The sequence below is a fragment of the Butyrivibrio sp. NC3005 genome (assembly GCF_000424545.1).
GTDB lineage: Bacteria > Bacillota > Clostridia > Lachnospirales > Lachnospiraceae > Butyrivibrio.
Genome location: NZ_AUKC01000007.1, coordinates 1 through 57,671 on the forward strand (window position 1 = coordinate 1; position 57,671 = coordinate 57,671).

The 57,671-nt window shown below is 35.7% G+C and carries 40 protein-coding genes, 1 pseudogene and 1 riboswitch (1 of these 42 running past the window's edge); of the genes and pseudogenes, 36 read left to right on the forward strand and 5 right to left on the reverse strand.

Going from position 1 to position 57,671, the window contains the following annotated elements; genetic code table 11:
• The 4 genes and pseudogenes from G634_RS21455 to G634_RS20105 all read left to right on the forward strand — a co-directional run.
• Positions 1-311, forward strand: a pseudogene (locus G634_RS21455) (IS200/IS605 family accessory protein TnpB-related protein); the annotation flags it as partial.
• Complete coding sequence (locus tag G634_RS0103110; RefSeq protein WP_026504063.1) at positions 295-1,953, forward strand: AAA family ATPase; 1,659 nt, start codon at positions 295-297, stop codon at positions 1,951-1,953. The pseudogene G634_RS21455 and the gene G634_RS0103110, both read left to right, overlap by 17 nt.
• Positions 1,954-2,120: 167 nt before the next feature.
• Positions 2,121-3,878, forward strand: coding sequence for an ABC transporter ATP-binding protein (locus G634_RS0103115; protein WP_026504064.1), 1,758 nt, complete (start codon positions 2,121-2,123; stop codon positions 3,876-3,878).
• Entirely contained in the window at positions 3,838-5,619 is a 1,782-nt protein-coding gene (locus G634_RS20105; RefSeq protein WP_051233646.1) for an ATP-binding cassette domain-containing protein, read from the forward strand. The genes G634_RS0103115 and G634_RS20105 overlap by 41 nt, the downstream gene beginning before the upstream one ends.
• Here G634_RS20105 and G634_RS0103125 read toward each other — a convergent pair.
• On the reverse strand, positions 5,588-6,166 hold the full coding sequence (locus G634_RS0103125; RefSeq protein ID WP_026504065.1) for a TetR/AcrR family transcriptional regulator: 579 nt from the start codon (positions 6,164-6,166) through the stop codon (positions 5,588-5,590). The genes G634_RS20105 and G634_RS0103125 overlap by 32 nt on opposite strands.
• Before the next feature lie 102 nt (positions 6,167-6,268).
• Complete coding sequence (locus G634_RS0103130; protein ID WP_026504066.1) at positions 6,269-7,657, reverse strand: condensation domain-containing protein; 1,389 nt, start codon at positions 7,655-7,657, stop codon at positions 6,269-6,271.
• A gap of 291 nt (positions 7,658-7,948) precedes the next feature.
• Between G634_RS0103130 and G634_RS0103135 the strand changes: the two genes are divergently transcribed.
• The 11 genes from G634_RS0103135 to G634_RS0103185 all read left to right on the forward strand — a co-directional run bounded on the left by G634_RS0103135 (position 7,949) and on the right by G634_RS0103185 (position 21,178).
• Entirely contained in the window at positions 7,949-8,722 is a 774-nt protein-coding gene (locus G634_RS0103135) for a DUF6033 family protein (protein WP_051233647.1), read from the forward strand.
• Positions 8,723-8,975: 253 nt separating this feature from the next.
• The gene (locus G634_RS0103140) at positions 8,976-10,556 is read left to right on the forward strand and encodes a glucose-6-phosphate isomerase (protein WP_026504068.1); all 1,581 of its coding nucleotides are present in this window, start codon (positions 8,976-8,978) and stop codon (positions 10,554-10,556) included.
• A gap of 262 nt (positions 10,557-10,818) precedes the next feature.
• A complete protein-coding gene (locus G634_RS0103145; RefSeq protein ID WP_026504069.1) occupies positions 10,819-12,192 on the forward strand; it encodes an alanine/glycine:cation symporter family protein in 1,374 nt (457 codons plus the stop codon).
• Between the two features lie 330 nt (positions 12,193-12,522).
• Positions 12,523-12,621, forward strand: a riboswitch (THF riboswitch).
• A gap of 63 nt (positions 12,622-12,684) precedes the next feature.
• Positions 12,685-13,209, forward strand: coding sequence for a folate family ECF transporter S component (locus G634_RS0103150; protein WP_026504070.1), 525 nt, complete (start codon positions 12,685-12,687; stop codon positions 13,207-13,209).
• Position 13,210: 1 nt separating this feature from the next.
• A complete protein-coding gene (locus tag G634_RS17790; protein ID WP_051233648.1) occupies positions 13,211-14,650 on the forward strand; it encodes a bifunctional folylpolyglutamate synthase/dihydrofolate synthase in 1,440 nt (479 codons plus the stop codon).
• A gap of 10 nt (positions 14,651-14,660) precedes the next feature.
• Positions 14,661-14,882, forward strand: coding sequence for an SEL1-like repeat protein (locus G634_RS0103160; RefSeq protein ID WP_026504071.1), 222 nt, complete (start codon positions 14,661-14,663; stop codon positions 14,880-14,882).
• A 551-nt stretch (positions 14,883-15,433) separates the two neighbouring features.
• Positions 15,434-16,477, forward strand: coding sequence for an ABC transporter ATP-binding protein (locus tag G634_RS0103165; protein ID WP_026504072.1), 1,044 nt, complete (start codon positions 15,434-15,436; stop codon positions 16,475-16,477).
• 27 nt (positions 16,478-16,504) lie between these two features.
• Complete coding sequence (locus G634_RS0103170; protein ID WP_026504073.1) at positions 16,505-17,380, forward strand: carbohydrate ABC transporter permease; 876 nt, start codon at positions 16,505-16,507, stop codon at positions 17,378-17,380.
• A gap of 15 nt (positions 17,381-17,395) precedes the next feature.
• Positions 17,396-18,235 carry a carbohydrate ABC transporter permease gene (locus G634_RS0103175; protein ID WP_051233649.1) on the forward strand — a complete coding sequence of 280 codons (840 nt, stop codon included), beginning with the start codon at positions 17,396-17,398 and terminating at the stop codon, positions 18,233-18,235.
• Between the two features lie 227 nt (positions 18,236-18,462).
• The gene (locus G634_RS17795) at positions 18,463-19,749 is read left to right on the forward strand and encodes an ABC transporter substrate-binding protein (RefSeq protein WP_051233650.1); all 1,287 of its coding nucleotides are present in this window, start codon (positions 18,463-18,465) and stop codon (positions 19,747-19,749) included.
• Between the two features lie 94 nt (positions 19,750-19,843).
• Positions 19,844-21,178 carry an MBL fold metallo-hydrolase gene (locus G634_RS0103185; RefSeq protein WP_026504075.1) on the forward strand — a complete coding sequence of 445 codons (1,335 nt, stop codon included), beginning with the start codon at positions 19,844-19,846 and terminating at the stop codon, positions 21,176-21,178.
• Between the two features lie 97 nt (positions 21,179-21,275).
• Here the strand turns inward: G634_RS0103185 and G634_RS0103190 are convergent, their stop codons facing one another.
• Entirely contained in the window at positions 21,276-22,313 is a 1,038-nt protein-coding gene (locus G634_RS0103190) for an SPFH domain-containing protein (protein ID WP_026504076.1), read from the reverse strand.
• A gap of 361 nt (positions 22,314-22,674) precedes the next feature.
• Between G634_RS0103190 and G634_RS0103195 the strand changes: the two genes are divergently transcribed.
• The 5 genes from G634_RS0103195 (at position 22,675) to G634_RS0103215 (ending at position 28,812) form a co-directional block, all read left to right on the forward strand.
• Positions 22,675-24,699 (forward strand): methyl-accepting chemotaxis protein, encoded by a 2,025-nt coding sequence (locus tag G634_RS0103195; protein WP_242826755.1) that lies wholly within the window; start codon positions 22,675-22,677, stop codon positions 24,697-24,699.
• A gap of 373 nt (positions 24,700-25,072) precedes the next feature.
• Positions 25,073-25,906, forward strand: a complete 834-nt coding sequence (locus tag G634_RS0103200) for a transporter substrate-binding domain-containing protein (RefSeq protein WP_026504078.1) — start codon at positions 25,073-25,075, stop codon at positions 25,904-25,906.
• 16 nt (positions 25,907-25,922) lie between these two features.
• Positions 25,923-26,576 carry an amino acid ABC transporter permease gene (locus tag G634_RS0103205; protein WP_026504079.1) on the forward strand — a complete coding sequence of 218 codons (654 nt, stop codon included), beginning with the start codon at positions 25,923-25,925 and terminating at the stop codon, positions 26,574-26,576.
• Positions 26,577-26,594: 18 nt separating this feature from the next.
• A complete protein-coding gene (locus G634_RS0103210; RefSeq protein ID WP_026504080.1) occupies positions 26,595-27,359 on the forward strand; it encodes an amino acid ABC transporter ATP-binding protein in 765 nt (254 codons plus the stop codon).
• A gap of 127 nt (positions 27,360-27,486) precedes the next feature.
• Entirely contained in the window at positions 27,487-28,812 is a 1,326-nt protein-coding gene (locus tag G634_RS0103215; protein WP_026504081.1) for an endo-1,4-beta-xylanase, read from the forward strand.
• Between the two features lie 117 nt (positions 28,813-28,929).
• Here the strand turns inward: G634_RS0103215 and G634_RS0103220 are convergent, their stop codons facing one another.
• Positions 28,930-29,388 carry an RpiB/LacA/LacB family sugar-phosphate isomerase gene (locus G634_RS0103220; protein ID WP_026504082.1) on the reverse strand — a complete coding sequence of 153 codons (459 nt, stop codon included), beginning with the start codon at positions 29,386-29,388 and terminating at the stop codon, positions 28,930-28,932.
• Between the two features lie 257 nt (positions 29,389-29,645).
• On the opposite strand from G634_RS0103220, the gene G634_RS0103225 reads away from it, so the two are divergent.
• Together G634_RS0103225 and G634_RS17800 are read left to right on the forward strand one after the other, a co-directional pair.
• On the forward strand, positions 29,646-34,907 hold the full coding sequence (locus tag G634_RS0103225) for a pectinesterase family protein (protein ID WP_026504083.1): 5,262 nt from the start codon (positions 29,646-29,648) through the stop codon (positions 34,905-34,907).
• 231 nt (positions 34,908-35,138) lie between these two features.
• Complete coding sequence (locus tag G634_RS17800; protein WP_035798718.1) at positions 35,139-35,744, forward strand: hypothetical protein; 606 nt, start codon at positions 35,139-35,141, stop codon at positions 35,742-35,744.
• A 139-nt stretch (positions 35,745-35,883) separates the two neighbouring features.
• Here G634_RS17800 and G634_RS0103240 read toward each other — a convergent pair whose 3' ends face one another.
• Positions 35,884-36,282 (reverse strand): RrF2 family transcriptional regulator, encoded by a 399-nt coding sequence (locus tag G634_RS0103240; protein WP_026504084.1) that lies wholly within the window; start codon positions 36,280-36,282, stop codon positions 35,884-35,886.
• A 226-nt stretch (positions 36,283-36,508) separates the two neighbouring features.
• On the opposite strand from G634_RS0103240, the gene G634_RS0103245 reads away from it, so the two are divergent.
• The 14 genes from G634_RS0103245 to G634_RS0103315 all read left to right on the forward strand — a co-directional run.
• A complete protein-coding gene (locus G634_RS0103245; RefSeq protein WP_026504085.1) occupies positions 36,509-37,135 on the forward strand; it encodes a metal-dependent hydrolase in 627 nt (208 codons plus the stop codon).
• An 18-nt stretch (positions 37,136-37,153) separates the two neighbouring features.
• Positions 37,154-39,100 (forward strand): N-6 DNA methylase, encoded by a 1,947-nt coding sequence (locus G634_RS0103250; RefSeq protein WP_026504086.1) that lies wholly within the window; start codon positions 37,154-37,156, stop codon positions 39,098-39,100.
• Positions 39,101-39,125: 25 nt separating this feature from the next.
• Positions 39,126-40,277 (forward strand): exonuclease SbcCD subunit D, encoded by a 1,152-nt coding sequence (locus tag G634_RS0103255; RefSeq protein ID WP_026504087.1) that lies wholly within the window; start codon positions 39,126-39,128, stop codon positions 40,275-40,277.
• Between the two features lie 2 nt (positions 40,278-40,279).
• The gene (locus tag G634_RS0103260) at positions 40,280-43,486 is read left to right on the forward strand and encodes an AAA family ATPase (protein ID WP_026504088.1); all 3,207 of its coding nucleotides are present in this window, start codon (positions 40,280-40,282) and stop codon (positions 43,484-43,486) included.
• Between the two features lie 216 nt (positions 43,487-43,702).
• Positions 43,703-44,335 (forward strand): ABC transporter ATP-binding protein, encoded by a 633-nt coding sequence (locus G634_RS0103265; RefSeq protein ID WP_026504089.1) that lies wholly within the window; start codon positions 43,703-43,705, stop codon positions 44,333-44,335.
• Positions 44,328-45,623 carry an ABC transporter permease gene (locus G634_RS0103270; RefSeq protein WP_026504090.1) on the forward strand — a complete coding sequence of 432 codons (1,296 nt, stop codon included), beginning with the start codon at positions 44,328-44,330 and terminating at the stop codon, positions 45,621-45,623. The genes G634_RS0103265 and G634_RS0103270 overlap by 8 nt, the downstream gene beginning before the upstream one ends.
• A gap of 6 nt (positions 45,624-45,629) precedes the next feature.
• A complete protein-coding gene (locus tag G634_RS0103275; RefSeq protein ID WP_026504091.1) occupies positions 45,630-46,643 on the forward strand; it encodes a hypothetical protein in 1,014 nt (337 codons plus the stop codon).
• A 208-nt stretch (positions 46,644-46,851) separates the two neighbouring features.
• Entirely contained in the window at positions 46,852-48,489 is a 1,638-nt protein-coding gene (locus G634_RS0103280) for a hypothetical protein (protein WP_026504092.1), read from the forward strand.
• A gap of 224 nt (positions 48,490-48,713) precedes the next feature.
• On the forward strand, positions 48,714-50,219 hold the full coding sequence (locus G634_RS0103285; RefSeq protein ID WP_026504093.1) for a phosphoglucomutase: 1,506 nt from the start codon (positions 48,714-48,716) through the stop codon (positions 50,217-50,219).
• Between the two features lie 115 nt (positions 50,220-50,334).
• Positions 50,335-52,053 (forward strand): methyl-accepting chemotaxis protein, encoded by a 1,719-nt coding sequence (locus G634_RS20110; protein WP_051233651.1) that lies wholly within the window; start codon positions 50,335-50,337, stop codon positions 52,051-52,053.
• 44 nt (positions 52,054-52,097) lie between these two features.
• The gene (locus G634_RS17810) at positions 52,098-52,766 is read left to right on the forward strand and encodes a Crp/Fnr family transcriptional regulator (RefSeq protein WP_051233652.1); all 669 of its coding nucleotides are present in this window, start codon (positions 52,098-52,100) and stop codon (positions 52,764-52,766) included.
• Between the two features lie 275 nt (positions 52,767-53,041).
• Entirely contained in the window at positions 53,042-55,306 is a 2,265-nt protein-coding gene (pflB, locus tag G634_RS0103300) for a formate C-acetyltransferase (protein WP_026504094.1), read from the forward strand.
• 172 nt (positions 55,307-55,478) lie between these two features.
• Positions 55,479-56,213, forward strand: coding sequence for a pyruvate formate-lyase-activating protein (gene pflA, locus G634_RS0103305; RefSeq protein WP_035798723.1), 735 nt, complete (start codon positions 55,479-55,481; stop codon positions 56,211-56,213).
• 289 nt (positions 56,214-56,502) lie between these two features.
• On the forward strand, positions 56,503-57,671 hold the 5' portion of the coding sequence (locus tag G634_RS0103315) for a uracil-xanthine permease family protein (protein ID WP_026504096.1). 238 nt of this gene lie beyond the right edge of the window; 1,169 of the gene's 1,407 nt are visible here — the first part of the coding sequence; its start codon is at positions 56,503-56,505; its stop codon lies beyond the right edge, outside the window.

The window sequence follows — 57,671 nt, forward strand, 5'->3', positions numbered from 1 at the left end:
TATCTGAAGCTATAGGCAAAGTATCATCTTATAAGTCTAACCTTGCTAACTGGAAGTTAAATCCTACTGGTAAGAAACCCACTCTTAATAACTGTGGGTACGTGTATCCATCCTTATATCGCATAGGAATGTATAATCTCACAGACGATTATTCTGCACAGATTAAGATATACCATAACAACACATGGAATTGGCTATCCATTAGTCTTCGCAAATCAGACATGGATTATATCTATCATAGGTGTAATGATCGTAAGATGTGCGCTCCTACGCTTCAGAAACGAGGTAACAATAATGGGAACTTATCTTAACTCTGGAAACGCGCGCTTTAAACAAGCGATAGAATCTGAGATATACAGAGATAAAACAGATTTGATAATGTATATTAATTCACTTGTTCTTACTGAGCAAAAATATATGTGTGTATCAAGACCTAGAAGATTTGGCAAAACAATTACGGCTAACATGCTTGCAGCATATTATGATAGGTATGCTGACAGTAGGGAGCTGTTTGAAAACAAGAAAATTGCAACAGATGGAAAAGGAATAGATCAATGGGATAAATATCTTGGAAAATTTGATGTTATCAAAATAATAATGACTGATTTTGTAAAAAAAGATAAATCTGCTGAAGAAATGTTAAAAAAACTCCAGCTGCTTGTGATGAGAGATGTTCTTAATCAATATTCTGAGGTGGATTTTTTTGATAGAGAAGACCTTATTCAGTCGATGTCTGATGTTTATGTGCAGACAGGACATCAATTTGTAATCATCATTGATGAGTGGGATGCAATCTTTAGAGAGAATAAATCGGATGCTGAAGGTCAACGAGTGTATTTGGATTTTTTGCGTGATTGGCTTAAAGACAAAGACTATGTTGCGCTTGCTTATATGACAGGGATTCTTCCAATCAAAAAATATGGTAAGCATTCAGCGCTGAATATGTTTGATGAGTATTCCATGATTTTTCCTATGCAGATGGCGAAGTATACTGGATTCACAGATGATGAGGTAGAAGATTTGTGTAATCAGTATGGAAGAAATCATGAGGAGATAAAAAACTGGTATGACGGATACGAAATGTATGGAATAATTCCGCCTAAATCAATGGGAGAGCAAAGTAGTAGCATCTCAGAAGAACCTGGTCAAGAAAAATGGTCGATATATAGTCCTTTATCAGTTGTGAAGGCAATTCAAACTGGTAGAATACAGAATTACTGGAATCAGACAGAAACATATCAAGCGCTGTCTGAGTATATTTGTAGGAATTACGATGGTTTAAAGGAAGATGTTGCTGTATTAATGACAGGCAATCGAATTTCGGTATCTATTGATAATTATCAAAATGATATGACCACTTTTCATAGTAAAGATGATATTTTTACATTATTGATTCACTTGGGATATCTTGCATACGACATTGATAAAAAAGAGGTCTATATCCCAAACAACGAGATACTAGCTGAATTTGAGGCTTCTACAAAGCAGGATGATTGGAGCGTTGTTTTCAAAGCTCTCGAAAATTCACAAAAACTACTTGAAGCAACCTGGAATAAAGATGCAGCTAAGGTATCTGAATTGGTTGAAAAAGCGCATGACAAAGCAAACAATAAAACCTATAACAGTGAAGCTGCCTTGAGTTATGCAATACAATTAGCATATTATAACGCACAGAATTATTACACTTTAATCCAGGAAATGGATACTGGTAAGGGATATGCTGATCTTGTATATATACCGTCTCCTAAATATCCAGACAAGCCAGTGCTTTTAATAGAGCTAAAATACGATAAAGATGCTGCAACAGCAATAGACCAGATTCGAAAACGTAATTATCCGGATGATCTTGAGAAGTATAAAGGGAATATTATTATCGTTGGTATAAACTATGAATGTGATGCAGGTAATAGGCAAGGTTATAAGCACCACGATTGTATAATTGAAGAAGCATAAAAATGAATGATAATAGTAGATTTAGGATGTGCATCTGGATTATGGTTGGAACTATTAGACAAATATATACCAGACAATTGTACTTCAAGAACAGTTTTTGTGAGGTTCCGTAATCATAGGTGTATTCCTAATGATTACGGAATCTTGCTATTTAAAGGAATGATATTATGACTAAAAAGAGAATAAATCCACTTTATAGGTGCATGGAATATTTAATTCCACTCACGATGTTAAAAATTATTATAGGAGCTCTTCCTGGAGCACAGATTTTAGTTCAAGCAAGGCTTATAGATAGAATAGATAGTAGATATATAGATATTACTAGTATAATTGTGGTAGCAACGGTATATATTGTTGTTTGTTTTGGTTCATGGACAATAGATAAGCTTATAGGACTTTTAAAAAAGCTTTTAAAATCTAAATTGCATTTTTTATGTAAAACACAGTTACTAGATTTATCAATGAATGTAAATTATTCTGAGCTTGAGAATTCAGAAAACTATTATCATATAAAACGCATAATGAGTGATGCAGATACAAAGTGGTGTGATGTATATGATTCAGTTTCAAATGTATTATCTTTATTTATCAAGGTAATAAATATATTAATTATCATTGGTCAAAAAGCCTTTATATCAGCATTTATATTGGCAGCGGCTATCATTCCAGTTGTTGGTATTACATTTTTTAATGGGAAAAGAACATATTTACTGGGAATAAAAGCAGCAAAGTCAAAAACTAAAGCTGATTACTATTACGAATTATTGGCTGGAAGAAACAGTTCTGCAGAAAGAGGGATATTCGGATATTATCCTTTTGTGAAGAAAAGTTGGAAAAGTGAATATTATAAGTTTATTCACAATAAAGAGAAAGCTGATAAATACTTTTATTTCTATGCTTTTTTAACGACAATATGGATTAATGCAGCTACATTATTAAGTCTTATCAGTTTGGGATTATTAGGCGCAAATGGAAAGATAACAATAGGCTTTTTTATATCAGCTGTTGGAACTATAGTGATTTTTATAAGGTCTGTCAGTAGCTCGATAAATTTTTGCAGTAGATCAGTTAGAAAATCATTGTCTTTTTGCAAAGACTACTTCGAATTGTTTGATTTAGTACACAAGAGTAATTCTTCTTATAAAGTATCTGAGAAAATAAATTCTATCGAACTAAAGAATCTTTCATTTAGTTATCCTAATACGAATGAGAAGATAATAGATAATATATCTGTAAAGTTAAAAGGTGGAAAAAAGTATGCTCTTGTAGGAAAAAATGGTTCTGGAAAATCTACTTTAGTGAAAATTTTGTGTGGACTATACTCTGATTACCAAGGAAAAATACTAATTAATGGCGATGTAGAATTAAGAGATTATTTAAGTAGAATAGGTGTTGTTTTTCAAGATTTTGGAATGTACAAGTTTTCTATTGCAGATAATATATGCATGGGCAGTAAAAGAAAAGAAGACAAAATAAATGAAGTACTTAAGCTTGTTGGACTTAAAGATTTCGTGGATAATCTACCAGACGGACTTGATACAGAACTAGGGAAGATATATATAAATGGAATTGAATTATCTACAGGACAGTGGCAAAGACTTGCTCTTGCAAGGTTGTTATATAGTTCAAAAGATTTATGCATCTTGGATGAACCTACAGCTTCATTAGACCCAGAAGGTGAAAATTTTCTATTTAGTCAATTTAAAAAAATTTGTGGAAATAGAACAGTATTATTTATTAGTCATAGACTTGGAATGACAAAACTGGCAGATACAATTTTGGTATTAAATAATCACAAATTGGAGCAGATAGGGACTTTTTCTGAACTCATTCAAGATGAAAATGGTCTGTTCTATAAAATGTACAAAATGCAGGAATGGTGGTATGACAAGAATGTTGAACAAAATACGGTTTATTCTCAGTAAATTAAAAAAGTGTAGTACAAAATCTATTTTACTATGCTGCCTTGGAGCATTTCTGGAATGTGTTTTCTCAATTCTTATAATAGTAAAATCGCAGAAAGTATTTGATGAATTTGGAAGGAGTAATGATTATAAGAAAATAATAATTGGTGTGACAGTCCTTTCTTTATATTACATTGCGTCAAACTCATTTATGATAATAAATAATTATTATTATGGGAAAGTCGAAAATGAATTAAGACAGATATTTCTTGCAGCTTTAGCAGATAAAATAAATACGATTCATGTAGGATGTTTTGAAAAAATCTCATTCAATAATGAGGTGTCTAAAGCAAAAGATGGTATAGATGGAATGCTAAAAATAGTAATTAGTATGATAATGCTTCCCTTTTTTTACATACCTTATTTTACTTTCTTGACACTATACTTTTTGAATATTTATTCATCCCTTGCTATAGTGATGGTTTTAATATTTGTTCCTACTGCGATTGGTCAATATCTAAAGTATTCAAGTCAAAAAAAATTTGTGGATAGTACAGTACTTTTACATAGGCAAACTGAAGAATTTGAAAATTGTATTTTGGGACTTGCCACTAATAAAGATATTAGAGCTAATAACTGGAAGAGTTTTTTATTAAATAAAAGCTATGAGTCTTTTACAAAGTATTCAAAAAAATATAGTAGAAAAGAATTAAGAATTTCTTTGGTAGATATAGCCTTTAGAGTTATTACTTTTGGCGGATATGCTGCAATTATTGTTTTAGTAGTATTTTTCAAAATCGAAGGGAAGATTTCAATAGGTGTATGTGCGGCTGTTTTTCAATCGCTTGTATATATTTTCAATATTTTTGATGAATTCTTTGGTTATCAGTTAGGAGAAATAAGCGAGGGAATGGCAGGATTTTCGCTTTATTGGAATTTTATAACTAAAAATTTTTCTTTTAATGAAACTAAAAAAATAGATGATCATGTACAAAAACATGGTAAATGCAGTTTTTTGCCAGAAATTGATAAACTATTATTCAAGCTTGAAAACGTTAGTTTTAGCTATGATGACTCAGATGCAAAAGTATTGAATAATATAAATTTAGAGATGAACAAGAATGAAGTGTTGGCAATTGTAGGTGATAATGGAGCTGGCAAAACAACACTTTCTAAGATTTTATTAGGAATATTAAGACCATCTTCTGGAAATATATATTTCAATGAGGATGGACATAAATCAGCTATCTTGCAGAATTTTCAAAAGTATAAAATGACATTAAAGGACAATATTTTACTAAGTGATTTTAAAAATGAGGATAATGACAGGATTATACAGTTGAAAGAAGATTTTGGAATTAACAGCAATTTAGACGATTTGCTTTCTGCGGAATTCGGTGGAAAAGACATTTCTGGTGGACAGTGGCAAAGACTTGCGCTGGCAAGAGGTTTTTATTCAGAATCTAATTTGCTGGTTCTAGATGAACCCACTTCTGCAATTGATCCTATTGAAGAAAATAGATTTATAAGTCAGTTAAAGAGGTTGTTCAAGGATAAATCAATTGTATTTATTACTCATAAAGTTGCTTCAGCGCAAATTGCAGATAGAGTAATTGTCATGAGAAAGGGAAGAATCGTAGAGGAGGGTACGTTCGCGCAGCTAATCAAGCAAAAAGGAATACTATTCTCTATGATGGATGTGCAGGCAAGACAATTAAGCCTGGCAAACGTTACTCTGGAAAGAGAGGGCGGTACCCATTAAGGAAGATGTATGACAAATATTGTGCGACATTTTTTTCATCAGCTACAAAATCATCCATTGACCACTTATGCAATATACCAACAACTCCTCCTATGGAATAGGCTATTGCGTAGGAGGTTAGTTCTTTATCCTGATGCATGTCTTTTGACGTAGGAGAGACTTCCCTAGCATATTTATGAAACATGGTCAGAGATTTTTCTAGAAAATCCGATGCTTCAGGTCTTTTGAAGATATCAGCAAGAAATTTATTATTTTTTGTATAATTGCATAATGACAGAAAAAAAGAATAGCAGATTTGAGAGCTTCCCTCTGGGTGGAAGCTCTTCATTATGCGAAAAATTTCATCTATCGTTTTATCTTCCATTGCATTGATGAAAGATGGCATGTCTTCATAGTGATTGTAAAAAGTACTTCGAACGATTCCAGCGCGTCTGGTAATGTCAGCAACTGTAATATGCCATGCATCTTTTTCGTAGGATAACTGAAAGAAAGCCTGTGTTATAGCTTCTTCTACAACCTGGTATCGTTCATCTGTAACTGTCTGCATAGTGTATCTCCATAGATTAAGTAAAGGCGAAAAGGTGTCAAAAATATGTGAAGTTAGTGAAAACATCTTTGGTTTAGGTTAAAAGAATTAACATAATTTAATTTAAACTTCTGAAATGATTTCGTCAACTTCTTTTTCTGGAGAACTGATTCCTGCAAAAAGTATTCGCATTAAATAGTAGTAGACAAGCTCCATATCATGGTCATTTAAATGAGCTACCTGATAATGGAAAGAAAACTGCATTTCGCCGCTTCCTGTATGAGAAACAGTCAGATACAGTTTCTTGGTGGCGGCGCCGTTTGCAAACCAAATGCTGTGCTGCGGAATAGATGCAATAATAGGGTTCATAGCTTTGGATGGAAGTGGCTGGTATGTCAGATATACACTTTCATATGTTGTGTTATCTGGAGTGTGATAGCGTTTTTGAATTTCTTCTTGAATAAGTGCAGGGTCATAATTGCAGTGCATGTAGACATGGTTTTGCATATCCTGAACGATATTGGCAGCATTAATAAACGAAGTAGAGGAAGGAATAACTGTTCTGCATGGAAACATCATGGTGCGGCTGCTTCCTGAAGTCCACTGCTTTGGAGTAACTCTTCGTGAAACAAAGTTTTCAATTGTAATATCTTCCTGTCTATCATTAACTTTTGAAAGGTATGTCCTAAGCCCTAGGAGAAGCAGGTTTGTCATGGAGATTTTGTTGTTTTTGCAAAAATCTATAAGACGATTACTGCTGTCTGTTTCTAGATAAAAATCTTTTACTGCAACTTTCAGGTTGTCCATCTCTATATCAGCAGAACGTAGAGTATCATTGTGGTGTTTTTTTCTGGAATTTTCCAGAACTTCTTTTCCCTGAATATCGCTATAAAGAGGCTCGCCATATTTATCTAAAAGGTTATCCCAGAAATTTTTGTCATCATTAAATCTATGAGGTGTTGTGGCTCTTCTAATATCCTGCTCAAGAGTTTCTGTATAAGATGCAGGTGCATCTGGGAATGGAGTATTGAAACTGTAATGGCAATACAATTCCATAAGGTCATTCATCATGATGATAATTCCGGCAGAGTCAAGTAGTCTATGATCAACATGCAGGAAAAAGCCATAGTAGTTATCAGGAAGTTTGAGCATGGTAACTGTGAACATAGGAGAGTCTGTCAGGTCAAGTGTTTCGTAAGCCCATTTTTGCATGATTTCATCAGCTTTGTTCATGGACATATTCGATAAATCGACAAATGGAATATCACGGTCATCGCTATTAACAATATATTGTGAAATACTGCCTTTGGAATCAGGTTTTGTGAAGCGAACTCTGAGGCACTCACAGCGTTCTATTTCCATACGGATACACTTTTGTAATAATTCGAAATCAAGCTGAATCTGCAGGGAAGCGACTACGCTTATACCTGCGACTTGCTGGGTATGATATTGCTTAATCCAGCGATAATGGATAAGTTGAGAAGCTGTTAGTGGGTACAATTTCTTTTTCATATCTTCCTCCTGGCATTGCAAAATTACGATTATTCAACTGTTTGAAGTTTAACAGCGTTTGGATTGGAACGCAATATGGATAAAGAGTAATCGAACACATGAATATAAAGTGTAGTCTATCGTGTGACAGTACAAGACTGGAATTTGTCATCAGAACAATTTTGTCATAATAAAATATCAATATTATTCCGATATATAAGTACAAAGGTAAAATAAAAAAATACCTGCAATTGTGCTGGGATTGCAGGATGAAAAATTAATTAAGCATTATTGCTTGGAAAAGAGGTGTATATGGGTATTGAGAATACATCTGCTATTCAAGAAACTTTTCAGGCATATAAAGATACGCCGGTTGCAAAGACAGATAATAAGAATAATAAAGTTACATCGAAGTATGGCAAAAGCATTGGCGATGTAAAATTATCTGAGCAGGGCGAAAAGTACTATGAACAGCTGAAAAAGAAGTTTTCGAACATGGAGTTTATCCTTGTAAGTAAGGATAAGAAAGCAGAAGTTGAAGCAAATGCAGCAAGATATGCAAGACCTGACAAAACTGTCGTTTTGATAGATGATGAAAAAATAGAGCAGATGGCAGCAGATCCTCAGTATGCAAAGAAGATTGAAGGCGTCATCTCAAATGCAGCTAGTAGCTTGGAACAGATGCAGAAAAAGATGGGAAATGACCCTAATGTTAAGGGCTATGGAATGCAGATAAATGATGATGGAACAGCTTCTTATTTTGCAGTATTAAAAAAGTCATCGGCTGCTCAGAAACAGCGTATAGAGAAGCAGGCTCAAAAGAAAGCCGAGCAGAAAAAGGCAGATAAAAAAGAAGCAGCTAAAAAGGCTGAAGAAAAGCGGATTGAGGATAGAAAACAAGAGAAATCAGAAAAAGTAAAAGATGATGAAAAAGAGTGGAAATCTGAGAATACGGTTAAAATAACTGCCAACTCTGTTGACGAGCTCATGCAGAAAATAACAGATTTTTATCAGCAGGAAAGAACTAATCAGGTAATGACAGATGACGAAAAGAAGGTTGGACAAAACTTTGATTTGTCATTATAGTTGTTTCTGTCTATATTAAAACAATATATTCGGGATGATTTTGGAATAACACATTCTAAAATCATCCCGACTTTTCTTTTGACTTAGCTGGGGAGCTTGTTAAAAATCTATATTTTTGGTTGTTGCGAAAACGTTTTCAAAAGGTCATAATAGTAATTGTGGAAAAAAGTGTTTTTTGCAAAAATGATTGAATAAGATGTATAGACAGGATCATTTCGCAAGATACCTGAAAAAAACAGGAGGCAATTATTAAATGATTAATTGGAACAATCTAGACACTCTTAAATCTTTTGATGAACTTAAGAAAGTTAATCGTGTTGAGCTTACTAAGGTAATGGCACTTGAGAATGGTGCAGAGCGTGTACAAAAGTATTCAGTACCAATGGCAGAAGGTCTTACCTATAACTATGCGGCTAAGGAAGTAGACGATGACGTTCTTGCAGCACTTGACAATCTTGCAAAGGAAGCTCAGCTTGCTGAAAAATTTGAAGAATTATACAATGGCGCTGTTATTAATACAGGCGAGAAACGTATGGTACTTCACCATCTGACAAGAGGTCAGCTTGGAAATAAAGTTGAGGCAGATGGCGTTGACAAACGTGAGTTTTATGAGAAAGAGCAGAAGAGAATTGCTGATTTTGCTAACAAAGTTCACTCAGGCAGTATTGCTAATGCAAAAGGTGAGAAGTTCACAACTGTAGTACAGATTGGTATTGGCGGAAGTGATCTTGGCCCTCGTGCAATGTATCTTGCTCTCGAAAACTGGGCAAAGAAGAACAATACTTTCAAAATGGAAGCAAAGTTCATCAGTAATGTTGATCCAGATGATGCATCAGCTATTCTTAATTCAATTGATGTTGCACATTCTCTTTTCATTTTGGTTTCTAAGTCAGGCACAACACTTGAAACACTTACAAATCAGTCTTTTGTAATGGATGCGTTAAAGAAGGCTGGTCTTGATCCAGCAAAGCACATGATTGCAGTTACTTCAGAGACTTCTCCTCTTGCAAAGAGCGATGATTTTATTGAAGCTTTTTATATGGATGACTACATTGGTGGTCGTTATTCTTCAACATCAGGTGTTGGTGGAGCAGTTCTTTCACTTGCATTTGGACCTGATGTATTTGCACAGTTCCTCGAAGGTGCAGCAGCAGAAGATAAGCTTGCAGCTTCTAAGGATATGATGAAGAACCCTGCTATGCTCGATGCTATGATTGGTTTCTATGAGCGTAACGTTTTAGGTTATGAGAGTACAGCAATTCTTCCTTATTCACAGGCACTTAGCCGTTTCCCTGCACACTTGCAGCAGCTTGATATGGAGTCAAACGGTAAGTCTGTTAACAGATTTGGCGAAGCTATTGACTATGTAACAGGACCTGTAATCTTCGGTGAGCCGGGTACAAATGGACAGCATTCTTTCTATCAGCTTCTTCATCAGGGAACTAACATCGTTCCTCTTCAGTTCATTGGATTCAAGAAGAGCCAGATTGGAAATGATGTAGATATTCAGGGAAGCACCAGCCAGCAGAAGCTTTGCGCTAACGTTGTAGCACAGATTGTAGCATTTGCTCTTGGTAAAGCTGATGAGAACAAGAATAAGAACTTTGAAGGTGGACGTCCATCAAGCATTATTATCGGTGATGAGCTTAATCCTAAGTCTCTTGGTGCACTTCTTGCTCATTTTGAGAATAAAGTTATGTTCCAGGGATTTGTATGGAATATCAACAGCTTTGATCAGGAAGGTGTTCAGCTTGGTAAGACACTTGCAAAGCGTGTTCTAGCACATGAGACAGAAGGTGCACTTGCAGCATACAGCAAGCTGTTCAATATTTAATTGTATGACTTCTTGCAAAGTATCTTTCTAAGTAATATCTGCCCTCTTTACTATGATGAATGATGAATCATGGTAAGGAGGGTATTTTTATGCGAAATAGGTGGATGCGCCTGTAATAACAGTATTAATTTACTACTGTTTGCTTATCGTCTGTTTGATTGATATAAAGCTTTACACTTTTAAAGCGATAGTGTAAAATGGACTTTACGTGTCTTTTGGACATGGGATAAAAAAGAAAACATTAGGGATGGTTATTATTTTTATGAAGGTTATTTCTGGGATTTACAAATTGTTGTGGGGCGATATAGTGAGCTTTAATATCGGAGGTTCTACTATTGGATTATCGCTCCTTGTTCTTATTCTTATTCCAGCAGGAATATATTTTACGATTATCACTAGGTTCTTACCTATTCGTCTTTTTCCTGAAATGTGCAAAGTAGCTGCCAAAAAGAGTGTAGATATGGAGAAAAAGAGCAATGTATCAGGTCTAGAAGCTCTTATTGTATCAACAGCGACAAGGGTTGGTATGGGCAATCTTGTCGGAGTAGTGGCAGCAGTATCGGCAGGCGGCGCAGGTGCAGTATTCTGGATGTGGGTTACAGCTATAATAGGTGCAAGTACTGCATTTATTGAAGCAACACTTTCTCAGCTTTATAAAGAAAAAGATCCATTGTATGGCGGATATAGAGGAGGCCCTGCATATTATTTACATTCTTTTTTTAGAGGAAAAAAAAGTAAAAGCATCCTTGCGATTTTATTCGCACTTTCAGGACTTTTGTGTTGGTGTGGGATTAGCCAGGTTATTGGAAATTCAGTATCAGAGGCATTTGATAACGCATTTAACGTTCCAAAGATTGTCACAGCAGTTGTTTTGTGTCTTGCTGGCGCTTTTGTAGTAATGAAAAAAGATATCTCTGTAAAAGTGTTAGATGTGATTGTGCCTATAATGGCGGCTTTCTATATCCTTTTAACTATATTTGTAATAATCAACAATATTAATTTGCTTCCAAGTGTTTTTGAAAGAATTTTTAAAGAAGCATTTGGCCTCAGGCAGGTTGTATCTGGAGGATTTGGTACAGTTCTAATGAATGGTGTGAAAAGGGGACTGTTCTCAAATGAAGCAGGCTCTGGTTCTGCGCCATGTGCGGCAGCAGTTGCAGATGTTGACCATCCTGTAGTATCTGGACTTTTACAGGCTTTGGGAGTGTTTATTGACACTATTGTCATTTGCAGCTGTACAGCTTTTGTTATGCTTCTTGCTCCGGAGAGTGTCACAGTAAATAAATCAGGAATGGGACTTTTACAGGCAGCTATGGTTCATTATTTTGGAAATGCCGGTTCTGTCTTTATTGCACTTACTTTGTGGTTTTTCTGCTTCTCGACATTTATCGGAATCTTGTTTTATGCTCGTTCCAATGTTGCGTATGTGTTTGGAGATAACTGGGCATCACAGAAAATCTATAAAGTGATAGCTTTAATAAATCTTTTTGTAGGATGCATTGCGGCATATGGAATTGTATGGGATCTTGGCGATATAGGAATTGGACTTATGACAATCTTCAATATGATTGCACTTATTCCGATGTCCAAGAAGGCGGTAGATTCTTTGAAAGAGTATGAACAGCGAATAAAATAATTATCTGGTGTTAGTTTTTGTTTTAGAGATAAAACTATAGGTTTTTGTTTTCATCAGGAAAATCAAAAACCGTACCAGACCAAAATTTGTCGTTAAGACAAATTTTGTCCTGCAAAGCAGGATTCTTGCTGATGATTATCATAAATCTCAGCAAGAAGTCATAGAAATTAAACCAGAGAAATAGGATTAAAGAAATAATACTAAATAAGGCTAAAAAAGAGATTGGAGTAGAATCCAACCTTTATAAACAATTTGAATATATGTTCAAAAAACTATTTACAACGAGATAAAAATGTTGTATCTTTTTCTAGAAAACAATAACAAGTTTAATGCAGAGTAGATGTCGAAGCGTTAAGTGCCCGGTGAACAGGGAGTTGTCACAGGGACGAAGAGCTTATGCTTGCGGTTTCGGTGTCGCATCCCGCTGCTACATAAGAGAAATGGCATGCCCTCCTGTGTAGTAAAGGAAAAACTGCAAAGGAGGATTTTTTTATGAAGAAATTATCTAATGTTAAGGTACTTACTGTTTGTGCTATGACTCTTGCCATGGCTGTAATTCTGGGATTTCTCAAAATTCCTGTTACACCTCTAATCGAGATTAGATTCGGATCTATTCCGCTTGCAATTTCAGCATCTTTGTTTGGACCGGCAATAGGAGCAGTACTCGGCGCAGCAAGTGACATTCTTGGATTTATTGCAAAGCCAACAGGAACATTTTTTCCGGGATTTACTATCTCTGCTGCATGTTCGGGATTATTGTTCGGACTTATTCTGTATTCCCCAAAAGTTAAGGTAACACCTGTAAGAATCATCATCGCAGAAATCGTTCACACGGTAGTTATTGGAATCTTTTTCAATAGCTTTAACTTATCTCTTCTTATGCACAAGGGATTTGGAGTGGTAGTAGCACAAAGACTTGTGAAAGAAATTGTTATGTGCCCTATCAACTGTATAATTATGATTGCAATTCTTATTCCGGTTCATCAGTTTGCTACCAAGATGTTAAAAGAGGCTTGAAATGCAGGAAGAAAGAAACACGGAGAATAAATTTGACAGCTGTATAAGATTTCTAAAAAGCCTTCAGAAATTCAATCCAAAAGACGTGGTAAAAGGGACATATGTTATGAATTTAGATAGCATAAAAGCCTTGCTTAATCTTTTGGACAATCCGCAGGATAAACTTTCTTTTGTACACGTAGCAGGAACAAATGGAAAAGGCTCGACCTGTATGTTCATAGCTTCAATTTTGAAAGAAAGCGGATATACAACAGGACTTTTCACATCTCCTTATCTTACTCATTTGAATGAACAAATATGCATTGACGGTGTTGAAATTTCAGACAAAGATGCGGGAGAATATTTGTCTATAGTAATAGAGAAGGTGGAGATTCTCAGGAAAGAACAAAGCATTTTTCCGTCTGAATTTGAAATAATTGTTAGTGCTGCATTTTTGTACTTTGTATCTAAAAAGTGCGATATTGTCGTGCTTGAAGTTGGACTTGGCGGGGATATGGATGCTACAAATGTAATATCAAAATCTGCTTTATCAGTGATAACTCCTATTTCTTTCGATCATACAGACATCCTGGGGGATAGTTATAAGTCTATAGCAAGTCATAAGGCTGGAATTATCAAGAAAGATGGCTGCGTGCTCATAGCACCTCAAAATTCGGAAGCGCAAACTGTTATAAAACAAAAGTGCAAAGATATGAATGCAGAATTAATCACGGCTAATATGGAGCATGAAGTTATATGTCAGAATATGTACGGGCAGGAGTTTGTACATCCAGTTTTTGGGACTATAAAGATAAAAATGGCTGGGGATTATCAGATAGAAAATGCTATTGTAGCAGCAAGCGCAGCAGCTATTCTTGGTAAAAAAGGTTTTAACAAAATTTCAGGAAAATCAATTGCATTAGGTCTCGAAAGGGCCTTATGGCCATGTAGGCTCGAAATATTAGGAACAAATCCTGTGACGATTTATGATGGAAGTCATAACATTCAGGGAATTGATATGCTGTGCCGTAATCTAAGGAGGCTTTTTCCAGGAAAGAAGATTCGTTTTGTAGTAGGATTTTTGCAGGACAAAAACTACGAAAAAATGGCGCTTAAACTTGGAGAAATAGCAGAAAAGTTCTACACTGTTGAACCCGTTTCTGTCAGGGCACTGTCAGCAAAAAAACTTGCTGATTTTCTGATACAAAGTGGTTATGAGGCGCAGGCATTTGCGCCTTCAAATGACAGTCTATCTTCAATAGAAATTCTTTCAGGCAAGAATGTATTTGAAAAAAATATGCCTAAGAAACTTGTACAATATGAAAAAGACGGACAAGTAGAGGGCGACCCAAAATACGCAATGAAAAAAGCTTTGCAAAAAGCAGTGTCAGAAAGCCAAAAAAATGATATCATATGTGTCTGTGGTTCTTTTTATTTTGTAGGAATTCTGAAATCAATGTGAGGAAATAAATATGTCAGAGAAATCAGAGAACAAATTGATACATTTAATCGATATGGCGGCAAGAGGTAATATCTTTGCAGCAACTCAGCTTGGCGAAGGTTATTTTAAGGGTACTTTTGGCAAGGTGAATTATGAAAAGGCTCTTAAATGGTGCCAGTATGCAGCTAAAAAAGGCGATGACAGGGCAGCAGAGCTTATTGCAGAAATAGAAAAGAAAATTAAAGAAAACTGACAACTATTGTTATCAAAATCGGAGTGAAAGTATATCACTCCGATTTTTTGTGAAAAATGTTATATAACAAGCATCTTTTTGCGGAAATTTGTGATTTTTACACAATAATTGAAAAAATGATGATTTTTGTTTTAAAAAACGAATGCAAAAATGAATTAACGAACAATTCTTAACTAAACAGCGGTTTTTTGTATAATTTTATTTGGAAAAATAAATAAAATTTTTTAAAAATACAGAGGAACTTTTTTGCATTAGCATGGTAAAGAGTAGTTTAGAAAGCCTTGATAGAACAGACGTTCAAATTTAAAATCTAAAGTTAGTTTCCATTTTTAAAAAATTTAAGCAAAAATGTTGTAAATTTTTGATGTTTTTTTGACAATTAGTGTATGTACAAGAATGGCTAATACACGTTATAATAAAGGGCTTCGTAGTTATAAATTACAAAGACATCTACGAAGCTTTGTTTGTGTGTATAGACCTAGGCTTTTCAAATCTATTTTGACATAAACAAGCATTTATTAAAGATTCTAGAATCATACAGGTAGGTAAAGATGGATATCAGAATTGAAAACTTGACGAAGACGTACAATGACTGTCACGCGGTAGACCATATGAGTCTAACTATTAATGATGGTGAACTGGTAGGACTTTTAGGACCGTCCGGCTGCGGTAAGTCTACCACATTATTCATGCTGGCTGGCTTAACAGAGCCAACAGAGGGAAAAATTTTCTTTGGCGACAGAGATGTTACCAAAATTCCTCCAGAGGATCGTGAAATCGGTCTTGTATTTCAGAACTATGCGCTCTATCCTCATATGACTGTTGAGGATAACATTACTTTTCCGCTTATTAACCGTGGAATGAAGAAGGCTTTAGCAAGAGAGAAAGCTCTTGAAATGGCAAAACTTGTTAAAATTGATCAGCTTATGAAGCGTCGTCCGGGTGAGCTTTCAGGTGGTCAGCAGCAAAGAGTAGCTATTGCTCGTGCACTTGTAAAAAAGCCACAGGTTCTTTTACTTGATGAGCCACTTTCCAACCTCGATGCAAAGCTTCGTGTTGAGACAAGAGAAGAGATTCGTCGTATTCAGCAGGAAGTTAAGATTACAACTATTTTCGTTACACATGACCAGGAAGAAGCTATGAGTATTTCTGACAAAATTGCTGTTATGAAGAAAGGGGTACTTCAGCAGTATGAGATTCCTCAGAGCATGTATTTAAATCCTGCAAATGAATTTGTAGCTGGATTCCTTGGTATGCCAGAGATTAACATGATGGAGGTAGATGTTAAAGCTGGTGTTATTTCTACAAGTGGTATCACACTTAGAGAAGGCGTTAAAATCCCTGATGGTCATTATCATGCAGGTATTCGTCCGGAATCATTCCGTGTTGCGGAAGATGGAATCAGCATGAATGCAGAAAGAGTCCGCATGACTGGTCGTGATCTTTTATTATTCACTAAACTTGGTAATACTCCTGTTCGTGTCCTTGTTCATTCAGATTTGCAGCTTGCGGCTTCTGACAGTTTCAAGGCTTCTGTTAGAGAAGGACATATTTTGGTATTCGATAAAGAAGAAAATCTTATGGGAAGATATTAATCCCGAAGGAAATGGAGTATATTTGCTATGGAGAAAAAGAGCTTTAAAGGCTATCTGTATTTGCTACCATCACTTATTATCATGGTAGTATTTACTTTATATCCTCTTATAAAAGCTGTTGTAATGAGTTTCCTCGGAGATTACAGCATCATTGATGGAAGCTATAAGTCTATTGGCTTTGAGAATTATCAGGCACTTTTTGCTGATAAAAATTTTATTAAAGCATTGTGTAATACAGGAATTTACGTAGTATTCGTTGTTCCTTGTTCAATTATTATTTCACTGTTTATTGCTGTCCTTATCAATAGCAAGATAAAGGGAAAAGCGTTTTTCCAGACAGTATATTTTCTTCCTTACGTTACAAGCGTTATAGCTATTGGTATTGTATGGAGTTGGATGTTTAACAGTGAATATGGTCTTATAAACTATATTTTGGGATTTTTTGGAATTGAACCGATTCAGTGGTTGAATCAGCCGCAATATGCACTTCCTGCGCTTATTATTTTCGCAATATGGAAGAGTATGGCATTTAATATTTTGATTTTCCTTGCCGGTCTTCAGACTATTTCCGAGGATTTGTACAAGGCAGCGCGAATTGATGCAACTCCAAGATTTAGAGTATTTACACGAATCACAGTTCCTGGAATCATGCCTATGATAGTATATGCGAGCATTATGGGAATGATTAGTGCCTTCAAGGTTTATAATGAGGTATTTGCTCTCTTTAAAGGAAAAGCCGGTCCTGCCAATAGCGCTATTACTGTTGTATATTACATCTATGATAAGTTCTACAATAGTAACAAATATGGTATTGCAGCAGCAGGTTCAATCGTTTTGTTCCTGATAATTCTGGCTTTGACACAGGTTCAGCTGCGCGTTACAGGCAAGCGTAAAAAGAAATAAAAAGAGGAAGAAATAATGCCTAGTAAAAGAAAAGTTATTGCTTTAATTCTGAATATTTTAAAATATGCATTCCTTATAGCAGGAGCAATTTTTACAGTTTTGCCGTTTGTATGGATGATAGCTTCATCACTTAAAACTCCGGCAGAAATTGTACAGGTTCCACCGGCTATTTTTCCAAAAGCTGCTCAGTGGAGTAACTACAAGGTAGCATGGAATGCAGCACCTTTTGCAAAATACCTGCTTAATACTGTAATTGTGACAGTATGTACTACAATTGGTGTTCTTATCACAACTGTTTTATCTGCATTTGCATTTTCGAGACTTGAGTTCCCGGGAAAGAAACTTATTTTTTCACTTTTCCTCGCAACTTTGATGATTCCTGGTGAGATGCTTATTATCACCAATTACATCACTATTATGAAGCTGCAGTGGATTGATACCTATCAGGCTATGATAGTACCGTGGATTTCCAGTGTTTTCTACATTTATCTTCTGACTCAGTTTTTCATGCAGGTTCCAAATGAACTGTATTTAGCTGCGAAGGTTGATAAGTGCTCTGATCTTAAGTTTATGCTAAGAATAATGGTTCCTATGAACAAGCAGGCAATTATCACTATTGCGATTCTTAATATCATCAGTTCATGGAACGCATTTTTGTGGCCACTTCTTGTTACCAACTCAGATGGAATGAGAGTTTTGTCACATGGGCTTATTCGTTTCCAGACAGAGGCAGGAGCTTCTTATGAGCTTATAATGGCTGCTTCATGTATTTTGGTTATGCCTATTATTATCGTGTACCTGTTCCTTCGCAAATATATCATCGAAGGTGTTACAAGGTCCGGTCTTAAGGGATAAGAGTTTTTTATTGATATGACCCGGAGCGCGCGCCGGATTGTATAACTTCTTGCTGAGATTTATGATAATCATCAGCAAGAATCCTGCTTTGCAGGACAAAATTTGTCTTAACGACAAATTTTGGTCTGGTACGGTTTTTGATTTTCCTGATGAAAACAAAAACCTATAAAAAATTATCTATTTTCACTGGCTGATAATAGCCGCAACGAGAGAGGAGATTTTTGAGTATGAAGTTCAAGAAAATTGGTGCAAGTATTATGACTGCAGCTTTAGCAGTATCCATGCTTGCAGGATGTAGTGGATCAAACAATTCTAATGGTGGAAAGACAACAGATGGCTCAGCTAACACAGCTGCAAGCGCTGATGGAAACATTGAGTCATGCGAAGTTACATTTTGGCATGCAATGGCTGGAGAGCAGGAGAAGACTCTTCAGGAAATCACAGATGATTTCAATAGCTCCAATAAGTACGGAATTAAAGTTACTCTTGTAAATCAGGGTAAGTACAACGATCTGCAGACAAAGCTTACAGCAAGCGCTGCATCCAATACTCTTCCTGATATGGCTCAGGCTTACAACAACTGGCTTACACCTTATAAGAATAAGCTTGTTAAGCTTGATGATCTTGTTAAGAATGACTTCGACAACTGGGATGATGTTATCGAAAGTTATAGAAATGAGTGTAGCGAGTTTGGCTTTGTTCACGCACTCCCTTTCAATAAGAGTACATATGTTTTGTTCTATAACAAGACAATGTTCGATGAACTGAAGTTAACAGCTCCTACAACATGGGATGAAGTTAAGGCTGATGCAAAGATTGTAAAAGAGAAAAAGAACATCGAATTCATCGGTTTTGATGATATGGCAGGTGCTGTAGAAGCAACACTTAAGCAGAATGGTGTTGACTATATCGATGATAAGGGTGCTTTATTTGATACAGATAAGGGTCTTGAAACATTCACATTCCTTTCTGACCTTTACAATAACGGTTATGCTCGTCTTGTTGGTGAAGATTCATTCTTCTCTAACGTACTCAGCAATGGCAAAATTGCAGCTTATGTTGGTTCCAGCACAGGTGTATCTTACATCGATACAAGCAAAGGTTGGGAACTTGGAGTAGCTCCTCTTCCAGGAAATGTTGCTAAGGCAGCTAACACAGCTGGTACTAATCTTGTAATGTTCTCTTCAGATGCTAACAAGCAGAAGGCAACATGGGAATATATGAAATTCCTTACATCTACAGAGAATACAACAAAGTGGGCAATTAAGACAGGATACCTTCCTGTAAGAACATCTGCATATAAGTCAGATGAATATCAGAAGTTCATGGCAGATGATGCAACTGCTACAGCTTCTTATGCACAGGCAGATTCTTTCTTCGTATCTCCTACATATGACGCTTCTACAGATATCCGTTCTGCAGTAGCTGCTAAGTACGAAGAACTCGTTCTTAACAAGTCTGATGCAAATACATGGAAAAAAGAACTTGTTGATACAATCAACTCTCAGTATTGATAACTATTTTTTGAACAAAAAATAATTTAACTCGGAGCTCTCTGCATCTATCAAGATGTAGGGAGCTTTGATTTTCTTAAGTTGGTGATAGATTATGACAAAAATAAAATTTTATAGTGGTCTTAGGGAGATTGGGGGCACTGTCGTAGCAGTTGAAACAGATAAGGCAGTGTGTATTTTTGATTTTGGGTATGCTTTTGTTGGAAGACTTGATGAAAGTGTTTGTACTAGAAAAGGGCATGAAGCGCAGGATTTTATGAGACTTGGGATACTTAACAGAATCGATGGAATATATGAATCTCATGCTGCTGGCGAGTTGAATCTCAAAGCCTATGGTGAAACAGATAAGAAGTATTTTGCAATCATTTCTCATATGCATATCGATCACATGGGAGGTTTGGGATGCCTTGATCCAAAAATGCCTGTGTATATGAGCAATGATTCGGCAAAGCTGTATAAAAGAATGGGTGTTATGGGAGAGCTTGAGTACAGAGAGCATGAGAATATTCAGCCAATGGAGTATGACAGCACCATCACGGTTGAAGATATAAAAGTTACCTGTATTCAGGTAGATCATGATGTAATAGGAGCGTGCGGTTTCCTTATAGAAACAGAAGATGGCAGTATCTGTTATACAGGTGATTTCAGATTTCATGGCTTCCATCCTGATGTAAGCAGTGCTTTTGGTAATAAGTGCAAGGGTGCAGATGTTATGATAACTGAAGGAGTTACCATAAGCTTTGCAGATGTAGACATGCTTTCACTTGAGGGTCCGGAACGTACCACAAGTGAATACACACTTCTAGAAGATATGAAAGAGCGATGCAGACAGGAAGATGGCCTTATTGTAATTAACAATTACAATAGAAATGTAGAGCGAATTCATCAAATGATTCATGCACTTGCCAAAGAAAAACGTCAGATGGCGCTTGATAGTATTCAGGCGGATTATGTCAATGCATTTTATCCATGGGACGATTTTGTAGTATATATTCCAGAGGGCGGAAGTACTAACAATCCATCTCTTAGGGAAAAGAAAGTTATAGACAGAAATGAATTATTAACAAATCCATCTAAGTATGTTTTGCAGCAAAATTACAAGAATATTTATGAACTCTTTGACTTGAAAGATGTTGTGTCAGTATATTTGCATATGGATGGTGCTCCTCTTGGAGATTATGATCCGTCCTTTGCAAAGTTCCAAAGTTTTCTTGAAGTGCAGGGAATAAAAAATGAACATGTAGGTCTTGGCGGACATGCAGAGCCATATTACCTTAGAAAAATGGCGGATATCATTGCACCAACAACGCTTGTACCACTTCATAGTTTTAGACCTGAGCAGTTCAATACTGAATATGCAAAAGAAATAGTTCTTCCTGAATGCGGACAAAGTTTCTATCTCGAGAATGGAAAGCTGGTAAAAGAATAAAATTTTAGTAAAAAAGCTTCTTGCTGAGTTTTTATAATCATCAGCAAGAAGCTTTTACAATTAATCTTACATTTCTAAAAATAATTGAATTTAGTAATTAATCATGTATTTCTACAGATTCGTTAATTGCTCTAGAAGTTTCAGAAGCCTCGCGGCCGCCCTGGCTTGTTTCAACATTTATACAAGGATCCTTTACAGGAGCCTTTTTTGGTTTCTCTGACATGTCAATACTTGTAGAGTTACCAATTCCAAGAGCTTCACCGGCTACTCCAAGTGTAGAGATTACGTTTGATAAGTCAGTTGGCATGAAAATCTTTGTTGCACGTCCGTCAGCGACAGTCTTAAGTGCATCTATGCCTTTAAGTTTCAGTACATTTTCGGAAGGATTTGCCTCAGATAACATACGAAGACCATCAGCTTCAGCCTTGTAAACCATCTCAATTGACTTTGCGCGGCCTTCAGCAAGTGCAATTTGAGAATCACGTTCAGCTTCAGCAGCAAGAATCTTTGCTTTTTTATCACCTTCTGCACGGCTGACAACAGCTTCCTGATGAGCCTGAGCTTCGAGAACTGTCTGACGTCTTTCGCGTTCTGCTCTCATCTGCTTGGACATGATAGCCTGAAGTTCAGGGTCAATGCCGATAGTCTTAAGCTCAACACGGCTTACCTTGATACCCCATTTATCACTGGCGTCATCAATTACTTTTGTAAGGTTTCTATTAATTTCATCTCTTGAAGAAAGAAGCTGGTCAAGTTCCATTTCACCGGCGACATTTCTAAGTGTAGTTGCACACAGATTCTGAAGACCCGAGATAGGATTTTCGATACCATAAGTATAGAGTCTTGGCTCGAATACAGTTGTGTAAATAACAGAATCAAGATCAATCTGAACGTTATCCTTGGTGATTACCTTCTGAGGAGGAAAGTCAAGAACCTGTTCCTTGAGGCTGATCTTACGAACAACTCTTTCAATAAAAGGAACTTTAAGGTGAGGACCTGCCTGCCAAGTGGTCTTGTATTGACCAAGCATTTCAAGGACATATGCGTGTCCCTGAGGAACGATTACAAAGTTTGTTACGATTAATGCAAGAAGAATAACAACAATAATAAGAATAGGTAAAGCAATTTCTTCCATACGATTAATACTCCCTTCTTTTTTGGAAAAATGTTAGAAAAATTTGAAGTAGTAAAAAATTACAGTTTTTTATTGCCTCAAGCTATTATTATTATACGTCCACTTTTCTAAAAAAAATAGTATCATTCGTCGCATATTAGTTACAATTCGGTAGTTTTCCAGATAGCAAGATAAGAGATTTAAGCAAAATACATTTTATTTTTTATTTCGATAATTTATAAATTCTTAATAGGAAAAACTCTTTTATTTTTTTGAGGTTGTGATATACTTTCAATTCGGTCGGTAAAACAAAAACGAAATTACGTTTGTTAAAAGTTTCAGGGATGAAACAAAAGGATATACTTTCAAGGAGGTAATGAAAGTGAAAGCAAGTTCAGATTCAAAGAGCACAAAATCTGTAAGTTCAGTAAAGAAAATCAACAGTATCAAAACAAAAATAGTAGCTGCGGCAATCAGCATGGCAGTTATTCCCCTTTTAATAATTGTATCTGTGAATTTTGTAAGAACTCAGAATGAAGCAATTAAAACATCAAAAGATAGCCTTAGCTGGTCAGCATGGTATCTTCAGTCTGAAGTAAAGCAGATTATGGCTAAAAATGAATCTTCATTGCTTAGCCTTGCAGCATCTTCTAGTGTAAGAAGTTATCTTAAAAATGGAGAAACACCTGAAACCAGAAAAGATATTTTAAACCAGATGAAAGCTATCAATGATACATTCGGTGACGAGAATCAGATAGTTCTTTCTAATATCGAAGGAATGATGGTTCTTAGAAGTGATGAAGGAAAGTGTGTTGATATTTCTCAAAGAGATTATTTCATCAAAGCTTCTAAAGGAGAGATTAATGCTGCTTCTGTATTTGTAAGCGGATCTACAAAAATCAGAAATACTTGTCTGGCAGTTCCGGTAAAGGATGAGAACGGAGATATAATTGGAGTTATTCATAGAAGTTACATGCTTAGTGACTTCCATAAGCTCCTTGCAGAAGACGGTGTTGAAGCATTCATGGTAGATGGCGACGGAACTCTTGCAGCACACTCTGATTATGATATTTCAGGTGATGATGAACCAAAAAGCTTCAAACAGTCACCATATATGACATCAGGTCTTGAGTCTGATACATACGAAAGCAATGCAACAGGACATACAACTTATGTTTCTTACGTAAAAGAACCTATTTCAGGATATACAGTTTGCGTAGCAGTTGATAAAAATGAAGTACTTAAAGAAGCCAGATTAAGCGCATTAACAGGAATTATTCTTGGATTAATCGTACTTGCTATAGTAGTAGTATTCTCACTTATTATGGCAAAGAAATTCACTGATCCTATTATGGAAGTAGATGAAAGCCTTTCTGCACTTGCAGATGGAAGATTTAAGAAAATCGGAAAATATACAAATAGAAAAGATGAAATTGGCCACATAGTTAGAAATACTGATTCAGTGATTGAGAAGTTAGGTAAAATAGTTGGTTACATAAAGGAATCTTCCAATACAGTTGGTCACTCTTCTGAGGAACTTTCTCTTATGGCAAATCAGATTGCAGCAACAGCTGAAAGCGTAGCTGGTGCAGTTCAGGAAATTGCAACAGGTGCAGTACAGCAGGCAGAAGAAATCCAGTCAGCAGCAGAAGGATCTAATAAGATAACAAAGGCAGTTGAAAGTGTTCAGGGGTCATCAAATGATGTTAATGAACTTGCTGCACGCATGAAGAAGGCTTCTGAAGATTCAAGTAAGTCACTTTCATACCTTCAGGCATCTTCAACTAATATGACATCTAAGATTGAAGAAATATCTTCAAAAATCGCAGCAACACAGGAAGCAGTAGCAAATATTAATGATAGAGTAGAAGGAATTTCCGGTATCGCTTCTCAGACTAACCTTTTGTCACTTAATGCTTCAATCGAGGCTGCAAGATCAGGTGAGTACGGAAAAGGATTCTCAGTAGTAGCATCAGAAATTAGACAGCTTGCTGATGATTCTGAAAACCTTGCTCAGGAAATCAGAGGAGTTATGGATAGCCTCTTATCTCAGGCGCAGGATGCAGTACAAGCTGCTCAGGAAATCAAAAAAGGTAATATTGAACAGCAGGAAGCACTTGCAAAGACACTTACTTCTGTTCAAGGAATGCTCGAAGATATCGAAAAGACAGTATCTGGTGTAACTGTTATTTCTTCTGATGCTAATGACTGCGTAAATTCAAATAGACTTGTAAGCGATGCTATGTCTTCACTTACAGCTATTTCAGAAGAAAATGCTGCTTCATCTGAAACAACAGGTGCATCTGTTCAGGAACTTTCTGCAACAGTATCAACACTTGCTATGTCTGCAACAGGACTTCGCGATGTAGCTGAAAAGCTTAATCAGGAGATTGCATTCTTTAAGTAATTAAAGATTATAAATGTTATGGTTCTAAGGTTTTTAAATACTGGAAATCAATATTTATAAACAGTTTTGCTCACGAAATAGTATAATCAGGCAAAACACATCTATCAAAGACTGTAAGAAATGAGAAATCATTTTTTGCAGTCTTTTTGCCATATAAAAGATAATATGAGAATCTAATTTGACGCAATTGTCATAAAAGAATGGACAAAAACATTTTAGTATGATAGAGTGGTAAATAACTAAAGCTATTCTATGTATCTGTAATATGATTAAGACTTACATTTATTATGAGAATAACTTTTTTCTAATTACTTGCTTGTTGCATGGGTATAAACACCATAAGATAAAAATCAAATATTCTAAGGAGATTATTATGAAAAAGAACACAACAGTAATGCGACTCTTTTCAACTTTAATGGTTGGAGTATTAACTTTTTCTCTTACTGCATGTTCATCAGACAAGACTAATACAGCAAATAAGTCTGAATCTAAAACAGAGGCTGGTTCTGATTTGGACTATATCAAGCAGAAAGGCTCTTTGATTATAGGTATTACAGACTTTGCACCAATGGATTACAAAGATGATGATGGCAACTGGATAGGTTTTGATGCAGACCTTGCAAAGAAAGTATGCGAAGATCTGGGAGTTAAGGCTGAATTTATTGAGATTGATTGGGACAATAAAATCCTTGAACTTGACAATAAGTCAATTGATGTAGTATGGAATGGAATGACACTTACAGATGAGGTTAAGTCTTCCATGAACTGTACCAAGTCATACCTTCAGAATGCACAGGTGGTTGTCCTTCCAAAAGATAAAGCAGACAAATACAAAGATGTCAATTCTTTAAAAGATTTGTCATTCGCGGTTGAAACAGGTTCTGCAGGTGAAGCAAGTGCCAAAGAAAACAAACTAAATTATACAAGCGTAGCATCACAGTCTGATGCTGTAATGGAAGTTGCAGCCGGAACATCAGATGCCTGCATCATTGATCTTTTAATGGCAGGTGCAATGATTGGTGATGGAACAAGCTATGCAAACCTTGCATATACCGTATCTCTTACATCAGAAGAGTATGTGGTAGGATGCAGAAAAGGTTCTGACCTGACAGATTATATCAATTCTGAATTTGATAAATTCAAGAACGATAGCACAATGGATAAGATTGCCAAGACCTATAACCTCGAAGGTGCTCTTATTAAATAAAATATGAGGATTAAATATGTTTTTAACTGTAACATTATCTTTGCTTGAAGGTTTTCTTTCAACATTAAAACTTTTCGGACTTACGCTGCTTTTTTCAATACCGCTTGGATTATTCATATGCTTTGGATCCATTAATAAACTGAAAATTATTCGTTTTCCAATTAGATTTATCATATGGGTAATCCGCGGAACACCGCTTATGCTCCAGCTTATCGTAATATATTATGGTCCTGGACTTATCTTGGGAACGTCCATATGGAACGGTACAAGCGGAAGATTTATTGCGGCACTCGTTGCATTTGTAATTAATTATGCATGCTATTTTTCAGAAATATATAGAGGCGGAATATTATCAATTCCTCAAGGACAGTACGAAGCTGGTAAAGTTTTGGGACTTACCAATAGAGAAATCTTTACTAAAATCATACTTTTGCAGGTAACAAAGAGAATAGTGCCGCCTATGAGTAATGAAATAATAACTCTTGTAAAAGATACTTCGCTTGCTAGAATTATTTCAGTTTATGAGATTATATGGAATGGTTCTGCATTCATTAAAAGCGATGGAATTATATGGCCATTGTTCTATACAGGCGCATTTTATCTTCTGTTTTCGGGTGTATTAACACTGTTTTTTGGATGGCTGGAAAAAAAGCTGAGTTTCTTCAAGTAAAAATACAAAGGTAATAAGATGTCTATTTTAGAAGTAAAAAATATAACAAAAAAATTTGATAATACAATGATTCTTAAAGGAATTGATTTCTCTATGGAAGAGGGAGAGGTTATTTCCATTATAGGGTCGTCAGGAAGTGGAAAAACAACACTTCTTCGTTGTCTAAATTTCCTCGAAACTCCCGACACCGGTATGATAAAAGTTAATGGTGAAGTTCTTTTTGATGGGGCAAATATTGAAAGTAATAAGCGCATACAGGAAGAAGAAATCAGAAAAAAAAGACTTCATTTTGGAATGGTATTCCAACAGTTTCATCTTTTTCCGCAGTATACTGCACTTGAAAATGTATGCCTTGCACCAAATCTGTTGAAAAATAAAAGCAGTGATGAAATAAAACAAGAAGGAATGATGCTGCTAGATAGAATGGGACTTTCTGATAGGATGAATAATTATCCTCATCAGCTTTCCGGAGGGCAGCAGCAAAGAGTTGCAATCGCACGAGCACTTGCAATGAATCCGGATATTCTATGTTTCGATGAACCAACATCTGCTCTTGACCCAGAGCTTACAGGAGAAGTTCTCAAAGTTATTCGCTCTCTTGCAGATAATAACACTACTATGATTATCGTTACGCATGAAATGGGCTTTGCAAGAGATGTTTCTGATAAAGTCTTATTCATGGATCAGGGAATAATATTAGAGCAGGGTGATGCTAAAGAAGTAATAGATAACCCTCAAAAAGAGAGAACAAAACAGTTTTTGTCAGTGATGAACAAGTATTAAAAGCTGAAAAAAGCTTAAGATAATAGCAAAAAACAAAAATTAGATAGCAATTAATGATTAGAGTCTGCCAATACTTTATTCTATATTAAAAACGTAACCAAATTTATTAAATTAGGGAGGTACGAAATTGAGAAGGAAAAGTGTTTTGGCAGGCTTTATGATTGCTGCTCTGCTTATGGGGTGCCAGAGCGGCGAATCTATTGAAAAGTCTTCTGCAAAAGATGTATCTGTTAGCAGCAGTGTCAGCAGTACAGCAGGAAGTTCATTAGATGATGACAAAGGCATCGATGAAGACAGTAAAAGTACGGATTTAGACAAAGATTCTTCTAAAAATTCTACAGAAAATGCAGACAGTTCTGAAGCAATAAGCATAGATGAAAATGTCTGTCTAAAAGATTTGTGTAAAGATTATTTTTCTCTTGGAGTCGGAATAAACGGAAGTACACTAGAAAATCAGACTCTTAATATTAAACAATACATGGATCTATCAAAGAAACATTTCAATAGCTGCACTATGACTAACCTCATGAAAAGCTGTTACATCCTAGATCAGGAAGCTTCCAAAGATAGCATAAAAAATGGAGACGGTATGCCTGTTTTAAACTTTGCATCAATTGACCCTACACTTAAGTGGTGCCAAGAAAACGGTATGAAGATGCGTGGTCATACACTTGTCTGGCACACTCAGGCACCTGAATGGTTTTTTAGAGAGAACTATGAAGATGAAGGCGCATATGTTGACAAAAAGACCATGTCAAAGCGAATGGAAAGCTATATTAAACAAATGTTAACCCATGTGCAGACAGATTATCCGGGAGTAATCTATTGCTGGGACGTTGTAAATGAAGCTGTTGATCCTGAATCTGCTGCAAAAGATTCACCATTTATGTGTAGAACAAAGCTTGGAGATGCGCCAAATCCATGGTATGAAACAATGGGTGAAGATTACGTAGAAGCAGCATTTACCTATGCAAGAAAATATGCTGATAAGGATGTTAAGCTTTTCTACAATGATTACAATACTTATCAGTCCCCGAAGACAGAGTCTATTATAGCGTTGTGTAAGTCATTGAAAGAAAAGGGACTTATAGACGGAATAGGAATGCAGGGTTATTGGGGAATTGATTATCCATCAATTTACCTTATCGAACCAGCAATAAAGAAATTCGCCGAGCTTGATCTTGAAATTCAGATTACGGAGTTATCTGTTGCAGTTGAAAATGAAACGAAAGCAGATTTTGACAAACAAGCAGCAAAGTATTATCAGATTTTTAAGATGCTGCATGATCTGGATAAAGAAGCTGGGGGACCAGCAAATATCACTAATGTAACATTGTTTGGACTAGTTGATCACTATAGAGAAGGTGATACCACAAACTCTAGAATCTTTGATCGAAATTATGAACCCAAAAAAGCGTTCTTGAAAATAAAAGAAGCTATGGATAATTATTGATGTAAAAAACTTAGAAGTAGATTAAAACTAATAACTTATTTATCTAAAGCTCTAATATGCTTTTTGCTTCAAATAATTGGAAAAACGCATATTAGAGCTTTTTTGCGTGATATAAAACTAAACTTCTACACAATGTTTCTTATCGATTTCAGCAACTTTATCTCTTCTTCTTACATATTTTTCTGCAGTAAGAGCATCTGTATTCATCCACGTTTTGACGATTTCCATTGCAATAGCGCTTCCTATTATTTTGCCACCGATGCACAAGACATTTGAATCGTTGTGTTCTCTGGAAAGCTGTGCACAGAATGGATCCTGACAGACACACGCAAAAATGCCTCTTAATTTATTGGCAATCATAGCACTTCCATATCCTACACCATCAACGAATATTCCTCTGTCACATTCTTTTTTGGCAACTGCAAGAGAAGCGGGGTATACGAAATCTGATAAATCGCAGCCTTCTTCGTCGTATGTACCAAAGTCAACAACTTCGTGTCCTTGTTCTTCAAGATATTTTTTAATTTCATTTTTAAGACCAGTTCCGGCATGGTCATTTGCCATAGCTATTTTCATAAAAATCTCCTTTCGGGCGGTGATTAGCAGTATTAAAGTTTTTGTCCACTAGACTTTTCGGAGTAAATCCAGAAAACGTTAATGGTAGATTGCTTTCATAAAGATAAATCACAAAAAATACCACGATATGCAAAAATAATTGTAAATATGATGTTTTGCATGATGGTTCTTTTGTTATTATAGCTATTGTCTGTTTATGGGTAAAGATGTAATTGAATTGGAACAGACAATTAATCTTTTTGCTAGGGAGAGTGATTATGAATAGAGGTGCGTTTAAAAAATGGCTATCTGCAATATGTATAGCCGCACTTCTTACATCACTCGTTAGTGCAAGTCAGTATTCAGCTGTACTTGCCGGCGAGAATGTAAGTAATGAGGGTCTTAGTAGTGTGGAAGAAGAACTCCATACTAAAGATACAGAAGATGATTCTAAAATGGAAAATGAAAAAGCTGATGATGATTCTTTGGCAGATGCAAGTGTCCAGAATCATGAGGGTACATCAGATAATTCAGATAATATCGAAAATAATTCAGAGAATAAAAGCACAAATTCTATAAATTCTAATGATGAAAACTCACAGGAAAAAAATGCTGATTCTTCAAATTCTGATGAAAAAGAAAACAAAGAAGACAGTTATAAATTGGTAAATGAGAGTAAAGTTGCAGAAGGAAAAACTGTAAATCTTGATAAAGCAGATGATCACAAGTGGGATTTTTCAAATTCAGTGTACCAATTACACGTTGAAGGCAATAAAGATATCTATGAAAATATGCTTATAGATGCTACAGCTTTTGGTGCTAAATGTGCTCCAAATAACTCGCAGTGGGCACAGGTTAATGCTAATACAAGATTTTACATTCCAGTAAAAGAAAATTCCAAGATAACCATTATGGCATATGATGGCGATTTGAATCTTACAATTAACGAAAGTAAAATGACTTGCATAAAAGGTCAGGGATGTTTTCTTTATGAGTATGAAAATAAGGAAAATGCTGCAGTTCTGGAACTAAAAGTAAATGCTAATACATATTTTGCATATATCGAAGTTAAGAAGGAAAGCAGTGCAGAAGATGAAGAGAATAATAAAGAAGTTGAAAAAGAAGAGACAGACTACTATTCTAAATTCAATTTCCCGGTTTCTAATACTGAGTGGGATTTTACAGATTATCAGCTTGTAAAAGATGATAATGGCAGGGATGGAGTGAAATTTGAGAAAGGTTTAGGATTTTATCACAATCTTTATATCGATGCTACCAAAGATAATGCGAAGTTCAATGCAAGAGAAAATGGAGCCAAAGATGATGTTCAGGTTAATGATGGTACAGTTATCGTAGTGCCGTTTAATAGAGCAGGAAAGCTTTCTTTTAGTTATTTTTCAAATGGAGGCACTATTTCCATAGATGGAGAGAACTATACATCAGGTTCAGAGTATGAGTATACAGGAAAAGGATATGGCTTCGTAGTGCTCAACGTTGTAGGTCAGATATATCTTTATGATATTACTGTTACGCTTCCGTCTTCTGCATTTGATCAGGTTGGAAACGGTAGCAGTGATGTATGGGATTTTGGTCTTGCAAAAGATACCCAAAAAGGTGCTGTGAATGAAATTACAGATGAAGTGTACAGACAGCTAAATCTTCTTGGCTCTTATACCAATAAGCTTGGACAGACAACTATTGGCGCATTTGAAGCTAAGACAAATGTGAAAATAGGTGATCTTACCTTAAATGTTAAGGCAGGAGATAGAATCTATACTAAACCTTCAATTGAAGGAAAAACTATTGAAGCAACAAACAAAAAAGGCATTTATAAGTTTAGTGATGGCTATGAGTCGGCTGGTTATTATTATGCAAATGGTGCAAGTTCCAGCGAAAGCAGAAATATTGAAATTGCTAATGTAAAAAATGGGCAGATTATCGAAGTATATGCCGGAAGCAAAAAAGCTGATGGAACGCTTCATTTTGTAAATGAGAGTGAAAGTCAGAATGATACTGCACAGGTTTTCGTTAATCAGCCTTCAAAGACTGTTTTTACAGCAAAAGAAGACGGAACATTCAAAATTTACATGGATGGAGAAAACTGTAAACCTGATTTCTATAGAGTTGTTCGAAAAGATAGTCCGGTTCTTTCTGGAAAACTTATTTTCCCAGAAGATGCTAAAGTTTCAGATGATTATTCATTGGAACTTATTAATAAAGAGACTGGAAAAGTATACAAAGCAGATATCGACTATGCTCAGAAAAAATACGCAGTAGTTCTTGCAAATGGAGAGTATGAAGCTTCTATCAAGAACATTTCAGGATATCATTTGGATACAAACAGTAGTAATACAAGTGTTAAAGTTGATATATCGAAAGAAGATAATGTTCACGATTTCGAGATTACAGGCGCAGAAACTGTAGTTGTAACAGGAAAAGTTGAAGGTTTTGATGAAGGTTTCGATTTTGCTGGTGCAAGTCTTAAATTCAGTAACTCGAAATCTGGAGATGTATATGCTAGGATTTCCGAGGATAAGACTTATAGTACAGTACTTGATCTTGATAAGGTTAATGATTACGAAGTAAGTCTTGATAACTGTAATGATTACATTTTGGAACTTACCCAGGATAATTTGAAGTTTATTGCTGACAGCAACAAAGAAATAAACTATGTTGTGGTAAAAAATGCCACCTACAAAGTATCCGGAAGACTTATAAATGTCCCGAATAATGCTGTGACCAAACTTACATTTACTAATACTGCTGATGGCAAAAAATATGAGACATCAATTGAACAAGACAGCGATACTTATAGTATTTTCCTTCGTGACGGAAAATATCAGGTTAAGACAGATAATGCAGAGTATAAGACATCTACAGTTATAACTGTAGACGGAAGCTACATTAGAAAAGACTTGTTTTTTGACAAAGCTATAAATACTGATATTAAAGATGCAAAGGATATATATGTAGGATATCCAGATAAAGAGTTGAACTTTAATACTGTATCAGATGCAGTAAAAGCGGTTGAAGATGCAAGAAATGCTCATAAAAATGATGGAACAGTAACTGTTCATATCGCTCCGGGAACCTATAGAGAACAGGTAATTATAACTGCAAAAGACATTCATCTTGTGGGTGAAGGAACTGTTAAAATTACATGGTATTACGGAATAGGTTATACCTATTATAGTGCAGTAAAAGGCTATTATAACAAAGAGGCAGCATTCAATAAATCTGGCAGAGGAGCTGTTGATAAGTGGGGTGCATCTGTTCTTGTAAAGAGTAGTGCGACAGGATTTAAGGCTGAGAATATTATCTTTGAAAACTCATTTAACAGATATGTTACAGAAGAAGAGATTAAAGATGGTGTTAAACTTGATACAAATGCTTATTCTGATTCAAAAATAAAAGTTAATAGAACTTTCGGAATGGACGCAGCAAGCGTATCAGCAACTGAAAGAGCATGTGCACTTGCAATTGAAGGAACGGATTTCGAACTTTATAGATGTTCTGTTCTTGGAAGCCAGGACACACTTTATACCGGCCCTAAAGTGCTTGGATATATAAGAAACAGTCTTATTATGGGTAACACTGACTATATCTTTGGTTATGGTGATGTAGTATTTGAAGGATGTGAACTTAATTTTGCTGGTTATACTGATGGTGATAAGAAGCATAGCTATATTACAGCTAATAGAGGTGCAAATTCAAAGTTTGGATATCTTTTTAATAACTGCAGGGTAACGGGGCCTTCTAATGGCATGATGCTTGGTGCAAGCTATTTTGGTAGACCATGGGATAATCAGGCTAAAGTTACATACAAGGATACTCTTGTAACAGGAATGAAAATAAAAGACTATGGCTGGCATAGTATGAGTGGTACACAGCCGTATAATGTTAATTACAAAGAGTATAATACAAAGATTACAACAAAGGTTGTGACCAAAAAAGATAGAATAGATGACAATGGCAATGAGTATAGCAAAGTATTTGATACAGAACAGGAACTTGGACTATATTCAGATGACTACTTTACTTCATTTATTCCAGTTCATTTTATTAGTGACAAAGACAATATAAATGAAAATTCTTTTGTGACTTATACAGTTTATTTCAAAGATGCGGAAGGTAACACTTTGGCAGTTCCTGAAATAAGAAGTGCTCAGGTCGGAAGTAGAATAAAGGCATCAGATGCTAAGTTCAAAATAACAGGATATGAAGTTGTAAACAATGATACTGCGATAACTCTTTCGGAAAAAGATAATTCTATAACCATTGTTTATAAAAAGGCGATGAAAGATGTAAAGATTTGTTATAGAAATCTTTATACAGGAGAAGATGTAGCGCAGGAAGTTACAAAAAAATATGAGTGCGGTGATAAGGTTACAGAGGTTGCACCTATTATGCCGGGGCACAAAACTATGGGAGAAAAGGTTAAATCAATCGTCGTAACAGATAATGATACAGACAATGAGATTGATTTCTTCTATATCCCTGATAAGCAGACTGTATATGTTAGATATTACGATTATTATACAGGCGAAATGATTTCAGATGAAATCACTTTTTCACAGCTTTTTGGAACAACAGTAGATGTAACAAAGTATATTAAAGAAATAAATAGTTACAATTATGAGGAGATTCGTTTCAATAATTCTGAGAAAAAGGCAGATAGTACTACATTCACAATTGGTGTCGGAAATGTAATAGGAATCTTCTATAAGAAGAATATTTATGAATATGAAATAGACCTTACAAAAGAAGGTGTTGAAGATGCTGATATGTGGAGAGATGTGGTTAAGCGTGCATTAGGAAGTCTTCCTGCAATATATTTACAAGATGGAGAAATTGTAACAAAACTTGAAAATACAGCAGAACTTAATACAGGTGACGTTCTTGTTGCAAGAATCATGAAGAAGAGCAGAAAGCCACTTCCAAGTGATATAAACTATCAGGAAGCAAGTGTTGAAAAAATAGAGTTTATCTGGAACGAAGATACTAATGGTGACGAATATGTAATATCAGAAAGCAATTTTGGTAATACGTTAACACTTAGTACAATTGTTAATGTTAAGGTAAGTGATGCAGAGGGTAATACATATAATATCAAAGATAAATTTGAAGAAAAACTGTTGGTAAAAGCTAAGAATAATTCTAACGAACAAGGAAAGACAGACAGAACTATACCTAGTGAAACAGGAAAGACAGACAGCATTATATCTAGTGAAACAGGAAAGACAGACAGTATCATACCTAGTGAATCAAGTGTTATAGTTAAAGCAAATAGCAATAATAGTACACAATCTGGCGAAAGCAAAGAAAATCGCGTATCTACTGCAAATACACAAAATAATGAAAAAAGTGTTTTGGGTAAATCTAGAGAAAAAGAAATACCAGGAGTTTCTGGTAAGAATTCTAGAAAAGCAGCTACAGGTGATTTATCTAATATGTATGAAAGAATGTTTGTAGTATTTATTTTGCTTATAGCGATTTCTTTTATTGTGTTTGTTAATTTGAAAAAGTCAAATAAAAATTAAAAAAGTTCCATGGAGTTAAGTAATTTAGCTTCATGGAATTTTTTTGTAGACTACGCGATTCAGTAATTTGTACAATTATGTGCATAGAAAATCTATCATAAATTGTGTATGCGAAGATTGTAAAAATTACGATTTTGCGTCGATGTTGGCAACAATATACAAAATATTGACATTATATGTAATAGTTGTTAAACTTTGCTTAGGAAAATTACTTAGAAATAAGAGGTGGACATGAAGATTAAGAAAATAATTGTATTGTGTGCATGTGTGGCTTTAACTACATTCTCATCGTCATATAATGTACTAGCTAAAGAAGAATGCGGGTATGAGGAAAATTGTTCAGACGCTATAGCTACTAAGTTAGGCGGAAAAAGTATTTCGCCTGAGGAATTGCCAGATGGAATAATACCACTAGAATTTGATTCAGTGGAAGAAGCCAAAAAGTATTTAACGCAAGAAGAAGATTTGTTGCAAATTAATGCTTATAATGTTGAGAATAATAAATGCTTATCTAGGAATAAAGTAACTAAAGCAAGTTCAAATACAGGTGTAAAAACTTCATCTATTGTTACGGGGCTTGGCTCAATAAATGTATATGCAAAATATTCTTTTGTTAAAGGAAAGTTTACAAAAGTTAACTCGGTGACAACATCATATACTGGTTTGACAATTGGAAATGAGTGGGTTCAAGATACGTATTCATCTTCAATTACAAAGGGAGGTAAAAAACTATCTGTTTCAGTGTATGGTCACTATGATCATTATATTTTAGTAAACACAAGCCTTACAAAAATATCTTCGAGCAAGGCTAATTATAATGTTTCTTGGAAGTATTGATAAAATGAGTATTGGAGTAATAAATTCTTTATGGACTGTTTTCAATATCTTTCTTCGGATCATAGTTATAGCTGTGATTGCTTTTTTAATTAAGAGAGTTAGAAATAAGTTTAGATAGAATTATTGGCGATTTATGCAATCATTTGCATAAATCGCTTAATTTTTTGCTATAGAAAAAGTCATGCTCAAGTTTGTAAAACTCTTCCCACATGTGAATAGTTCTACATTCAGCACGCATCTGACATTCTTTGGCATCGTCGGCAAGACAGGCAACCGGTGAAAAAGTGCCTTCCATCACTTCGATGATTTCACCGACACTATAATCGTCAACATCTCTTGTGAGTTTATATCCTCCGTGCTTACCACTTAGTCCTTCTATTAATTTTGCAGCAACGAGTTCTTTTGCAATTATCTCAAGATATTTTTTGGAAATATTTTGTCTTGCAGCAATATCTTTGAGTGGAATAAAATCTTCACTTTCCTGCATGGCAAGATCTATCATAACTCGAAGTGCATAACGTCCTTTTGTAGAAATCATAAAAACATCCTTTTCATAAAAACATAACAGTAATCTGCATTCTTATAAACCTATTATAGTATAGGGTTTTAGGTTTACACAACCCCAAATAATTGTTAAAATAATATGACATAGGCTCAGGTAGGAAAATCCGGTTAATATAGACAGATTTTGCCTAGTGTTATAGTAAGAGCCACGTAAGTAACAAGTAACATTTTTATATGACTAAAGAAGAGAGACAGATTTTATGCTTGGAAGAACACATTTTTTTGTAGGAATGACATCAGCTTTGGCTATTATGCAGCCGGAAAGCTTACCGATTCTTGTTGCCGGAACAGGAGCTGCTGCACTTGGAGGGGTAATAAGCGACATTGATTCAGGAACATCACAGGCGCACAAAGATGCAGATAAAGTTATGGGAGCTTCTGTTTTAACAATCGCAGTTATATCCGTTTTGGAATGGTATTTTCATTTAGGAATCACACATATAATAATGGAAAACAGTGACTATTTTAGAATTGTATGTGGAATTTTGTTGTTCCTTTTAATTTGCAGTTATGGAATGAGGCAGCCGCACAGAGCGTTTATGCACTCTTTTGCAGCTCTTTTTACTCTAAGCGGATGCGTTGCTATGATATTTCCTGATATAATGCCGTATTTTGCTATTGGTTTTATATCTCATTTGTTCATAGATTTGTTTAACAGACGAAACGAAAAATTATTATGGCCAATGAAAAAAGGCTATTGTATGCATTTGTGTTCATCAAAAGGAATTGTGAATCGACTGCTGCTTACTATTAGCATTATAGCTACGATTATTCTTATATATGAAAGTATACCGGTGCAAAGTGCGATACTTTTGGTTAGAAAATAATATCAATTGTGGGTAAGAATGATGAACAACGAAATAAATCTGGATGATTTTTGCAGTCTCTTATCGATTAATAGAGGTACTGGTAAAAACTGGGTAAAGCTTGGCAAAATATCACCGACAAGAATTGAAAAAGACAATGTTTATTTTGATGAAGAATACGCACTCAAAGTAGTTGAGGATATTAAATCAGGAGATAACAAGGCTCTAAGAAGCAGAAGAAATAAAAAATATGTAACAGGTCTTGGACTGTATCATCAGTATATTTCCCGCACGAATGTAAACGCACCTGTTATATTTAAACTGATTGATGACATAAAGAAAAGTAATTTAGAGTTAACAAACAAAGAGATATCAATTATTATCGCTGATGCAGCTCTTTTTTTTCTAGCTAAAGATGGAAAGAGGATTAGTTTATACGAGTATATTTCTGACAAGAATAAGAAAGATATTTATGGTGATAAAACAAAACTGATAGATGATCTTATTCCAGGAAAACAGGAAACTGTTAAGTTCTGCAAAGAACATGGAAAACTTCTTAATCTTCCGTTTTGCCTGGATGAAAAATATTCTGAAGATCTCTTGGGGCTTATGTATATTTCATGCAGAAATCTAAGGCAAAGAAAGGCTAAAGGAGCATATTATACGCCTACAACTGTAGTAAGAAAACTTGTTGAGAATATTTCAAAATCAGATGATTTGTGTAGGGAAGATATAAAGATTCTTGACCCTTGTCTTGGAAGCGGAAATTTTCTTCTTCAGCTAGATAAACGAATAAGTCCTTATAATATTTATGGATATGATATAGACGAAATATCTGTGAAAATTGCCAGAATTAATCTGGCAATAAGGTATCCTGAGTGTCCTGTACATGTATTAATGAACAATATCAAAAATGAAGATTTTTTACTTGAAACAACACAAGATTTTGATATTATTCTCGGAAATCCTCCATGGGGATATGATTTTTCAAAGGAAGAAAGAATAGTTCTAAAAGAAAAGTTTGGCTGTGTGGTTACATCGAACATGGAGTCTTATGATTTGTTTGTCGAGAAAGCTCTGATGAGTTTGAAGATAGGAGGCAAAATATCTTTTGTCCTTCCTATGGCTTTTTTGTCAGTTAAAACTCACAAAAAAATCAGAGAGATTATACTTGAAGAATGTAATATAAAATCAGTAATATATCTAGGAGATGTATTTGATAAGGTTAATTGTCCCAGCATTATTTTAGAAATCGAGAAGACAGGTAAAAAGTGCGACATAAGAGGGCTTTGCATTGAGAAATCAAATGAGAATTTTGTGATAAATACAAGTAGAAGGCTTGATGCTGAGTGTTTTTCTTTTTCTATAAATGATGAAGATTATGAGATTCTTGAGAAGATGAAAACTCGAGAAAACATCGTATATTTGAAAGATAATGCTGAGTTTGCTATGGGAATAGTAACAGGTGATAACAAGAGATTTCTTGCAAATGAAAAGAAGAGCGGAATGGAAAGAATATACAAGGGTCAGAATATTGTGAAGTATGGATATGCAGACAATAATGAGCTAAAATACATTGCATTTGACCCTTCAAAGTATCAGCAGGTTGCAAAAGTTGATTTGTATAGATCAGATGAGAAACTTTTATATAGATTTATCAGCGACGAATTAGTGTTTGCTTATGATGATAAAAGGCGTCTGTCTCTAAACAGCTGTAATGTGCTGATTCCGCATCTTAAGGGGATAAGTATTAAATATGTACTGGGACTTCTTAACTCCAGGCTAGCTGATTTCTGGTTTCAGAAAGAGTTCAATTCGGTTAAGGTGCTTAAATCGCATTTAGAAAGGTTTCCGATTCCTGTCCCGACAGGTAATGAGCATGATAAAGTAGTAGAACTTGTTGATAAACTTTTGCTTAGAGATGAAAACTATAATTGTTATTATGATGAGCTTGAAAGTGTTATCAGGAAAATCTATCATCTGTAAATTCTAAAAAGAGGTGTGAACTAAAATGAAAATATTTCATTTATCAGATCTTCATATTGGACTAAAGCTGATAAATCAGGATTTATTAGAGGATCAGCGATTTATTTTACAACAAATTGTTCAAAAAGCAAAAGAAAACAAAGCTGACGTTATAGTAATAGCAGGGGACATTTATGATAAATCGGTTCCTTCTGCTGAATCGGTAGATTTGTTTGATGAATTTGTTTTTGATATGACAAAGGCTCTTCCTGATGCTCATATCATGATGATAAGCGGCAATCATGACAGTGCATCAAGAGTTAATGTATTTAGGAAAATTCTTCAGAGACAAAGAGTTCATATGATAGGTTTTCCACCTGAAAAAGAAGAGGATCATATTGAGAAAATAACTCTTGAAGATGAGTTTGGAAAAGTTAATTTCTATCTTCTTCCTTTTGTAAAACCGTCAATGGTCAAAGCTATTGTGGGAACTTCTGAGAATGGCAATAATCTTTCATACGATGAAACGCTTCATAAACTGATAGAAAGAGAAGATATTGATGAGAGAGAAAGAAATGTTATAGTATCTCATCAGTTTTATCTTCCTATAGGGTGTAATGCAGAAGATGTGGAAAGAATGGATTCCGAGATTCACACAGTTGGGAATATAGACGAAGTAAAAAGTGATATTCTTGAAAGATTCGATTATGCAGCACTTGGCCATATTCATAAGCCTATGAAGGTGGGAAGTGAGTTTGTTAGATACTGCGGTACTCCCATTGCCTGTAGCCTGAGTGAGAAGAATCAGCAAAAAAGCATAATTGAAGTTGAACTTCTTGAAAAGGGAAATGTACATACAAAAACAATTGATTTGAAACCACTACGAGAAGTTAAGCAGATAAAGGGAACTCTTAAAGAAGTGTTGGAACAAAAATGTGATGATTATGTAAGCGTAGTGTTAACGGATGAAGTCGATCTTAACATTTTTGATATGAATGACAGACTTAGAAATGCTTTTCCAAGACTTTTGGAAGTTCATAGAGAAAATGTCAAAAAATCAGAATATGCAGAAAATATTGAGCAGATGCAAAGCCTTGATGTTTTTGAACTGTGCAATTGCTTCTTGCAGGATTTAGATGACAAAGAAAAAGAAATATTGAAGGATATTATTAACACTGTGCAGGGAGGAGATAACTAAAAATGAAACCTCTTTTATTGGTCATGCAGGCATTCGTTTCCTATGGTGAAAAGACAAGTATAGATTTTGGAAAACCCAATCAGAATCTTTTTCTTATAACTGGTGATACCGGTGCTGGTAAGACTACTATTTTTGATGCAATAGTATTTGCACTGTACGGTGAATCAAGTTCTAATTCCAACAAGAAGGATGGTATTGAATTACAGAGTCAGTACGTAGAAAATGACACGGTTCCATTTGTGGAGCTTACTTTTTCTGAAACACGAGGCGGAGAAGAACAGATTTACAGGGTTAAAAGACAACCACGTTATCTTCGCAAAAAAAAGACTAAAAGAGGCGAGGGAGATTTTAAAGAGGAGACTGAATCTGTAGAATTAGAACTTCCTGATGGTAGTATCTATCCTGGAAAAAAGAAAGAAACGGATAGTAAAATTGAAGAAATCATAGGCTTATCCAAGAGTCAGTTCATGCAGGTTGCAATGATAGCTCAGGGCGAGTTTATGACTCTTTTGCGTGCAGATAGTAACGAGAAAAAAGTTATATTTAGAAAACTTTTCGGTACAGAAGTATTCTCTAAAATTGTCGATGAACTGCTATGTAGAAGAAATGAGAAAAAGGATGTCATAGAAAGACTAAATCTTCAATGTCAGACTTATATTGGTAGTGTTATAATTCCTTCAAATCTTGATACTATGCTTGAAACGGAAATTCTCAAAAGAAAAATAACATCATCTTCTAAAGTGGACATTGTGGAAGTGGAAGAGATGGAAAAGAGGCTTGAAAGTTTATGCAAAAATCTTAAAGAAGAAAAGAATTTAAAGAGCAGTATCTATGAAGAAAAAAAGATTATACGAGATAAAAAGCGTGATGAGTATACCTTGGCACTTACTCTTACAAAGGCGTTTGAAGAATTTGAAAATGCTCAAAGAAGTCTTGAAGAGTGCAGGTTAAGAGAAAAGGAAGTTGAAGAGTTAAGAGAGTTGTCTTCAAAGATACAGGCAGCGTATTTCTTGAATTCTTTTTATCAGAGGTATGAAGACTCTATAAAGGCAAAAGAAAAGGTTAGTGAACAGCTGGCTGTAAACACTGACATACTTCCTGAAGTTACAGAAAAGAAAGAAGAATGCGCCAAAATTCTAGAGGTTAAAAAAGCAGACAGAAACAAAGCTTTGGAAGAGTTTACTAAGATATCTGAGAAAGTGACAAGAGCTTTAAATATCTTTTCGCAGATAAAGGCGGCAGAGGAAAAGATACAAGAGTCAGGAAAAAGTATTTCTTTATTTGAAGAAAAAGTAGTAGCTGACAAAGAAAATCTTAAAAAGTTATCAAGTAGCCTTGAAGAAGATAATAATAAACTCGATACTCTTGCAGGAAGCCAGGAGAAGCTTACTCTTTTACAGGAAAAGAAAAAGTCTTGGGAAGAGATAAGAAATGATGCGGCAAAGAATTCTGTGCTTTCAAATGAACTTGAAAAACTAAAGAAAAATGTTGAAAAATCAGAACGTGATTACATAAAATCACGTGACAGTTACAATGATGAGCAGAGCGAATACATTAAAATTCAAAATGCTTATTTCGACGCACAGGCAGGTATACTTGCAAGAGATAAATTAAAAGACAATGAGCCTTGCCCTGTATGCGGCTCTCTAAGCCATCCTCATCCTTGTGTTATAGAAGTTGATCTTAGCGCTGTTACAAGAGAAAGCGTAGATAAAAAGGCACTTGAGGTAAGAAAAAGGCAGGAAGAACTTGAAAAAGCGTCACAGAAATCAAGTTCTGATAGGGCAGGTTTTAGGGCAAAGAGCGAACAGTTTTCTGATGAGGAAAATAAATTAAAAAATAAGCTAAAGAAAAGTATAGAAGTTATTCCTGATGATATAACACTTGATCAGATGACAGATATTATCGAACAAACGATAAATGAATTTGATGATAATATTTCTAAAGCAAAGAGTCTTGTTAAAGAGTATAACATGCTCAAAGACCATGTTAAAAAAACGCAGGAAGATATAGAAAAACTTACGGGCGAAGTAAAGCATGAGGACGAACAGCTTTCTGAAATGAAAATTGAAGAAGCAAAGCAAAAGTCGAATTTAGAGGCGCTTTCTTTACAAAAAGAATTTGAAGATGAAGAGAGTGCTAATACTGTTTTGAAAATTGCAGAGGATGCAAATAGAAAGGCAGATAGGGCACTTAAAGATGCTGAAGAAAAAGAAAAGCTTTCCAAGAAAAAGTTCGATGAAGTAAATGCTGTTATTGCCAGATGCAAAGAAGAACTTCCAGAAAGAGAAAAGGAAAAAAATCTTAGGAAGAAAGCTTATGAAGATGCAGAAAAAGAAAAGAATGTCAGTCAAAACATATGGAAGGAACTGATAGTTAAGTATAAAGATAGCGACGTTACAGCATTTAATGAACAGATAGATGAATTTAATAAGAAAAAATCTGAAGCACTTGGAGCACAAAATACTGCAAAAAAAGCAATAGAAGGAAAAGAAAAGCCTGATCTTGAAAAATTAAATATCGAGAAGCTTGAAGCTGAGAATGAGCTTGCCAAAGCCCAGAATGAGTTAAGCAGTATATCTGATGCGTTAAGAACTGACGCGAATAGCCTTACTCAATTATCTGATAAACTGTCAGAAAGAGAAAAAATAGCAGGAGATTATACTAGGATAGATAGTTTATATAATAGGCTATCTGGTAAATTAACAGGATCTAGAATGGATTTTGAAACTTTTGTCCAAAGAAAATATTTAGAGCGTATCCTGTATGCAGCCAACAAGAGATTTGAAGAAATGTCAGCAGGACAGTTCGAACTTCGAATGGTGGATACTGATAAGGCAGGAAGTGGCAAAAACCGAGGCCTTGATCTTATGGTATATTCGCTTGTTACAGGAAAAGAAAGAGAGGTCAGAACTCTTTCAGGTGGTGAATCATTTATGGCTGCGTTGTCTCTTGCACTTGGAATGGCAGATCAGATTACGGCAAGTACATCAGCAATTTGCCTCGATATGATGTTTGTAGATGAGGGATTTGGTTCATTAGATGACCATTCCAGAAATCAAGCAGTGCGAGTATTACAGAACATGGCTGGTAGTTCGAAGCTTATAGGAATTATCTCTCATGTTACAGAACTTAAAGAGGAAATTGAGAATCAGTTAATAGTAACCAAGAAGGATAATGGTAGTCACGCTCATTGGGAGATAAGCTGATATTTATAAAGAAAAAAACCTACCGCATGGGATTAAATGCGGTAGGTGCATTGTGAGAATATACTTGTTATGACATACTAAGTATATTTTGCAAAATATAAACAACTAGCGAGTTGTTTTGTGACTGGCTTGTGAGGTGACCAGTCATTTGTATATTATAATGTTTGTTATAAAATTTAACAACTATTTTTTAATAAATATAGAAAGAAAAGAAAAATGATTGAAGTAAAGAATATAGCAAGGTCTTATGGAAAAAGACAAGTATTAAAAGATGTAAGCTTAACAGCAAAGCCTAAAGAACAGGTCGCAATAATAGGAAGAAACGGATGCGGCAAATCGACACTTTTACAGGTTTTAGCAGGGATTGAGAAGCCATTAAAAGGAGAAATCAGCATTTTTTCACAGAATGCGTTAAAGAATAATAAAGTTTTCAGAGATTTTGTGGGGTATCTTCCACAGGAAAATCCATTGATAGATGAACTGAGTGTAAAAGATAATATAAATATGTGGAGTGGCAGATTTGGAAAGCCGGAAAAGTGGCTTGTAGATGAATTTGCTTTAGAAGACATGCTTAATAAGAAAGTAGCAACTCTTTCTGGTGGAATGAAAAGAAGAACTGCGATTGCGTGTTCACTGGTTCTCAGGCCCCCTATTCTTATAATGGATGAACCTACTGCGGCGCTTGATATATATTTTAAGCAGGAAATCAGAGAGTTTTGCAAGACGTTTAGAGAAAATAACGGAATTATAATAATGGCAACTCATGATGAACTTGAAATTGAAGAAAGCAGCAAGGTATATGTGATGGAAAACGGAGTACTGACTTTATTGAGGGATGATAATGAATAAACATACTTTGCAGTTTTTATATCTGGAATTCAAAAGATCATTTGTGATTTTATTGCATTCTTTTTTGGCTTTTTTGGTATTAATGTTTCTTGTAGTGGTGGCTTTTATAGGAGTAACTTTCGCAGCAAAATCAGCAGAAAACTATGCAAAGATACATGTAGGAGTTGTACTTCCTCCTGATAATCAGTCAAGAAGTCTGAAACTTATGACATCTATGATTGAAAACAGAGAGAGTACTTCAAAAATTGCTAAAATATCGTATTTAGGACAGGAAGAAGCTTATGAGAAAATAAGAGACGGAAGTCTTGACGCGGCGATTATCATAGGAGATACATTTGTTAACGATGTGATGACAGGAATAAATACTCCTGCGATAGTACTTATTCCAGAAGAATCAATTCTAAATGTTGATGTTTTTCATGAGCTCATTGATGATGGAGTATCACTTATTAAAACCGGAGAATCCGCTATTTACTCAGTTACAGAATGTTCCTTTGTAAAGCCTATGATAGTAGAACGTTACCAAATGGAAAATTTTTTAACACAGCTTTATTTGCAAAAGGCTATAAGCCTTGAAACTATGTATAAACGGAATAAGATTACAGCTTTTGGTAATACCTCAATTCAGATTTACTATGCCAGCATTGCAATTTGTATTTTGATTTCATTTCTTGGAATCATTTTTTCAGGACTTTATAATGAGCAAAACAAAGTAATAGCCAAAAAGCTAAAACTCTATGGTCTTGGAGAAATTAAGATAGCTGCAATTAGAGTATTTGTGATTTCTGTTATCGTATTAATTTTGTTTTTACTTTTTTCATTTGGAATGGATGCACTTATTAAATGTATGGGAAAAGGTGATTTTCCTGTGGAAACTGATATTCTAGAGAAGGCTTTAGATGAAAAAGACACTGTAATGTATCTTAAAAATCCGGCAAAATGGGGTATTTGGATCATTATGAGCGTTTCTATAGCTGTGTTTTTTCATACAATACTCTCAATTTCAGGAAATGTTTGGACAAATGTGATGATACTTATTCAGAGTGTTTTTTATATGATTTTGTGTGGAGGAAGTATTTTTCCAAGTGCCTTTTTGCCAAAGGCTTTAGACAGTATCAGTACTTTGTTGCCATTTGGTTACTGGAGGAGTGCAGTAGCCATTTTGTGGGAAAAGAAACTTGAAAATGGTATGGAACTTGCACTAAAACTGTCTTTTTTTATTTTTGCAATGGTGATTATTCTAATATTAAGGCAGTTTCTAAGTTTGTATCAGAGAAGAAAGGATTGAAAAGATATGAATAAACGCAGATTTGTATGGTTTATTCTGCTTCTAAAAAAAGAGCTAAAAAAACCATTGTTGTGGATAATGTGTCTACTTATGGTGTTGTGCACATGGGCAAGTTTTTCTCTTACACTTCCTGATGCAACAAGAAGAAATGTTTTAATATTCGTAGAAAACAAGGTTGATAATAGCTTTGCAAACATATTATCAAAACGATTAATTGAAATGGCCAAAAATAAAGAAAGCGTTTTTAATTTTAAGGAAATTTCATCTAGAAAAGAACTCGAACAGGAAGTTATAAGAGGAAAAGCAGAGTGCGGATTTATTTTTGATAAAGAATTGGATAAGAAAATAGAAAAAGGAAAACTATCCAAGGCAATAATATATGTTTCATCAAATTATACAGTAAAGGGAACGGTTGCAAGAGAAACTGTCTCTTCGTGCTTTTTTTCGATGTATGGAGAAGTTCTTCTAAGGCAGAATTATGAAGAATTATTTGAAGATGGTGAAGACAAAGAAACTGTTATAAAAGGCATTCAGGACAGATACAGAAATCTTCTTGTAAGTGATGAAGTTCTAAGTACTACATATAAGAAAATTGACAGGAATGGTAACGAGACAGAAAGTTTTGTTAATGGGTTCGAAGCAGGACATGATTCTCTGGTTAGATTTACGATTTTTATATGCATAGCTGCGTACATATTCTTTCTTGGAGCAGAGCGCTACTCTAGTGAGGTAAAAGGTTTTATAAATGGACTTACTAAAAAAGAAAGCTATATTTTTGAATTTATCATGATATTTGCAGGTATTATTCCATTTCTGGTCACAGGGCTGTTTTTAAGAGTGTATTTTGGAGATGGGCAGTTTGTTATTCAAAGCATTATTGAAGAATTATCATGGACTTCAATTAATTTTATGATTTGTTTTTTGACTATTAATATCATAAAAAAAGTATCGGCTTTTTATGCAGTAATGCCTACTTTTTTGCTGATTTCATCAGCGATGTTTGTTGTGTGGTTTGCGTGATAAATAGCATCTTTAATTTGACGAATGCACAATTATAAGGTTGCAATGATCAGAAATATACGATAAAATAGCACACGTGTTCAGTTGAAGTGTATGAAAAAACGTTCAACAAGAACCGTTTGAAATTTTTTTCAAGATTTTCATTGTATTATAATTGAAAACAAGAGTTTTATGTTCACTTTTTTGAGTGTACAGAAAGGGGATAATTATGAGATTTGATCCACAGACAGGTAAGCCAATTGATGATAATCAGACTCCAAAGTTTGATCCAACTACAGGCCAGCCTATTATGCAGAATGCGCAGAACATGAATATGCAGAACCAGGGGCCAAGATTTGATCCTGTTACAGGTCAGCCAATCATGCAGAATGCGCAGAATATGAATATGCAGCAGGGACCAAAGTTTGATCCTAGAACAGGTCAGCCTATTATGCAGGGTGCACCACAGAATCAGGCATATGGTTATGCTATGAACAATCAGGCTCCTAAGAAGAGCAATGCCGGTAAGATTGCAGGAGTTGGTGTTGCTGCAGTTGCAGTAGCTACTGCTGGTGTATTTGGTTTCAATGCTTTGGCAAGCTCAGGTGCTCCTGATAAGATTCTTACAAATGCGATAGAGACTACTATCAACAAGGCTACTACTACTCCAGAGACAGAGTTTATTGCAAAGAATTCTGATAACATTACTGCTAATGTTACTCTTGAAGGAAATTTCCAAGGAATGCCTGTAAGCGTTGATGTTACTTATGCAAAGGGAAAGAAAGAATCTTCTCTTGCAGTTAAGGCTAATGCAGCTGCATATAAGTTTGATGTAGCTTCATACCTTAACGATAAGGAACTCATCGTTTCCATGCCTGATGTTCTTGATCAGAATATTTTCTACAACTACGTTGACGAGAAGAACGGTGATCTTGCAACACTTCTTAGCACAAGCGGAGAAGTAAAGTATGAGCAGATTGATGCAGTTCTTAAGACTTTGTCCAACTATGATTCTATTATTGAGGATTTCAAGGAAGGAACAAAGAAAGCTGCAAAGGAACTTGATTTCAAGAAAGCAGAAGCTAAAGAATTCACAATCAGCGGCAAAGAAGAAAAGTGCAAAGGTTATACAGCAGTTGTAAGCAAGGACACAATAAAAAACATGTTCAATGATTACAAAGAAGCACTTTCTGATAACGAAGAGCTTATGTCTCTTGCAGAGAATATCTATGGAACTTCATGGGATCAGGCTCTTGATAAGCTTGCAGATGAGTTTAGCGCTGAACTTGATGATTCAGACTCTGAAGACTCTGAAGGCGAGAGCAACAGTACAGTAGATGTTTCTTACTATGTAAATGGCAAGGATCTTGCAGCTATCATTTTTGCAAACGGTGAAGGTGAAGATGCTGAGCAGGTTCAGATTCTTTTCCAGGGTGGCGAGTATGCTTCTCAGAACCTTGTAGTTAAGACTATCAAAGATGGTCAGGAAGAAGAAGTTTACAAAGTTGAAGGGCAGACAGTTGATGGAGTAAGAACTTCTAAGACATATCAGGAAGGTCAGCTTACATCTTCATATGAATGGAACACAAAGACTGGTGAGTTCTCATTGGAAACTGGTGAAGCTGGAAGCTACGATTACAACAAGATTGCCGGTACTCTTAAGAGTGGTGATGACAGTCTTGAAGCTGAGTTCAATGATATGACTTTTTCTGGAACAAAGTATGATGGAATCACACTTAAGTTCTCTATTAAGAAGGGTGCTGATATCAACAAGCTTTCAAGCAAGGGTGGACTTGATCTTGGAAATGCTTCTTCTGAAGAACTTCAGGAATTAGTTCAGAAGATTCAGAGCTACTATGGTGGTTGATAAATATCTGATATATTTTATCAAAAGAATTCAGATAATCTTTTGTAAGTGCTGTTAATGTTTCTTATTTACAGTTAGAATAAGGCACATTATCGAAGACGAATAAGCAGTAATATTTCAATGATATAAAAGAGGTATATTATTCTTTTTAGGGTAATATACCTCTTTTTGTGATATGATAAAAAAGTCTAAAAAATAATAATCTTGTGGGAGGATAGTTAGAAATGAGTTATGCTTTGCTTCAAAATGGCAGTGATATTCGTGGAATTGCCATGGAAAATGAAACTGGTGCAGAAGTTAATCTTACAAACGAGGCAGCAAGAGATTTGGGATATGCCTTCGCTATATGGCTTATAGAACAGTCTGGTAAGAAAGATTTGAAAATAGCTCTTGGAAGAGATAGCAGACTTACAGGACAGGCTTTACTCGAAAGTGCGGCACAGGGAATTGCTGCAGCTGGAGTTTTGTGTGATGATTTTGGAATTGCTTCCACACCTGCGATGTTCATGTCTACAGTTCTTGCGGATTATGACGGAAGTGTCATGATTACCGCAAGCCACCTGCCATACTATAGAAATGGAATGAAGTTCTTTACTCCAAAGGGAGGCTTGGAGAAGGCTCAGATAGCCGAACTTACTAAGAAGGCTGATGATGTAGCCAAAAAAGAAATCTCTTTTTCTAAAATAGGATTGAATAAGGTAAACTTCATGGAGGATTATTCAAAATATCTTAGGGATAAGATTTGCAATGGAGTTGGAAAAAGTGAGCGTCCTCTTGAGGGATTGAAAATAATTGTTGATGCTGGAAACGGTGCTGGTGGATTCTATGTTGAGAATGTATTAAAGCCACTAGGAGCAGATGTAACAGGAAGTCAGTTTTTAGAGCCTGACGGACATTTTCCTAATCATATTCCTAATCCTGAAAATAAAGAGGCAGCTGAGTCTATTAAGAATGCAACAATTGCTAACAAGGCTGATCTTGGAATTATATTCGATACAGATGTTGACAGAGCTGGTGCTGTTCTGCCAAGCGGAAAGACTTTGACAAGAAATGACCTTATTGCAGTATTGTCTAGAATTGCGTTACAAGAGCATCCGGGTACTACAATTGTAACTGATTCTGTAACATCAAGCGGACTTGCTAAATTTATCAAGGCTCATGGTGGTGTTCATAGAAGATTTAAAAGAGGCTACCGTAATGTTATTGATGAATCCATTCGACTTAATAATGAGGGAATAGATAGTCAGCTTGCAATTGAGACTAGCGGTCATGGTGCATTTAAAGAGAATTTCTTCTTGGATGATGGTGCTTATCTTATGGTTAAGCTCCTTATCGAAATGGGAAAAGGTCAGGGACTTGAAGAAATGATAGCTGATCTTGAAGAGCCAAAAGAAAGTAATGAGTTGAGATTCAAGGTTAATCTTGATGCAGGTGAAGAATTGCAGAAAAACGGTGACAGAATTCTTGATGGTCTTGTTTCGTTTGTAGAAAGGACAAATGGTTGGTCACTTGAGAAAGATAACTTTGAAGGAGTAAGAGTTAACTGTGACAAGGAAAACGGAGATGGATGGCTTCTTTTAAGAAAGTCGCTTCACGAGCCGATTATGCCTCTTAACATAGAGAGTGATTCCGAGGGAGGATGCCTTGTTATTGCCAGAAAGTTAAAGGAGTTTCTTGGCAAAGAATCAACACTTGATCTTACACCTCTTAATGATTTTTGTAATGACTAAAAAATACCAATAATACCTCCGATAAATAAATTGAGATTGCAATGCTGCTTTTTGGCTTGCCAAAAGGCAGCATAGTACTAAGTTTTCTTCTTCAATATTTAGGAGGGTTATTGAAATGAAGTTGCTTCGAAATATATTTACTATCGATCAGTCTGAATTAAACGATATGAAGGTTGAAAAAAAGGTAAATGTTCTTTTCAACAATATGATTGTAAGGGCGGCACTTGTTGCGGTGTTTTTGACTGTGGCACTTAGTGTTTCCTTTTTTGGGCTGAAAAGAACGTATTTGAGATACCTGACAGCAGATAATCTTCAGGGTGAGATACGTATTGATATACAGGCTTTGTCAAAGCATATTTTATGGGCAATTTCTGCTAATACTAAAGAAATGAGAAAAAGCGAAATAGAAGCGGTTGAAAAAAACATGGCCGGCTATTCCGAGTATGAAAAGCAGCTTGAAGATCTCTATAGTAATAAAGAAATAATCAGCTCTTTTGCATCACATATTAAGACTATTCAAAATGATTGCAGCAAACTTGACAGTATGTTGCAGGATGAAAATGAGAATGATGAAGTATTTACTTTTTTCAACGAGACACTGTATCCTCATATAAATGATCTGGCATCAGATTTAAAGACCATTTCATCTGATCTTGCAAGCAGCGCAAAATCAGCTTATATTATATCAATGGTTTTTACGATTATATCATTTACGATAGCTGTTTTTACGATAATAACAGCTGTAACATATATTCATAACGCAAGAAAAAATCTTGTAAAATCCATTTTGCGACCAGTTAATGCGGTAAGCAATGCTGCACATGACATGGCATCAGGTAAAATGAATATTTCGGTTGATTATTCTTCAGATGATGAACTGGGAGAACTTGCAAATGATTTGCAGGGAACGGTGGAAAGTATAGGCAAGATCGTGGCGGATATAAGAGCTTCTCTCGGTAGAATGGCTGAGGGGGATTTTTCGGTAGGAACAGAGCACCCTGAATTATATGTTGAAGACTATTCGCAGATAAAAGACGCGCTTAATGATATTTCAAAGCATTTATCAAATACAATGCATCAGGTTAGAGATTCGAGTGAGAAAGTTGCAGAGAGTGCATCGAAGATGTCGGATGGTGCACAGGCTCTTGCTGATGGTGTATCAGATCAGGTGGCTGCAATTGATCAACTTACAGCTAATATCTCGACAGTTATGGAACAAAGTAAAAATGTTTCTGAATCAGCAAATGAGAGTAATGAGATGACTCAGATGGTAAAAGATGATGTTGACACATCGGCAAGGAAGATGAAACTTGTGACAGATGCTATGACTCGTATTACTGAAGCCTCTCATGAAATTGAACTTGTTACAAATACAATTGAATCAATTGCAAAACAAACACAGCTTCTTTCGCTCAATGCTTCAATTGAAGCAGCCAGAGCTGGAGATGCCGGAAAAGGTTTTGCTGTAGTTGCAGAAGAAATCAGTCTTCTTGCAAATCAGTCTTCAGAGGCTGCAAAAAACACACATCAGCTTATTAGTGATACTCTTGACGAAATACGAAACGGGAATGAAGTTGTTGACGAAACAAAAGCTGCCCTTGAGAAGGTGGTAGAATCAGTCAACAATGCATCTAGTAAGATGCTTGAGTCTGGACAGATGGCAGCAGATCAGGTTATCAGCATGGAACAGATAAGTGAAGGTATAGATCAGATATCAGGGGTTGTATCGAGTAACTCAGATACGGCTCAGGAATCAAATGAAGTTTCAAGGAATTTGTCAGAGCAGTCAGAAGGGCTTAATGAGCTTATTGAAAGATTTAAACTGCAGTCATAAAAGTGAATGAGATTTTATTATTAAATGATTTTGGGGGAAGATTTTTGAAGAATAATACATGGAATATTCCTCTTTTGGAGAATCTTCCTGAAGAAGTGCAGAAGAAGCTTATAAAGCATTCAGAGCATATTACATATCAGAAGGATAGTTATCTTTTTAGAGAAGGGGAATTAGTAGATTCAATCTGCGTTATAAGAAAAGGACGAGTTAAACTGACAAGATTTGATGCGCTTGGACGCGAGAATATCATCATGATTTTGTCAGATAATGATACAATATGGGAGAGCATGTTTCTAGATGGAAGTGTGTATCCATATTCTGCGGTTACGCTCTCGTCAGCTACGGTTTATAAGATACACAAAAATGATTTCATACGTATAGTCGATGATCCAACAGCGGCTATGAACATCATAATGCTTCTTAGCAGAAAACTTCATGATGCCAATGAACGAAATATGCTATTGTCTACTAAGAATCCTATTGCAAGACTGGCGGGATTTTTACTCTATAATGTAGATAGAAGTCATGATATGAATGTGTCATTGAAGCTGGAAGATATAGCTGCGAGTATGAGTCTTAGGGCGGAAACAGTCAGTAGAAAACTAAAGGAATTGGAAGCTTTGCAGGCTGTTGAAAGAACAGGTCATGGCAAGCTTAAAATATTAAATAGAGAAAAACTGAAATCAATTTATGAAAATGATGGCTGCTGCTAAGGCAGCCGTTTTTTTGTATATTTTTGCAAAACTGAAAAAGCCTGTTTACTGATGTTGATGCTTTGGTGAAAATTATTCTCTATAATCTGTTGTGATTTTCAACAAAAAAAGTTTGCGTACTATTTGAAAAATATCATAAATTAACAAAATTTTTGAAATAAAGTTAAAATTGATTTCAATCAAGGTTGAAAAAAGCGTTATTTGCTATTGTATTTCTGTCAAAAGATTAACAAACGCATAAAATGCGTGGATTTTATATTATAAGGAGTTATGCCATGAGAGAAGAATGGAGAGGGTTCAAAGGAACTCACTGGCTGACAGACGTAAATGTACGTGATTTCATCCAGAATAACTACACACAATATGATGGAGATGAGTCCTTCCTTGCAGGACCAACACAGGCAACTGATACACTTTGGGGTCAGTTACAGGTTTTGCAGAAGCAGGAACGTGAGCACAACGGTGTTCTTGAGTGCGAGACAGAAGTTGTTACAAGTCTTACTGCTTATGGCCCAGGATATATTGATGAGAAGACAAAGGATCTCGAGCAGATTGTAGGTCTTCAGACAGATAAGCCTCTTAAGAGAGCATTCATGCCTTACGGCGGAATCAAGATGGCTGAAGAAGCTGCTGAGACTTATGGATATAAGGTAAATGAGAAGTTCCACAAGATCTTCACAGAGTATCATAAGACACACAACCAGGCTGTATTTGATGCTTATACAAAGGAAATGAAGGTTGCTCGTCACTGCCACATCGTAACAGGTCTTCCTGATACATATGGTCGTGGACGTATCGTAGGCGACTACAGAAGAGTAGCTCTTTACGGTATTGATTACCTCATCGCTAAGAAGCAGTATGATCTTGACAACTGCGGCGATAACGAGATGTATGATGATACAATCCGTCAGAGAGAAGAGCTTGCTGATCAGATTAAGGCTCTTAAGGGCATGAAGGAAATGGCTAAGATCTATGGATTCGACATTTCTGCTCCTGCTAAGAATGCTAAGGAAGCTGTTCAGTGGTTATACTTCGGATATCTTGCAGCTATCAAGACTCAGAACGGTGCTGCTATGTCTGTAGGTCGTGTATCTACATTCCTTGATATCTATATCAACAGAGATCTTGAAGAGGGAACTCTTACAGAGGAACAGGCACAGGAACTTATCGATCACTTCACAATGAAGCTTCGTATGGTTAAGTTTGCTCGTATTCCTTCATACAACAACCTCTTCTCTGGTGACCCAGTTTGGGCTACACTTGAAGTTGGTGGACTTGGTGGTGACGGCCGTCACATGGTAACAAAGAACGACTACCGTTTCCTTCATACACTTGAGAACATGGGACCTGCTCCAGAGCCAAACCTTACAGTTCTGTACTCTAAGAGACTTCCTATGAACTTCCGTAAGTATGCTGCACACATCTCTGTAACAACATCTTCTATCCAGTATGAGAACGATGATGTTATGCGTCCTATCTGGGGCGATGATTACAGCATCTGCTGCTGTGTATCAGCTACTCAGACAGGTAAGGAAATGCAGTTCTTCGGTGCTCGTGCTAACCTTGCTAAGGCTCTTCTTTACGCTATCAATGGTGGTGTAGATGAAAAGTTCAAGGATAAGGCTGGCAAGAATATGCAGGTTGGACCTGAAATTGCACCTATCACATCTGAATATCTTGATTACGATGAAGTAATGCACAAGTATGACATCATGCTTGATTGGCTTGCTGATTTGTATGTAAATATTTTGAACCTTATCCAGTACATGCATGACAAGTACTACTACGAAGCAGCTGAGATGGCTCTTATCGATACAGATGTACGTCGTACATTCGCTACAGGTATCGCTGGATTCTCTCACGTTATCGATTCCTTGTCTGCTATTAAGTACGCTAAGGTTAAGACAGTTCGTGATGAGAACGGTCTTGCAATCGACTATAAGGTAGAGGGTGACTTCCCTAAGTATGGTAATGATGATGACAGAGCTGACCAGATTGGTGTTGAGCTTCTCAAGACATTCATGACAAAGATCAGAAAGCATCACACATACCGTAACTCTGAGCCTACAACATCTATCCTTACAATTACTTCTAACGTAGTATATGGTAAGGCAACAGGTGCTACTCCAGACGGACGTGCAGCATATGCTTCATTCGCTCCAGGAGCTTCACCATCTTATGGCGCTGAGCAGAATGGTCTTCTTGCATCACTTAACTCTGTTGCTAAGGTTCCTTATGAGTGGTCTTTGGATGGTATTTCCAATACTCAGACAATGAACCCTAACGCACTTGGTCATGATGACAACGAGAGAGCTGAGAAGCTTGTTAGCGTTATGGATGGTTACTTCGAGCAGGGTGCTCACCACCTTAACGTAAACGTATTTGGTAAGGAGAAGCTTGTTGATGCTATGGAGCATCCAGAAAAGCCTGAGTATGCTAACTTCACTATCCGTGTATCCGGATATGCTGTTAAGTTCATCAACCTTACTAAGGAGCAGCAGCTCGACGTTATCGCTCGTACATGCCACGAGAGCCTCTAATTTTAGGGACTGTTATGAAGTGTTGTAAGCAGTGCTTGTGACATTTTGTAAGTGAATGTATTAGCTGATGTTAAGTTAATAAGATTTTTGTAGAAGAGGGGCCGGTTGCAGGGGTTATTCTGCAATTGGTTCCTCTTTTTGTTTTATTTTTAGTAGAAGGAGATTTATTATTATGAAAGGTGCAGTTCATTCTATCGAAACTTTTGGCTCTGTTGATGGACCGGGAATTCGTTTTATTATTTTTTTGCAGGGATGCAATATGCGCTGCAGATACTGTCATAATGCGGACACTTGGGCTTTAGAGCGCGAGGATACACAGTTTATGGAAGCAGACGAACTCTTGGACAGAGCAGAAAGATATAAGCCATATTGGGGCAAAGAGGGCGGAATCACAGTTAGTGGTGGTGAAGCACTTTTGCAGATTGATTTCTTGTTAGAGTTGTTCACTAAGGCAAAAGAAAGAGGTATTAATACTTGTATCGACACAGCAGGACAGCCTTTTACAAGGCAGGAGCCATTCTTCTCTAAGTTCGAGCAGTTGATGAAGTTGACTGATTTATTGCTGTTTGATATAAAGCATATTGATAAGGAACAGCATAAACTTCTTACAGGTCAGGATAATGAGAATATTCTTGACTGCATGCATTACTTATCTGATATAGGAAAGCCAATCTGGATTCGTCATGTGCTTGTTCCTGGAATTACAGATGATGATGAGTATTTAAGAAGAACAAGAAAGTTCATTGAAACTCTTTCAAATGTTGATAGAATTGAAGTGCTTCCTTATCATAATCTTGGTGTTTATAAGTTCAAGGAACTTGGTATACCATATACTCTTGAAGATACTAAATCACCTAGCAAAGAACGTGTTGAAAATGCTGAGCAGATTTTGCGAGGACAAAAATAATAGTTATATTTTTAGCTTCCATAGAGAAAGTATTAAACTTTATCTATGGAAGCTTTTTTATAAAAAAATTCGACAAAAGTGTCATTTTGTTATTGACTAAGTATTCAAATTGTATATAATGATATAGATATTTTTTGACGTGAAGTATTTGGTACCCACGTTTAGTTTTTTGTTCACTTTTTTATCGTTAGAAGAGATGAGATGTTTTTGTTACAAAAATGCTTGGTAAAAGAAGAAAGTAACATTTTTTATAACGAGAATGTGGGTAGAAGAGTGTTAGGAGGAAAAAATGAGTAAGAAGAAAATGAGAGTTGGCGAAGAGGCGATTTATGATGCGTCTGTTCTGGGAACTCCCAAAATGTTAGTGCTTGGATTACAGCACATGTTCGCGATGTTCGGGGCTACTGTCCTTGTTCCTATTATTACAGGTCTTGATGTTTCCACGACATTGTTTTTTGCAGGTGTAGGAACTTTATTATTTCATTTTATTACCGGTAGAAAAGTTCCCGCTTTTTTAGGTTCATCATTTGCTTTTCTTGGAGGTTATGCAGCAATTGCTCCGGTGATAAATAACACACCTGATGCTGATAAGCTTAGATATGCTTGTTTTGGTGTTGCTGTCGCTGGTCTTCTTTATCTTGTTCTTGCTATTTTGTTTCGCACTTTCGGTGCTGGACATGTCATGAAGTATTTTCCACCAGTTGTAACTGGTCCTATTATTATTTCCATTGGTCTTAATCTTGCCCCATCTGCTATTAATAATTGTTCAGATAATTGGAACTGGATTCCAGCTCTTGTAGCTATTGTAATTGTTATTTGTTGTAACATATTCGGAAAAGGAATGGTTAGAATTATTCCTATTCTTTTGGGGGTAGTTGGTTCTTATATTGTAGCAGCAGTAATGGATTTGTCAGGAATTGAAATGATAGATTTTAGTTCTGTTGCAAATGCGTCATGGATTGGACTTCCTATTCATTATGACAGAACTGTATTCTCTCTTTTTACTGGAGGATTTGATTCTGGTCTTCTTATTACATCTGTAATCACAATTGTTCCTATCGCGTTTGCGACTATGATGGAGCATATCGGTGATATTTCAGCTATTTCATCTACAGTTGGAAAAAACTATATTAAAAATCCTGGTCTCCACAGAACTTTATGTGGTGATGGTCTTGCAACTGCACTGGCATCTGTTTTTGGTGCTCCTGCAAATACTACATACGGTGAGAATACAGGTGTTCTTACACTTACAAAAGTATATGATCCAAAGGTCATAAGACTTGCGGCTGTGTTTGCTGGACTTCTTAGCTTCTGTCCTAAGTTTGCAGCTGTTATAGAAACTATGCCAAACGGAACAATCGGAGGAATATCATTGGTACTTTATGGAATGATTTCAGCAGTAGGTATTAGAAACCTTGTTGAGACTAAGGTCGATTTTTCCAAGAGTAGAAACGTTTT

Bases quoted from the DNA above. Each gene is read 5' to 3' on its own strand.
- G634_RS0103110 (WP_026504063.1), top strand. From the start codon at position 295: ATGGGAACTTATCTTAACTCTGGAAACGCGCGCTTTAAACAAGCGATA.
- G634_RS0103115 (WP_026504064.1), top strand. From the start codon at position 2,121: ATGACTAAAAAGAGAATAAATCCACTTTATAGGTGCATGGAATATTTA.
- G634_RS20105 (WP_051233646.1), top strand. From the start codon at position 3,838: ATGACAAGAATGTTGAACAAAATACGGTTTATTCTCAGTAAATTAAAA.
- G634_RS0103125 (WP_026504065.1), bottom strand. From the start codon at position 6,166: ATGCAGACAGTTACAGATGAACGATACCAGGTTGTAGAAGAAGCTATA.
- G634_RS0103130 (WP_026504066.1), bottom strand. From the start codon at position 7,657: ATGAAAAAGAAATTGTACCCACTAACAGCTTCTCAACTTATCCATTAT.
- G634_RS0103135 (WP_051233647.1), top strand. From the start codon at position 7,949: ATGGGTATTGAGAATACATCTGCTATTCAAGAAACTTTTCAGGCATAT.
- G634_RS0103140 (WP_026504068.1), top strand. From the start codon at position 8,976: ATGATTAATTGGAACAATCTAGACACTCTTAAATCTTTTGATGAACTT.
- G634_RS0103145 (WP_026504069.1), top strand. From the start codon at position 10,819: ATGAAGGTTATTTCTGGGATTTACAAATTGTTGTGGGGCGATATAGTG.
- G634_RS0103150 (WP_026504070.1), top strand. From the start codon at position 12,685: ATGAAGAAATTATCTAATGTTAAGGTACTTACTGTTTGTGCTATGACT.
- G634_RS17790 (WP_051233648.1), top strand. From the start codon at position 13,211: ATGCAGGAAGAAAGAAACACGGAGAATAAATTTGACAGCTGTATAAGA.
- G634_RS0103160 (WP_026504071.1), top strand. From the start codon at position 14,661: ATGTCAGAGAAATCAGAGAACAAATTGATACATTTAATCGATATGGCG.
- G634_RS0103165 (WP_026504072.1), top strand. From the start codon at position 15,434: ATGGATATCAGAATTGAAAACTTGACGAAGACGTACAATGACTGTCAC.
- G634_RS0103170 (WP_026504073.1), top strand. From the start codon at position 16,505: ATGGAGAAAAAGAGCTTTAAAGGCTATCTGTATTTGCTACCATCACTT.
- G634_RS0103175 (WP_051233649.1), top strand. From the start codon at position 17,396: ATGCCTAGTAAAAGAAAAGTTATTGCTTTAATTCTGAATATTTTAAAA.
- G634_RS17795 (WP_051233650.1), top strand. From the start codon at position 18,463: ATGAAGTTCAAGAAAATTGGTGCAAGTATTATGACTGCAGCTTTAGCA.
- G634_RS0103185 (WP_026504075.1), top strand. From the start codon at position 19,844: ATGACAAAAATAAAATTTTATAGTGGTCTTAGGGAGATTGGGGGCACT.
- G634_RS0103190 (WP_026504076.1), bottom strand. From the start codon at position 22,313: ATGGAAGAAATTGCTTTACCTATTCTTATTATTGTTGTTATTCTTCTT.
- G634_RS0103200 (WP_026504078.1), top strand. From the start codon at position 25,073: ATGAAAAAGAACACAACAGTAATGCGACTCTTTTCAACTTTAATGGTT.
- G634_RS0103205 (WP_026504079.1), top strand. From the start codon at position 25,923: ATGTTTTTAACTGTAACATTATCTTTGCTTGAAGGTTTTCTTTCAACA.
- G634_RS0103210 (WP_026504080.1), top strand. From the start codon at position 26,595: ATGTCTATTTTAGAAGTAAAAAATATAACAAAAAAATTTGATAATACA.
- G634_RS0103220 (WP_026504082.1), bottom strand. From the start codon at position 29,388: ATGAAAATAGCTATGGCAAATGACCATGCCGGAACTGGTCTTAAAAAT.
- G634_RS0103225 (WP_026504083.1), top strand. From the start codon at position 29,646: ATGAATAGAGGTGCGTTTAAAAAATGGCTATCTGCAATATGTATAGCC.
- G634_RS17800 (WP_035798718.1), top strand. From the start codon at position 35,139: ATGAAGATTAAGAAAATAATTGTATTGTGTGCATGTGTGGCTTTAACT.
- G634_RS0103240 (WP_026504084.1), bottom strand. From the start codon at position 36,282: ATGATTTCTACAAAAGGACGTTATGCACTTCGAGTTATGATAGATCTT.
- G634_RS0103245 (WP_026504085.1), top strand. From the start codon at position 36,509: ATGCTTGGAAGAACACATTTTTTTGTAGGAATGACATCAGCTTTGGCT.
- G634_RS0103250 (WP_026504086.1), top strand. From the start codon at position 37,154: ATGATGAACAACGAAATAAATCTGGATGATTTTTGCAGTCTCTTATCG.
- G634_RS0103255 (WP_026504087.1), top strand. From the start codon at position 39,126: ATGAAAATATTTCATTTATCAGATCTTCATATTGGACTAAAGCTGATA.
- G634_RS0103260 (WP_026504088.1), top strand. From the start codon at position 40,280: ATGAAACCTCTTTTATTGGTCATGCAGGCATTCGTTTCCTATGGTGAA.
- G634_RS0103265 (WP_026504089.1), top strand. From the start codon at position 43,703: ATGATTGAAGTAAAGAATATAGCAAGGTCTTATGGAAAAAGACAAGTA.
- G634_RS0103270 (WP_026504090.1), top strand. From the start codon at position 44,328: ATGAATAAACATACTTTGCAGTTTTTATATCTGGAATTCAAAAGATCA.
- G634_RS0103275 (WP_026504091.1), top strand. From the start codon at position 45,630: ATGAATAAACGCAGATTTGTATGGTTTATTCTGCTTCTAAAAAAAGAG.
- G634_RS0103280 (WP_026504092.1), top strand. From the start codon at position 46,852: ATGAGATTTGATCCACAGACAGGTAAGCCAATTGATGATAATCAGACT.
- G634_RS0103285 (WP_026504093.1), top strand. From the start codon at position 48,714: ATGAGTTATGCTTTGCTTCAAAATGGCAGTGATATTCGTGGAATTGCC.
- G634_RS20110 (WP_051233651.1), top strand. From the start codon at position 50,335: ATGAAGTTGCTTCGAAATATATTTACTATCGATCAGTCTGAATTAAAC.
- pflB (WP_026504094.1), top strand. From the start codon at position 53,042: ATGAGAGAAGAATGGAGAGGGTTCAAAGGAACTCACTGGCTGACAGAC.
- pflA (WP_035798723.1), top strand. From the start codon at position 55,479: ATGAAAGGTGCAGTTCATTCTATCGAAACTTTTGGCTCTGTTGATGGA.